Source organism: Halomonas sp. ATBC28, assembly GCF_005937175.1.
Taxonomy (GTDB): Bacteria; Pseudomonadota; Gammaproteobacteria; order Pseudomonadales; family Halomonadaceae; genus Vreelandella; species Vreelandella titanicae.
Genome location: NZ_VCQL01000013.1, coordinates 54,371 through 112,041, shown reverse-complemented (window position 1 = coordinate 112,041; position 57,671 = coordinate 54,371). Strand labels below are relative to the sequence as shown.

General features: G+C 56.1%; 47 protein-coding genes and 1 riboswitch (2 of these 48 running past the window's edge). Of the genes, 22 read left to right on the top strand and 25 right to left on the bottom strand.

What is annotated here, in order from left to right; all coding sequences use genetic code 11:
• Positions 1-617: the 3' portion of a catabolite repressor/activator gene (gene cra / locus E0L35_RS15830; RefSeq protein ID WP_138800829.1), read on the top strand. The gene continues 361 nt to the left of window position 1, outside the view; the window shows 617 of its 978 coding nt (coding positions 362-978); the start codon falls outside the window, past its left edge; its stop codon occupies positions 615-617.
• Here the strand turns inward: cra and E0L35_RS15825 are convergent.
• Both E0L35_RS15825 and pyk read right to left on the bottom strand, forming a co-directional pair.
• Positions 614-1,090 (bottom strand): methylglyoxal synthase, encoded by a 477-nt coding sequence (locus E0L35_RS15825; protein ID WP_138800828.1) that lies wholly within the window; start codon positions 1,088-1,090, stop codon positions 614-616. The two genes, cra and E0L35_RS15825, sit on opposite strands and share 4 nt — an antisense overlap.
• Positions 1,091-1,194: 104 nt before the next feature.
• The gene (gene pyk / locus E0L35_RS15820) at positions 1,195-2,697 is read right to left on the bottom strand and encodes a pyruvate kinase (protein ID WP_138800827.1); all 1,503 of its coding nucleotides are present in this window, start codon (positions 2,695-2,697) and stop codon (positions 1,195-1,197) included.
• A 211-nt stretch (positions 2,698-2,908) separates the two neighbouring features.
• Here pyk and gap point away from each other — a divergent pair, with 211 nt between their 5' ends.
• Positions 2,909-3,913, top strand: a complete 1,005-nt coding sequence (gene gap, locus E0L35_RS15815; protein ID WP_138800826.1) for a type I glyceraldehyde-3-phosphate dehydrogenase — start codon at positions 2,909-2,911, stop codon at positions 3,911-3,913.
• Between the two features lie 14 nt (positions 3,914-3,927).
• Here gap and E0L35_RS15810 read toward each other — a convergent pair whose 3' ends face one another.
• The 6 genes from E0L35_RS15810 to E0L35_RS15785 form a co-directional block, all read right to left on the bottom strand.
• Positions 3,928-4,977, bottom strand: a complete 1,050-nt coding sequence (locus E0L35_RS15810; RefSeq protein ID WP_009287088.1) for a LacI family DNA-binding transcriptional regulator — start codon at positions 4,975-4,977, stop codon at positions 3,928-3,930.
• Between the two features lie 165 nt (positions 4,978-5,142).
• Positions 5,143-6,249 carry a sn-glycerol-3-phosphate ABC transporter ATP-binding protein UgpC gene (gene ugpC / locus E0L35_RS15805; RefSeq protein ID WP_138800825.1) on the bottom strand — a complete coding sequence of 369 codons (1,107 nt, stop codon included), beginning with the start codon at positions 6,247-6,249 and terminating at the stop codon, positions 5,143-5,145.
• Positions 6,250-6,311: 62 nt separating this feature from the next.
• Complete coding sequence (locus E0L35_RS15800) at positions 6,312-7,931, bottom strand: alpha-glucosidase family protein (RefSeq protein WP_138800852.1); 1,620 nt, start codon at positions 7,929-7,931, stop codon at positions 6,312-6,314.
• Between the two features lie 30 nt (positions 7,932-7,961).
• The gene (locus E0L35_RS15795) at positions 7,962-8,804 is read right to left on the bottom strand and encodes a carbohydrate ABC transporter permease (RefSeq protein WP_138800824.1); all 843 of its coding nucleotides are present in this window, start codon (positions 8,802-8,804) and stop codon (positions 7,962-7,964) included.
• Positions 8,804-9,787: a sugar ABC transporter permease gene (locus E0L35_RS15790; RefSeq protein WP_138800823.1), complete on the bottom strand. Its 984-nt coding sequence runs from the start codon at positions 9,785-9,787 to the stop codon at positions 8,804-8,806. The genes E0L35_RS15795 and E0L35_RS15790 overlap by 1 nt, the downstream gene beginning before the upstream one ends.
• 15 nt (positions 9,788-9,802) lie before the next feature.
• Positions 9,803-11,074, bottom strand: a complete 1,272-nt coding sequence (locus E0L35_RS15785) for an ABC transporter substrate-binding protein (RefSeq protein ID WP_138800822.1) — start codon at positions 11,072-11,074, stop codon at positions 9,803-9,805.
• A gap of 459 nt (positions 11,075-11,533) precedes the next feature.
• On the opposite strand from E0L35_RS15785, the gene E0L35_RS15780 reads away from it, so the two are divergent.
• From E0L35_RS15780 to E0L35_RS15750, 7 genes are all read left to right on the top strand, one after another.
• A complete protein-coding gene (locus E0L35_RS15780; RefSeq protein WP_022523020.1) occupies positions 11,534-13,042 on the top strand; it encodes a carbohydrate porin in 1,509 nt (502 codons plus the stop codon).
• A gap of 139 nt (positions 13,043-13,181) precedes the next feature.
• Positions 13,182-15,887, top strand: a complete 2,706-nt coding sequence (malT, locus tag E0L35_RS15775) for an HTH-type transcriptional regulator MalT (RefSeq protein ID WP_138800821.1) — start codon at positions 13,182-13,184, stop codon at positions 15,885-15,887.
• Between the two features lie 145 nt (positions 15,888-16,032).
• The gene (locus tag E0L35_RS15770; protein WP_138800820.1) at positions 16,033-17,727 is read left to right on the top strand and encodes an alpha-glucosidase; all 1,695 of its coding nucleotides are present in this window, start codon (positions 16,033-16,035) and stop codon (positions 17,725-17,727) included.
• A complete protein-coding gene (gene ugpC, locus E0L35_RS15765) occupies positions 17,715-18,830 on the top strand; it encodes a sn-glycerol-3-phosphate ABC transporter ATP-binding protein UgpC (protein ID WP_133732633.1) in 1,116 nt (371 codons plus the stop codon). The genes E0L35_RS15770 and ugpC (E0L35_RS15765) overlap by 13 nt, the downstream gene beginning before the upstream one ends.
• 113 nt (positions 18,831-18,943) lie before the next feature.
• The gene (locus E0L35_RS15760) at positions 18,944-19,468 is read left to right on the top strand and encodes a DUF3455 domain-containing protein (protein WP_138800819.1); all 525 of its coding nucleotides are present in this window, start codon (positions 18,944-18,946) and stop codon (positions 19,466-19,468) included.
• 118 nt (positions 19,469-19,586) lie between these two features.
• Positions 19,587-20,141 carry a sigma-70 family RNA polymerase sigma factor gene (locus tag E0L35_RS15755; RefSeq protein WP_249362153.1) on the top strand — a complete coding sequence of 185 codons (555 nt, stop codon included), beginning with the start codon at positions 19,587-19,589 and terminating at the stop codon, positions 20,139-20,141.
• Positions 20,138-20,875 (top strand): anti-sigma factor, encoded by a 738-nt coding sequence (locus tag E0L35_RS15750; protein ID WP_138800817.1) that lies wholly within the window; start codon positions 20,138-20,140, stop codon positions 20,873-20,875. Before E0L35_RS15755 ends, E0L35_RS15750 begins: the two co-directional genes overlap by 4 nt.
• Positions 20,876-20,892: 17 nt before the next feature.
• Here E0L35_RS15750 and trkA read toward each other — a convergent pair whose 3' ends face one another.
• The 7 genes from trkA to malE form a co-directional block, all read right to left on the bottom strand.
• Positions 20,893-22,266, bottom strand: a complete 1,374-nt coding sequence (trkA, locus tag E0L35_RS15745; RefSeq protein ID WP_022523027.1) for a Trk system potassium transporter TrkA — start codon at positions 22,264-22,266, stop codon at positions 20,893-20,895.
• Positions 22,263-22,985: a response regulator transcription factor gene (locus E0L35_RS15740; RefSeq protein ID WP_022523028.1), complete on the bottom strand. Its 723-nt coding sequence runs from the start codon at positions 22,983-22,985 to the stop codon at positions 22,263-22,265. The genes trkA and E0L35_RS15740 overlap by 4 nt, the downstream gene beginning before the upstream one ends.
• Positions 22,975-24,120: an ATP-binding protein gene (locus E0L35_RS15735; RefSeq protein ID WP_171051170.1), complete on the bottom strand. Its 1,146-nt coding sequence runs from the start codon at positions 24,118-24,120 to the stop codon at positions 22,975-22,977. Before E0L35_RS15735 ends, E0L35_RS15740 begins: the two co-directional genes overlap by 11 nt.
• A gap of 40 nt (positions 24,121-24,160) precedes the next feature.
• Complete coding sequence (locus tag E0L35_RS15730; protein ID WP_138800815.1) at positions 24,161-25,651, bottom strand: TrkH family potassium uptake protein; 1,491 nt, start codon at positions 25,649-25,651, stop codon at positions 24,161-24,163.
• A 142-nt stretch (positions 25,652-25,793) separates the two neighbouring features.
• Entirely contained in the window at positions 25,794-26,684 is an 891-nt protein-coding gene (gene malG / locus E0L35_RS15725; RefSeq protein WP_022523031.1) for a maltose ABC transporter permease MalG, read from the bottom strand.
• 10 nt (positions 26,685-26,694) lie between these two features.
• Complete coding sequence (gene malF / locus E0L35_RS15720; RefSeq protein WP_138800814.1) at positions 26,695-28,266, bottom strand: maltose ABC transporter permease MalF; 1,572 nt, start codon at positions 28,264-28,266, stop codon at positions 26,695-26,697.
• A 74-nt stretch (positions 28,267-28,340) separates the two neighbouring features.
• A complete protein-coding gene (malE, locus tag E0L35_RS15715) occupies positions 28,341-29,528 on the bottom strand; it encodes a maltose/maltodextrin ABC transporter substrate-binding protein MalE (RefSeq protein ID WP_138800813.1) in 1,188 nt (395 codons plus the stop codon).
• A 291-nt stretch (positions 29,529-29,819) separates the two neighbouring features.
• Here malE and zwf point away from each other — a divergent pair, with 291 nt between their 5' ends.
• From zwf to E0L35_RS15690, 5 genes are all read left to right on the top strand, one after another.
• On the top strand, positions 29,820-31,325 hold the full coding sequence (gene zwf / locus E0L35_RS15710) for a glucose-6-phosphate dehydrogenase (RefSeq protein ID WP_022523034.1): 1,506 nt from the start codon (positions 29,820-29,822) through the stop codon (positions 31,323-31,325).
• Position 31,326: 1 nt separating this feature from the next.
• Positions 31,327-31,992 (top strand): 6-phosphogluconolactonase, encoded by a 666-nt coding sequence (gene pgl, locus E0L35_RS15705; protein ID WP_027957644.1) that lies wholly within the window; start codon positions 31,327-31,329, stop codon positions 31,990-31,992.
• Between the two features lie 45 nt (positions 31,993-32,037).
• Positions 32,038-32,700 carry a bifunctional 4-hydroxy-2-oxoglutarate aldolase/2-dehydro-3-deoxy-phosphogluconate aldolase gene (locus E0L35_RS15700; RefSeq protein WP_022523036.1) on the top strand — a complete coding sequence of 221 codons (663 nt, stop codon included), beginning with the start codon at positions 32,038-32,040 and terminating at the stop codon, positions 32,698-32,700.
• A gap of 249 nt (positions 32,701-32,949) precedes the next feature.
• Positions 32,950-34,545, top strand: a complete 1,596-nt coding sequence (locus tag E0L35_RS15695; protein ID WP_009287074.1) for a solute:sodium symporter family transporter — start codon at positions 32,950-32,952, stop codon at positions 34,543-34,545.
• A 305-nt stretch (positions 34,546-34,850) separates the two neighbouring features.
• Positions 34,851-39,368 (top strand): HEAT repeat domain-containing protein, encoded by a 4,518-nt coding sequence (locus E0L35_RS15690; protein ID WP_138800812.1) that lies wholly within the window; start codon positions 34,851-34,853, stop codon positions 39,366-39,368.
• 164 nt (positions 39,369-39,532) lie between these two features.
• Here E0L35_RS15690 and E0L35_RS15685 read toward each other — a convergent pair whose 3' ends face one another.
• From E0L35_RS15685 to edd, 9 genes are all read right to left on the bottom strand, one after another.
• Positions 39,533-40,429, bottom strand: a complete 897-nt coding sequence (locus E0L35_RS15685; protein WP_138800811.1) for an SMP-30/gluconolactonase/LRE family protein — start codon at positions 40,427-40,429, stop codon at positions 39,533-39,535.
• Between the two features lie 15 nt (positions 40,430-40,444).
• Entirely contained in the window at positions 40,445-41,065 is a 621-nt protein-coding gene (locus tag E0L35_RS15680) for a 2-dehydro-3-deoxy-6-phosphogalactonate aldolase (RefSeq protein ID WP_258955969.1), read from the bottom strand.
• A 7-nt stretch (positions 41,066-41,072) separates the two neighbouring features.
• The gene (locus E0L35_RS15675) at positions 41,073-42,071 is read right to left on the bottom strand and encodes a 2-dehydro-3-deoxygalactonokinase (RefSeq protein ID WP_138800810.1); all 999 of its coding nucleotides are present in this window, start codon (positions 42,069-42,071) and stop codon (positions 41,073-41,075) included.
• A 3-nt stretch (positions 42,072-42,074) separates the two neighbouring features.
• A complete protein-coding gene (gene dgoD, locus E0L35_RS15670) occupies positions 42,075-43,223 on the bottom strand; it encodes a galactonate dehydratase (RefSeq protein WP_138800809.1) in 1,149 nt (382 codons plus the stop codon).
• 43 nt (positions 43,224-43,266) lie between these two features.
• Positions 43,267-43,986 carry an FCD domain-containing protein gene (locus E0L35_RS15665; protein ID WP_022523041.1) on the bottom strand — a complete coding sequence of 240 codons (720 nt, stop codon included), beginning with the start codon at positions 43,984-43,986 and terminating at the stop codon, positions 43,267-43,269.
• Between the two features lie 181 nt (positions 43,987-44,167).
• Positions 44,168-45,118 (bottom strand): carbohydrate kinase, encoded by a 951-nt coding sequence (locus E0L35_RS15660; protein ID WP_022523042.1) that lies wholly within the window; start codon positions 45,116-45,118, stop codon positions 44,168-44,170.
• A 37-nt stretch (positions 45,119-45,155) separates the two neighbouring features.
• Positions 45,156-46,025, bottom strand: coding sequence for an aldo/keto reductase (locus E0L35_RS15655; protein WP_022523043.1), 870 nt, complete (start codon positions 46,023-46,025; stop codon positions 45,156-45,158).
• Positions 46,026-46,060: 35 nt separating this feature from the next.
• Positions 46,061-47,026, bottom strand: a complete 966-nt coding sequence (glk, locus tag E0L35_RS15650; RefSeq protein WP_022523044.1) for a glucokinase — start codon at positions 47,024-47,026, stop codon at positions 46,061-46,063.
• Entirely contained in the window at positions 47,026-48,915 is a 1,890-nt protein-coding gene (edd, locus tag E0L35_RS15645; RefSeq protein WP_138800808.1) for a phosphogluconate dehydratase, read from the bottom strand. The genes glk and edd overlap by 1 nt, the downstream gene beginning before the upstream one ends.
• A 281-nt stretch (positions 48,916-49,196) precedes the next feature.
• On the opposite strand from edd, the gene cobT reads away from it, so the two are divergent.
• The 7 genes from cobT to E0L35_RS15610 are packed head-to-tail and all read left to right on the top strand — an operon-like array spanning position 49,197 to position 54,689.
• Positions 49,197-50,246, top strand: coding sequence for a nicotinate-nucleotide--dimethylbenzimidazole phosphoribosyltransferase (gene cobT / locus E0L35_RS15640; RefSeq protein ID WP_138800807.1), 1,050 nt, complete (start codon positions 49,197-49,199; stop codon positions 50,244-50,246).
• On the top strand, positions 50,243-51,247 hold the full coding sequence (gene cbiB / locus E0L35_RS15635) for an adenosylcobinamide-phosphate synthase CbiB (RefSeq protein WP_138800806.1): 1,005 nt from the start codon (positions 50,243-50,245) through the stop codon (positions 51,245-51,247). The genes cobT and cbiB overlap by 4 nt, the downstream gene beginning before the upstream one ends.
• Complete coding sequence (gene cobD / locus E0L35_RS15630; RefSeq protein ID WP_138800805.1) at positions 51,244-52,389, top strand: threonine-phosphate decarboxylase CobD; 1,146 nt, start codon at positions 51,244-51,246, stop codon at positions 52,387-52,389. The genes cbiB and cobD overlap by 4 nt, the downstream gene beginning before the upstream one ends.
• On the top strand, positions 52,386-52,955 hold the full coding sequence (locus E0L35_RS15625) for a bifunctional adenosylcobinamide kinase/adenosylcobinamide-phosphate guanylyltransferase (protein WP_022523050.1): 570 nt from the start codon (positions 52,386-52,388) through the stop codon (positions 52,953-52,955). Before cobD ends, E0L35_RS15625 begins: the two co-directional genes overlap by 4 nt.
• Positions 52,952-53,722, top strand: coding sequence for an adenosylcobinamide-GDP ribazoletransferase (gene cobS, locus E0L35_RS15620; RefSeq protein WP_138800804.1), 771 nt, complete (start codon positions 52,952-52,954; stop codon positions 53,720-53,722). Before E0L35_RS15625 ends, cobS begins: the two co-directional genes overlap by 4 nt.
• Positions 53,659-54,312, top strand: coding sequence for a histidine phosphatase family protein (locus tag E0L35_RS15615; RefSeq protein ID WP_138800803.1), 654 nt, complete (start codon positions 53,659-53,661; stop codon positions 54,310-54,312). Before cobS ends, E0L35_RS15615 begins: the two co-directional genes overlap by 64 nt.
• Positions 54,264-54,689, top strand: a complete 426-nt coding sequence (locus tag E0L35_RS15610; RefSeq protein WP_138800802.1) for a bifunctional adenosylcobinamide kinase/adenosylcobinamide-phosphate guanylyltransferase — start codon at positions 54,264-54,266, stop codon at positions 54,687-54,689. Before E0L35_RS15615 ends, E0L35_RS15610 begins: the two co-directional genes overlap by 49 nt.
• 147 nt (positions 54,690-54,836) lie before the next feature.
• On the opposite strand, the gene E0L35_RS15605 is transcribed toward E0L35_RS15610, so the two are convergent.
• The gene (locus E0L35_RS15605) at positions 54,837-55,454 is read right to left on the bottom strand and encodes a hypothetical protein (RefSeq protein WP_027957626.1); all 618 of its coding nucleotides are present in this window, start codon (positions 55,452-55,454) and stop codon (positions 54,837-54,839) included.
• Positions 55,455-55,528: 74 nt separating this feature from the next.
• Positions 55,529-55,751, top strand: a riboswitch (cobalamin riboswitch).
• Positions 55,752-55,906: 155 nt separating this feature from the next.
• On the opposite strand from E0L35_RS15605, the gene E0L35_RS15600 reads away from it, so the two are divergent.
• Positions 55,907-57,671, top strand: the 5' portion of a protein-coding gene (locus tag E0L35_RS15600; protein ID WP_138800801.1) for a TonB-dependent receptor. It continues 56 nt past the right edge of the window; only the first 1,765 of its 1,821 coding nucleotides appear in the window; the start codon lies at positions 55,907-55,909; its stop codon lies off the right edge, out of view.

The window sequence follows — 57,671 nt, the reverse complement described above, 5'->3', positions numbered from 1 at the left end:
TGATAACCGCCAGTTGCTTGCCCAGCGACGATACTTTTTATGCCGACCTGGTAGACGAGGGATGGTGCGTGGTGGGGATGGACCGTGGCCTCAACCCGACGCGCTTTGCCAGTGTCGTGAGTAACGATCAGGAGGCGGCTAAGACGTTGACCCGTTCGGTGATCGGCGCGGCGACCAAGCGTATTGCCTGGTTGGAAGCGATGCCGGATCTGTCGGTTAGCTGCGAGCGGCGGGCGGGTTTTCAGACGGCCCTTGAAGGCAGCATGATTGAACCGCTTTATCTTACCGGGTCGCACTATGAACGTAGCGAAGGGGCGCGTTTAGCGATTCAATTGCTGGATGAACAGGGCGGTGCCGACGCACTGGTGACAGCGTCCTATACGCTGATGGAAGGGGTGTTTGATGTGTTCTTGGAGCGCGGCGGTCTGCCGGAGAATATGCGCCTGGCCACCTTTGGTGATCACCGGCTGCTGGATTTCCTTCCTCAGCCAGTGAACTCGGCGCTACAGGATTATGACCGTATTGCCGAGTTAACATTGCGCTGTGCCCTAGCCGCCATGAACGGCCACTATGAGAGCGGGCTGCAGGTGGTGGCGCGTCATCTGCACCGGCGTTAAACCGTGCGCGCCTGGGCCCAAGCTGCTGCATCTGGTATCGACATATCGTAACTCTCGCTCAAGTAGGGCGAGGAGAGCAGGAAGTCGGCGCTCGCCGCATTGCAGGCAACGGGTACATTCCACAGCGCCGCTAAACGCAGCAACGCTTTGACATCCGGGTCGTGGGGCTGGGGTGAGAAGGGATCCCAAAAGAAGATCAGTACATCCAGCCGCTGCTCCGCAATCCGTGCGCCAATCTGCTGGTCACCGCCCAGAGGGCCGCTCATTAGACCCTCGACTTCTAACCCTAACGCGGTTTTAAGCCGCTTAGACGTTGTTCCCGTGCCAATCAATTCGTGCTGGCTCAGCGTATCCTTCCAGCGAGTTGCCCACTCAAGCATTTCGCTCTTCTTGCCATCGTGGGCAATTAGCGCAATACGCTTGCGCGGTTGCAGCGTACGGATAGCTTGGCGGGGCGGTTGCGCGTCACTCATTTCGTCACTTCCCTCATGGTTCTATTGCCTTTCGGTCTTATGGCCGAGTGGCTTTTCTTTTTAAAGGTCGCAAAAGCTAAAAGCTCGCTACAGAGGTTAGACCGTTACTCACTATCAAAGGCAAGGATTTTCATCGTATTAGTGCCCCCATGGGCATTCATATGGTCGCCGCGAGTGAGAATGACATGCTCGCCAGGGTGGATAAATCCCTGTGCCTGCAAGCATTTCAATGCTTCTTGGTTAAGGTTGGCCGGATCCATCTCGGTGGTGTCGAAAGGAATTGAAACCACGCCACGATAGAGCGCCATACGCCGCTGGGCGATAGGGCTGTGAGCCAACCCTACGATAGGCAGGCCGGAACGAATGCGCGATGCAATCAGCGGTGTATAGCCTGTGGAGGTCATGCAAGCGATGGCGCTGACGCCGGATAAGTGATTCGCAGCATACATCGCCGATAGCGCGATGGTTTCATCGATGCGCTCAAAGCCCTCATGAATACGGTGGCCTGACTCCTGAGCGAGACGCTCACGCTCGGCACCCAGACAAACACGGTTCATCGCTTCGATGGTTTCCACCGGGTAGTCACCTGCGGCGGTTTCCGCAGAGAGCATCACTGCATCGGTGGCGTCGAGCACCGCATTGGCCACGTCGAAGACCTCGGCGCGGGTGGGCAGCGGCGACTCGATCATCGATTCCATCATTTGGGTGGCGGTAATGACGGCGCGGTTGAGTGTGCGTGCGTGCTTGATAATGCGCTTCTGAGTACCAATCAGCGCGGCGTCGCCAATCTCAACGCCCAGGTCGCCCCTGGCCACCATGACCGCCTCAGAGGCTTCAATGATGCCATCCAGCGTAGCATCGTCGGCAACCGCTTCGGCGCGTTCAAGCTTAGCCACCAGGCCAATTTCTTTACCGGCTTCGCCAAGCAGCTCGCGGGCTTCTTGCATATCTGCGGCGCTGCGCGGGAAGGAGACGGCTAAGTAGTCAACACCAATCTCAATAGCGGTTTTTAGATTGGCCTTATCTTTCTCAGTAAGGGCGGGCGCTGAGAGTCCGCCTCCCTGTTTGTTAATGCCCTTATTGTTGGAGAGCTTGCCACCCACGTGAACGCGGGTATGCACTTCTTGTCCAATTACACGAGTGACATCGAGTACCAAACGGCCATCGTCGAGCAGTAGACGGTCGCCCTCAACGACATCATCGGCCAGTGTTTGATAGTCGCAGCCGACGCGTTCTGCAGTGCCGCTATTGGCGTCCAGCGCCATGTCCAAGACAAATGCCTGGCCGACATCGAGGTTGACGGCGCCTTCGACAAAACGCGCAATACGAATTTTCGGCCCTTGCAGGTCGCCCAGCGCAGCAACGCTGCGGCCAAGGCGTTCGGCGATCTCGCGGACTTCGCTTAAGCGACGGCGGTGGTCGTCTGCCGAGCCGTGGGAGAAGTTAAGCCGCACCACATCCACACCGGCTTTTAGCATCGCTTCCAGCACGCCGGGGCGATCACTGGCGGGGCCGAGTGTGGCAACAATTTTGGTGCGCCTTAAAGGCGTATGGGAATGAGGGTTGGTAGACGCCGGTGCTGCTGTATTCGAGGTTGCATTCGTCATGGGCGCTCTCCTTGAGTAAGGGGATTGTGGGCAATTTAGTATTGGACTACGATAGCGTTTATATAGTAATTTTACTACATATTGGATATTTACTAGCCTTTTGGGGCGGTTGAAACGCTGTTTATCGGCCTCATGACGCTTAAATACGTATTTTTAGTAATTTTTTTACTAAAGGTGTAGATTGTTACTATTGGTCAATTGAGGAGCTATCATGACAATAAGAGTTGCGATTAACGGATTTGGCCGTATTGGCCGCAATGTACTGCGCGCCCTTTACGAAAACAGCTACCGTGACCGCGTACAGGTCGTCGCCATTAACGATCTCGGCGACCCCTCGCTAAATTCCCACCTGCTGCGTCACGATACCGTGCATGGCCACTTCCCCTTTAAGGTAGAACACGACGCCGAGAGCATCACGGTGGATGGTGATCGTATCGCCATCTCCTCAGAGCGCGATCCAGCGGAGTTGCCGTGGGCATCGATGAATATCGATTTGGTGATGGAGTGCACCGGGTTGTTTACCAAGCGCGAGGCGGCGGCCAAGCATATCGAAGCGGGTGCCAAGCGCGTGCTGATTTCCGCACCCAGCCCCGACGCTGATGCGACGATTGTGTATGGCGTTAATGACCAAGTGTTGACCGCTGAGCACACGGTTGTCTCTAATGCTTCCTGCACCACCAACTGCCTAGCGCCGGTCGCGAAAGCGTTGAACGATGCAGTCGGTATCGAAAACGGTTTGATGACCACGGTGCACGCTTACACCAATGATCAGAACCTCTCGGATGTTTACCACTCTGACCCCTACCGGGCGCGCAGTGCAACGCACTCCATGATCCCGACCAAAACCGGTGCTGCCGCAGCGGTGGGCTTGGTGCTACCAGAGCTGGCGGGTAAATTTGATGGCCTAGCCGTTCGCGTACCGGTGATCAACGTCTCGCTGGTGGATCTGACCTTTAGTGCCAGTCGCGATACCACTAAAGAAGAGATTAATGCCATCGTTGAGAAGGCCGCGGCTAACTCTCCGGTATTGGCCGTCAACGCTGAACCGCTGGTCTCTATTGATTTCAATCATGATGCCAACTCATCGACCTTCGATGCTAATCACACCCGCGTGAATGGCCGTCTGGTTAAAATCATGGCGTGGTACGACAACGAGTGGGGCTTCTCCAACCGTATGCTGGATACTGCGCTTGCCATGCAGGCGACTGCTAAGTAATACCCTCCTAAGGGCTAAGGGCAGGTGTCGCCCAGCAGCAGCTCAGTTTGCAGCAACTGCTGGGCGAGGGGGATGCGGCCAAGAATCATCTGCGCTGCGACTCGCCCTTTGCCCACGCTATCCTGGCGCACCGTGGTTAAACGCGGTGCGCGGTACTGTCCTTCAGCAATGCCATCGAACCCGGTAATGCGTAACTCTTCCGGCACCCGTATACCGCGCTGCTCGGCTAGCGTTAGCGCCGTGAGTGCAATACGGTCAGACATGCACAGCAGCAGGTCTGGCCGTTGTTCTAGTGGCTGGTCGAGAATCTCGGCAATCACCGGCGAGCACACCTCAAAGGTATTCTCCTCGATATTCCAGAGCGGCACTTGCGCCACATCCACACCTTGCTCACTCAGCGCGTTATGAAAGCCCTCAAGGCGGGCACGGCTAATGGTACTGGTGTTGGGCAGCAGCGTGTGCTCGGCCGTCACGCGGCCGTTGCAGACCTCTTTGGTTAAGCGCAGGTTGATAATCGCCGGGCGTTTGGGCAACTGGTTAAGCGCATGCTGGGCGATTTTATAGCTAGCAGCTGTATCATCGATATGCACCGTCGGGCAGCCTTCAATATCAAAATCGACGGCCACCAGGGTGCGTTGGGCGGGCAGTTCATCGAGCAGCTTATTGTTGGGCATTAATCCATAAACGATAAAGCCATCGGCGATATTGGCGGAGCCCGGCGGCTGTGAGGCATGGCCGCGACCCGGCAATAACAGCAGCGTGTGGCCGTGGGCATCAAGAACTTCGGCAACCCCTGATAAAAACTCGCTGGCCACGGCGTCGTTCAAACTGTAGGTCAGGCTTTCCGCAAGAATCACCGCAATAATCCGCGAGCGGCCGGTGCGCAGGCTGCGCGCTTTGGCGTCAGGGCCGCTGTACCCCAGCCTTTTCGCCTCTTTGAGTATGCGTTCGCGCAGGGCTGGAGAAAGCTGATCCGGCCGGTTAAAGGCATTGGAAATTGTGGCAGTGGAGACGTTGAGTTCCTGCGCAAGATCCTTGAGTGTCATACGGCGCTGATCAGTCACGGTACTTCCTTATACAGGCTTTTTTAATAATTGAAGATTAGCTATTCAAAGGATGTGCATAATAAAATCGACCCGCTGTGTGCTGCCACTCCCCATGATAAGCGAAGGGAAGGTTAGGCACACACAGAGGGTCGTTAAAGCGGGTATCTTGGTTGACTCTTGTGCTTAAGCCGCTGCTTGTTGAGTGGATAACGTCAGTGCTGCACCGCTCTCATCAAACAGGTGTACTTTTTCCCAATCCGCTGCCAGTGATACCTGCTGACCCTCCTGCCACTGACTGGGTGCTTCGCTGCGATGGATCAACAGCGTGTCGCCCTGTTTGGGCTCAAGGTAGACGTAAACTTCGTTACCTAAATACTCGACATTGACGATATCGAAGCAGTTGTCATCAGTGGGTGCCGCTAAGCATAGGTGCTCTGGGCGAATGCCGAGGGTCAATGCTTCGCCGCTTTGCCGCTGCTGGACATTCTGGGGCAGGGCGAGCTCGCCAACTCCTACGGCTCGCACACGACAGCCGTTGGCGTCACCAGCGAGTAACTCTGCGGGCATGAAGTTCATGGTGGGCGAGCCGATAAACCCGGCAACGAATTTCGTCGCCGGGCGCTGGTACAACTCGTGGGGGCTGCCTACCTGCTCAACGTGTCCGCCATTGAGCACCACAATTTTGTCGGCCAGGGTCATGGCCTCCACCTGGTCGTGGGTCACGTAAATCATGGTGGAACCAAGGCGGTTATGCAGCCGTGCGATCTCGTTACGCATTTGTACCCGCAGCGAGGCATCCAGGTTGGAGAGCGGCTCGTCAAAAAGCAGAATACGCGGTTCACGCGCCATGGCTCGGCCCATGGCCACCCGCTGGCGTTGGCCCCCGGAAAGGGCTTTTGGCTTACGGTGCAGAAGCTCTTCAAGCTGCAAAATCTTTGCCGTGCTCATGACCCGTTCGTGCACGGTCTCTTTGGCGGTCTTGGCCAGTTTCAGGCCAAACGCCATATTGTCGTAAACGGTCATATGCGGGTAGAGCGCATAGGATTGAAACACCATGCCCACACCGCGTTCCCGCGGTGGCAAGTCATTGACCACGGTGTCATCCATGCTCAGGTCGCCATCGCTAATCGATTCCAAACCGGCGATCAGGCGCAAAAGGGTCGACTTGCCGCAGCCGGAGGGGCCAACGAAAACCACAAATTCGCCGTCGCCAATATGTAGGTCCACATCGTTAATAATGTGATCGCTGCCAAACACTTTGTTGATCTTGCTAAGCGTAACACTTGCCATAGGTAACTCCTTGCCGACCTCAATGCTTATGTCTTCTGGGTCGGCCTGTTGTTGTTTAGAGCTTATGAGACGACGCGCATAAAGGCCGCTTGATACCCCGGTAGCGTCAGGCTGTCACCGTCGCGCTGGGGGGTAAAGCCGTGGCCCTGCAAATCGCTGTCTATCGCTAGCGGCAGGTTAACCGTCTGCGTGTCAGCGGTGAGGTTGAAAACGCACAACAGCCTTTCATTCGCTTTTTGGCGGGTAAAACCGAGCAGCGTTTCACCCACATCGACCAGCGTTAAGTCGCCATCGAACAGCGCCGGGTGCTGGCGACGGAAGGCCAGCATGTTGCGCAGCGCATTCAAGGTGGAGTTGGCATCATCCTGTTGGCGGCTGACCGCCATATCCCGATGGCTGGCCGCTATGGGGAGCCAGGGTTCAACGCTGGAAAAACCGCCATGTTCGCTACCGTTCCAGGGCATTGGCGTGCGGCAACCGTCGCGACCTTTGAATTCCGGCCAGAGCACTTTGCCGTAGGGGTCTTGGATGCGCTCAAAGGGCACGTCGGCTTCTGGCAGGCCGAGCTCTTCGCCTTGGTACAGGCAGACGCTACCGCGCAGCGAGCAGAGCATGGCCAGCGCCACTTTAGGGTAGGCGGTGGGGTCTTCGCCAGCACCCCAGCGGGTGGCACTGCGTACGACGTCATGATTGGAGGTTGCCCAGCAGGGCCAGGCGTCGCCCGCCAGACGCTGAAAGCGCTCCAGCACTTCATGAATATAGCGCGCAGAGTGGGGCGTGTTGAGCAAGTCGAAGGTGTAGGCCATATGCAGCTTGTCGCCACCGGCGGTGTACTCGGCCATGCGCTCCAGCGGGTTATCGTCGCCAATTTCGCCCACGGTCGTGGTGCCGGGGTATTCGTTCATCAGCGCCCGCAGATCTTTCAAGAAGTCGAGATTCTCCGGACGGCTAAGGTCATAAACATGGCGCTGCCAAGTGTAGGGATTGCTATCCGGTGCGCCCAGGGTTTTAGCTTCGCCTTTGGGAACCGGCGGATTGTCGCGCAGCTCGGCGTCGTGGAAGTAGAAATTGACGGTATCCAAGCGGAAACCGTCTACGCCCAGATCCAGCCAGAAACGCATATTATCCAACTGCGCCTGACGTGCCTCCGGGTTATGGAAGTTAACGTCCGGCTGGCTGGTCAGGAAGTTATGCATATAGTACTGCTGGCGGCGGGAATCAAACGTCCACGCCGGGCCGCCGAAAATCGATAGCCAGTTGTTGGGTGGCGTGCCGTCCGGTTTGGGGTCGGCCCATACAAACCAGTCGGCTTTAGGATTGTTGCGGTTTTGGCGACTCTCCTGAAACCAGGCGTGTTGATCCGAGGTGTGGCTAATCACCTGGTCGATCATCACCTTCAGGCCCAGCGAGTGGGCTTTTGCCAGCAGCGCTTTAAAGTCTTCCAGGGTGCCGAACATGGGGTCGACGTCGCAATAATCGCTAATATCGTAGCCAAAATCGAGCATCGGCGAGGTGAAAAATGGCGATAACCAAATGCCGTCCACATTGAGGGAGGCAACGTAATCGAGTTTTTCGGTAATACCGTTAAGATCGCCAATACCGTCACCGCGGCTATCCATAAAGCTGCGCGGGTAGATCTGGTAGATAACCCCGCCGCGCCACCAGAGTGTGTTGTCTTGCATCGTAGAGTCCAACGTTGACATAAAAATTCCTTATCCTTTAACGGCGCCTGCGGTAAGGCCTGACACAATGCGGCGCTGGAAGATAATCACTAATACGACCAGTGGCACCGTGACCACCACAGAAGCGGCCATAATCGGTCCCCAGGGCAGTTCGTAGGCACTGCCGCCTGACAGCAGCGCAATAGCGACGGGCACCGTGCGCTGGGCGTCGGTCAGCGTGAAGGTGAGGGCAAACAGAAACTCGTTCCACGCGGCGATAAATGCCAACAGGCCGGTGGTCGCCATGGCGGGCCACATCAGCGGCAGAAATACTTTCGTGATGGTTACCCAGGGCGTGGCGCCGTCCATGATGGCGGCCTCTTCCAGCTCCATGGGCAACTGCTTCATAAAGGTGGTCAATACCCATACGGTGAAGGGCAGGGTGAAGATGGTGTAGCTTAAAATCAGCCCGGCGGGGTTGTTGTAAAGGTTGAGCGCACGAATCACCTCAAACAGTCCCGAAAGCACCGCCACCTGAGGAAACATCGACACCCCAAGAATCACCAGCAGCACCGTGGAGCGGCCCCGAAAGCGCACGCGGCCCAGGGCGTAAGAGGCAGTAATGCCGAGTAGCAGGGCAATAAACACCACGCTAAACGCCACCACAATGGAGTTGAAAATAGCGCGCAGAAAGCTGGTTTGGCTAAAAATGCTGATGTAGTTATCGAAGTTCCAGTTCGAAGGCCAAAGCTCGACACGGAAAAGGTCGCTCGACGGTTTTAACGAGGTGACTACCGCGTAGTAGAACGGGAAAACGGCGTACACCATGATCAGCACAATCAGCGCCCAAAACCCGATGCGCTTGGCTATTTTGGCCAACTGACGAGTACTCATTAGTCACCTCCCAATTGGATTTGTTTACGCCCAACGTAGAGGTAAGCCACGGTAGCCAGGGCAATGATCAAGAACAGCAGAGTAGAAGCAGCACTGCCGTAACCGACATCCTGAAACTCGACCAGCTGTTGGCGGGCATAGACCGACATCGACATGGTGCTGGTGGAGTTGGAGGTGAGTACGTAAATAACATCGAAGACACGCAGCGCATCCAGCAGGCGGAAGATCACTGCGACCATTAACGCCGGGGTAATCAGCGGTAGGGTGACCTTGAAGAACACCCGCAGCGGGTGAATACCGTCTACCTCGGCGGCCTCGTAGCAATCCTTGGGCAGCATCTGCAGAGCCGCAAGCACCAGCAGCGCCACGAAGGGAATGGTTTTCCACACATCGACCATAATCACCGCCCACATGGAGTAGGCGGCGTTCGCCGTCCAGGCGATGGGGGCATCAATAATGCCCACGCTCATCAGCAGGTGATTGATGATGCCGAACTGGTCGTTGAGCATCCATGCCCACATTTGCGCAGAAACGATGGTGGGGATTGCCCAGGGAATCAGCACCGCAGCGCGCACAATCACGCGCCCCTTAAACTCGGCGTTCAAAATCAGCGCCACAATCACCCCGAATACTACTTCCAGGGATACCGACACCACCGAGAAGTAGACGGTGTTCCATACCGACTGCCACCACACCGAGTCGGCCAGTACCCCATACCAGCGGCCATCGTCATAGACGAGGTAGTTCTCGAAGCCAATCAGATTGGCAGCGCCTAAATCTGACAGTGATGCATCGGTGAAGCTGAGAAAAAAGGTGCGCACCAGTGGCCAGCCAGCGACCAGGGTTAACGCAATCAGCATGGGGGCTAAAAAGAGCCAGGCGGCTTTAACCCGCTGACGGCGAACCTTAGTGCCTCGGCGTGGCTTGGTAGTGAAAGAACGCGCCCCGGCGGGCGCGTCATCATGCTTGATGGAGGTCGACATGGAAAGGCTCCAGGGTTACCAGTTGCGACGCTTCAGGCGAGCCAATTCGTCTTCAAGATCAGCGACCGCTTGAGTGCCATCTTTAGTGCCGGAAAGCACGTCATGGGAGGTGCTGAAGAAGGCGTTACTCACCCGGCCATAAGCATCACCGGTGGGGGCAGAGGGGCGAGCGACCGCATTGACGAAGGTGTCGTAAAGGGTGCCAAAGAAGGGCACGGCTTCAAGCACTTCGTCATCCTGGTAGAGGGCGTCGATAGTGGGGTTGTAAGAGGCCTGTATGGCGCGACGCTTCTGTTCCTCTTCACCGGTCAGGAAGGCGACCAGGTCGGCGGCCAGCTCGGGGTGTTCGCTGTAGCGCGATACCGCCAGGTTCCAGCCGCCCAGGCCAGCGGCACTTTGGCCGTTTTCGCCACCTGCGGGCAGTTGGGTAACACCTACTTTGCCGCGAACGTCACTGTCTTCGCTTTGGGCCAGTGCCCAGGCGTAGGGCCAATTGCGCATAAACACGGCACCGCCGCTTTGGAAGACGCCGCGCGCTTCCTCTTCGGTGTAATTGAGCACACCGTTAGGCGAAATATCACCAATCCACGATGCGGCTAGGTCGAGTGCTTCTGCGGCGTGTTCGTTGTTAATGCTAATTTCGCCATCGGCTTCCACCACTGTGCCGCCGCCAAAGCTGGCTACCCACTCAAGGGCGTTAACGGTCAAACCTTCATAGGAGCGCCCCTGGAAGACATAGCCCTGCATACCGTCTTGGCCCTCAGCGCGCTCGGCGTCTTTGATCTCGCGGGCAATTTCGGTGAGTTCTTGCCAGGTTTTTGGCACGTCATGACCATACTTTTCCAGCAAGTCTTCGCGGTAGTAGAGCACGCCCGCATCGGTGAACCACGGCATGGCGACTAAACGGTCATCGATGGTGTTGTTGGTGACAATGGTGTCAAAGTGCCCGGCAGCGGCGTCATCGCCAAGCACTTCTTTGAGGTCGAGTAGGTGATTGGCGAGTAGGCCAGGCCACACCACGTCAATCTGCATCACATCGATATCGCTGGAGTTAGCCGAAAGGATCTGCTGGTAGAGCGAAAGGCGCTCGGTGGAGGAGTTGGGCGTTGAAACCACATCGACGCTATGGCCGGTTTTCTCTTCCCAGTCGCGTACGCCTTCCTGGCACAGCGTCAGCTCTGCGCCGACTGCGCCACAGGAAATGGTGAGTTCTTCAGCCTGAGCTTGGCTTGTTGCACTAAGCGTGCTGGCTACTGCGATGGCGGTAGTGATTAAAGTCTTTTTCATAACGGCGTACCTCGACGTTTATTGTTGTGGATGGTGTGTGTGGCTTCTAAATTAGCGTTAATTCACAAACTCAACGTTTGTTCAATTGCTCTCTTAATCTTTATCTTAATCGATTAAGATTGTGATGCTCAGTTAGCCGCTTTGATCGAGGAAGTTCAATAGCGACTTTTGTCTAACGACATTATTCAGTTTTCACTAAATAAAATCGTTCCTTAGACATTAGTCGCTAATTAGCAACTAGCCGTTGGTAAAAAGAGACTTAATCGATTAAGTTTTGGCTACCTTTCCTTAAGCGCCGTGGCGTTTAGCAGCAAAGCCACTGCCCCCTGGGTGAACCGTGCAAGGGAAGTGTTATCGATTCGATCTTAATCGATTTAGGCAAAAGCGCTTACAGGCAGACGCTTAAAAACAGGCGCTAATAAACAACCGCTTGCCAATAACAATAGGGTACTCAAAACAATGCATAAAATGACATTTAAAACGCCGTTAGCCATTGCGATTGCCACCGCCAGCTTGGGAATGAGCGGTGTTGCTTCGGCACAAATGACCATGGAACAACGCTTTGCCGAGCTTGAAGCCCGCATTGAAGCCGCGGAACAGCGCGCTGATGCCGCCGAGCGCCGTGCCGAGATTGCCGAGCAATCACAGTCGACTGCCGTGGCGACAGAGAGCGACGCGGAGATCGAAGAGCGTCTGGCCCGGGTGGAGCGTTACGCCGATGGCGAAGAGGGGTTCTCGTTTAACGTTTATGCGCGTTCAGGCTTGTTGATTGGCGAAGATGGTAAAAGCGAAAATGCTGGCCCTTACCTGACACCCGCGGGTGGAGAGGGCGGCGCCGTTGGCCGTTTAGGTAATGAGCCGGACACCTACGCTGAAGCGATTTTCAACTACCGTATGCAGTTCGATAACGGCGCCAAAGCGCTTTATCGCACCATGATTGCAGACGGCACGACCTCCAGCAATGACTGGACTGGCGGCGAGTCCGATCTCAACGTGCGCCAAGTGTTTGCTGAATTCAGCGACCTTCCCAGCTTTACCGGCGCATTTGAAAACGCCTCTATCTGGGCCGGTAAGCGCTTTGACCGCGATAACTTCGATATCCACTGGCTCGACAGTGATGTGATTTTCCTGGCCGGTACCGGTGGCGGTATCTACGACATGCAGTTGGCAGACAACTGGAAGTCTAACCTCTCGATTTATGGTCGTAGCTTTTCTGATTATCCGATCATTGACCGCGAGAACCCCGGCCTTGAAGGCGACACCGACAACCTGATCCTGACCTCCAACAACTACTTCGGCAACTGGCAGTGGATGATCAACGGTATGTCCGCTGCAGACAACGACGAGCGCGACATTGATGTCGGCCAAACCGCTGCCGATACCGGTTTCCACACCATGATTGCTTATCATGGCGACAGCTTCTTCGGTATGGGTGAGGGTAGTTTCAAAGCGGCCGTGTTGCATGGCCAGGGGTTAGGCGCCGAGACCAAAAGTCTTGGTTCACGGGGTGATCTCACCGACGACGCTACCGCTACACGTCTAGCGCTCTATGGCACCACTTATATTGCTCCGCAGTGGCGCGTTGCTCCCTCCATTTTGGCTGAAACCAGCGAAGATCGTTATGCCCAGGGCGATAAGTACAACTGGGCAGGACTCAACGTGCGTCTGGCCAACGAGTTAACCCAGAACTTCGAAATGCAGTACGAAGCTGGCTATCAGTGGATGGATCTGGATCCTCAGGGTTACAGCGGTCGTAACGCCGTTGATGGTGGTTTCAGTAAATTCACGATTGCCCCCACCTTCAAGCCTGAAGTCGGCGGCTTCTGGCAGCGTCCTGAGATTCGTCTGTTCACTACCTTCAGTGATTGGGATGATGACCTTAACAACTACGGCGCCAGCTCACTGGGCAACGAAGGCTTTACCGGTGGTCAGTGGACTTTCGGCGTTCAGACCGAGGTATGGTTCTAAATCGATGTAAGTTGGTTAGCGTTTAACTGTTTCTTCTCCAATGCACTTTGCCCGCGACATGTCGCGGGCTTTTTTATAGCTTTAAAAGAATTTGTGAATAGTATTTATGGAGGGATAGCAGGGTTGCTCAGGAGCGTTTATGTCACTACTGCAAGAGAAATTAAAAGCGCCGCCACTACCGCTTGGTGTAGTGGCCCGGCCGCGCCTTAATGACCGTTTCGGGTTAGATGAACGTGTCCGCTTACTGATGGTGCAGGCGCCTCCAGGCTATGGCAAAACCACGCTGCTGGCTGAGCGGCTGACCGCGCTGGAGCAAGAGGCCACTTGGCTAGGCTTGGATCAGCGCGACAACCAACCCGTGCGGTTTTTAGCCTACTGGCAGGCAGCGCTCGATGGACTGTTAATCGAGCACATACGGCTTTCACCCGTGGCAGACGATGGAGACTGCGTGGAGCAGTTAGAGCGCTGGCTTGGCGAATTGCCTGAGCAGCGCTCGCCGTGCCGTTTGGTAGTGGATAATTTTGAGCACCTTAGCCACCCGGATATCTTAGCTGGGATCGCCCACTGGCTGCGTCATCAGCCGCCTTGGCTAACGTTAACGCTGGCCAGCCGCTCAAGGCCAGCATTGGGTTTGGCAAGCCTGCGGCTAAGAGGTGAACTGGAAGAGATCGACCTTCACGCGTTGGCCTTTGACAGTGAAGAGGCGCAAACCCTGTGTGCCGAACAGTTGAGCTTTCCCCCCACGCGAGTCAGCCTGGAACGTGCACTGCGCAGAAGCGGTGGCTGGGTAATGGCGTTGAGCTGGCTGGTAGAGCGCACCACCACGCGGGCAGGGTTTGACGCCCTGGTTGACCGGTTAAGTGGTGCCCACCCAGACTTTGCCGCTTGGTTTGACGAACTGCTCTCCGCTGCACTGCCATTGGAAGAGCGAGAGCTAATGCTGCAACTGGGGGTGCTGGAGCGCTTTTCCCCCGAGCTTATGGCCCGACTACTGGAAGGGGAGCGCTTGACCCAGCGCCTGGAGGCCTTTGAACAAGCGGGGCTATTTATTGAACGCCCAGACCCGCATGCTCAGTGGTACCGCTTTCAACGACTGTTTGGCGAGTACCTCCGTCATCGCCGTCATGAGCTTAGTTTGGCCACCCAGCGAGTGCTGCACCAGCGCGCAAGCCAGGCGTGGTTAGCCTTGAACGATCCGGTGATGGCTCTGCGCCAGGCGATACTCGCCGAGGCCCCCGATGATGTGGCAAGCCTACTGACCGCCCATGGACCCGCCTTGCTGGCAAGCGGCGCCTATTCACTGTTGGCCAAGGGCTTCGCCCTGCTCGGTGAGCCGCGGCTCTCTACCTGTCCGGAACACACGCTGCTCTATGGCTGGGTCTCCCATGCTCAGTTTCAGTTTGATATTACCGCACGCGTAATTGGCTGGATTGAAGCACAGTTGCACGCGTCAGAGTGGCAGTTGCTCAGCGCTGAATTCGCTACGCTGCGCGCCCAGTTAGCGATTAACCAGGGCGATGCCGAGCGAGCCGCACCGCTGGCCGAGCAAGCGCTAGCCGTGCCCGCCCGCTATTTAGCTTCCACGCCGCTGACTGCCACTGCCATCTTAAGCGAGGCGCGCTTTGTGCTGGGCTATTTGGAAGAGTCGCTGCAGCGGGTGCGCGAGGTAGAGCGTCAGGCCCGCCAGCGTGGCGATCATCAACTGCTGCTCTGGTCGTTTTGCCATCAGTCGGAGACGCTGGTGGCTCAGGGGCGCCTACAGGCCGCCTACGATATTCAGGAGCGCGCCTTTGCCCACCTGGAGCGCGCGGAGCTTGAGCACCTGCCCGTGGCGGAGTTTCTCTACCGCATTCGCAGTCAGGTACTCTGGGAGTGGCACCGGCTGGATGAAGCCGAGCAGGCCGCGCTGAAAGGCATCGCCGTGCTGGATAACCAGGGGGAGCGCTGGACACTTCAGTGTCATATCCAACTGGCCAAAATCGCCCAAAGCCGTGGCGACCAAGCCCAGTGCGCTGACCATATTCGGCGGCTGCGCAAAATTCTCGCAGAAGGGGATTACCATATTGACTGGGTGGCGAATGCTCACGCTACCCTGTTGGCCTGGTGGCACTCCACCCAGGATCTTGATGCGGTAGAGCGCTGGCGCCAGGAAGCGCCGTCCCCCATTACTGAAGGGGCCACCAACCACTTTTCCCAGTGCAATGTGCGCAACCACGCTCGGGCGCTCACGCTGCTGGGGCGCTTTGATGAAGCCTGCATGCTATTAGAGGCCCTTGAAGTGCACACTCAGCGCTTGGGGCTGGTCACGGATGCCAACCGCAACCAGATCTGTCTCGCGGCAGCGGCGTGGTATGCAGGAAGAGAAGAGCATGCCTGCCAGCATATGCATCAAGCGCTGAGCTTGGCTTCCCGCACCGCCCTGGTGGGCAGCTTTCTGCGACTGGGCAAACCCCTTGGGGAGTTGCTCAATCGGTTGCTCGACAGCGGCACCTTGGATGCCTTAGAGCAGGCGAGGGCAGAGCGGTTGCTGTCGCTTGCGGGGCGCCAGAAGGATTTTGGCAGCGCCCGACGCTTAATGCTGGATGAAACGGTGATCGCTGATATTGTCGCCCGGCCAGATGTCCCCGAGCTGATCCGCACTTCGCCGCTCACTCGCCGGGAGTGGCAAATCCTGGGGCTGATTCATGCCGGGCTTTCCAATGAGCAGATCGCCGAGCAGCTGTCGGTGGCGCCTACCACCATCAAAACCCATATCCGCAGCCTCTATCAAAAGCAGAATATTCGACGCCGCGACGAAGCGATTGCCCTGGCGGGACAGTTGCTGGCGCATATTCAGGGGGAATAAGTCGACAGACGGGCTACTCCTAACGCCTACGCCCAGAGTCACCCTGGGGGGAGGATTTTATCTTGTGAGCAACCCTGCATCATGCCAAGTAACCAGCAAGAACTATGTCAAGAACTGTGACAAGAACTATGGCAAGGACAAAACAATGATGCAGACAACCTCTACTTCCCACTACGTTGGCAGCCAAGGGGCCGACTGGTGGCGCGGCGCTGTGATTTATCAAATCTACCCGCGCAGCTTTATGGACAGCAACGGCGACGGCATTGGCGACTTAAAAGGCGTGATCGACAAACTTGATTACATCGCCTCGCTTAACGTCGATGCGATTTGGTTGTCGCCGTTCTTTACCTCACCGATGAAAGACTTCGGCTACGACATCAGCAACTATCGCGATGTTGATCCGATGTTTGGCACCCTGGAGGAGTTCGACCGTTTAGTCGAGGGTGCCCATGCCAGAGGGCTAAAAGTCACCATCGATCAAGTTATGTCGCACACCGCCGACCAGCATGCCTGGTTCGAAGAGAGTCGCCAAAGTCGCGATAACCCCAAAGCCGACTGGTACGTGTGGGCCGACCCGAAACCCGATGGCGCGCCGCCCACTAACTGGCAATCTGTATTTGGTGGCAGCGCCTGGCAGTGGGACACCCGCCGCTGCCAGTACTATCTGCATAACTTCCTGGCTAGCCAGCCGGATTTAAATTTCCGCACGCCTGCGGTGGTCGATGCCATGCTGGAGGAAGTGCGCTTCTGGTTAGAGCGGGGCGTGGATGGCTTCCGGCTGGATGCGGTGAACTTCTGCACCCACGGCGAGCTAAAAGATAACCCGCCGCGCCAGGAGATGATCGAAAGTTTTCTAGGCGTTCGCCCCGACAACCCCTACGGCTACCAGCTCCACCAATACGATAAAACCCAGCCGGAGAACCTGGTGTTTCTGGAGCGGCTGCGCGCTCTGTTGGATGAGTATCCCGGCACCACTAGCGTGGGCGAGGTGGGCGACGACGACGCCTTGGGCGTGATGGCGGAGTACTCCCAGGGCGGCCAGCGGCTGCATATGTGCTACTCGTTTAACCTGCTTACCGACAAATCCGACCCAGGCTACTTGCACGAAACGCTAACCGAAATGGAAGCGCGTATTGGCGATGGCTGGCCCTGCTGGGCGCTAGGCAACCACGACGTGACGCGGCTGGCAACTCGCTGGCAGGCGGAAGGGCAGCTGGATAAGCTGCGCCTTTATATGGTGTTTCTACTCACCCAGCGCGGTAGCGTATGCCTTTATCAAGGTGAAGAGTTGGGGCTGCCCGAAGCTCAGCTGACGTTTGAACAGTTGGTTGACCCTGCGGGTATTACCTTCTGGCCTGCCTATAAAGGCCGAGACGGCTGCCGAACGCCGCACCCCTGGCAGGCCGATGCTCGTCACGCGGGCTTTAGTCGTGGCACACCCTGGCTGCCGGTACCTGACACTCATGCTACCCTCGCCGTTGATCAGCAAGATAACGATACTGATTCATTGCTCAATGCCTACCGCGATTTTTTAGCCTTCCGCCGTACTCAGCCTGCGTTGGTGAAGGGCGATGTGCGCTATCACGCTGTGCGTGACGATGTGCTCTGTCTTGAGCGCACCTACCAGCAAACGCGGTTACTAATTGCTCTGAATTTTAGCGGTCAAACGGTCACCCGTTCGGCACCTGAAGGCGCTGAAGCCATTGCCGGTGCCCCAGTGTGGCTAACCGGTGAGTGGCAGGGCAATCAGCTGTCGCTTCCGCAACTGTCCCTTCCGCCCTATGGCGTGGCCATTGCCCGCTGCTCCCAGCTTGAGGAGAACGCACCATGGGACGTCTAACACTAAGTGGTATCGGTAAATCTTTTGATGGCGTGGAAATCTCGCGGGATATCGATCTCACCATCGAAGACGGCGAGTTCGTGGTGTTTGTTGGCCCCTCCGGCTGCGGAAAATCCACGCTGCTGCGCATGATTGCCGGGCTTGAAGATATCAGCGAAGGGGATATGCAACTGGATGGCCAGCGGATCAACGAGATTCCGCCCCAGGAACGGGATATCGGCATGGTGTTCCAATCCTACGCCCTCTACCCGCACATGAGCGTGGCCGAGAACATGGCCTTTGGCCTGAAGCTGGCCCGCACCGACAAAGCGGAAATTCGCCGCCGCGTCCAGCACGCCGCCGAGATGCTACATCTTACCGAGCTATTGGAGCGTAAGCCTAAAGACCTCTCCGGCGGTCAGCGCCAGCGGGTAGCCATTGGCCGCACGCTGGTCAAAGAGCCTGCCGTGTTTCTGTTCGATGAGCCGCTCTCTAACCTGGACGCCGCGCTGCGGGTGGATATGCGGGTGCAGATCGCTGCGCTGCATAAGCGCTTGAACGCCACCATGATCTACGTGACTCACGACCAAGTGGAGGCGATGACGCTGGCTGACCGCATTGTGCTGCTTTCCCGGGGAAGAATCGCCCAGGTAGGCGCGCCTCTCTCGCTTTATCACTTTCCCAAAACCTTAGAGGTAGCGGAGTTTATCGGCTCGCCGCGCATCAATACCTTCCCGGTTACGGTAGTCGACCCAGGTGAGCGCCAAACGGTGGTGCGTTTGCCTAACGGGGAGACACTGACGGTGGCGGTCAATGGCAAGCACCTCCATTCCGGTGATGGCGCCACTTTGGGATTGCGGGCAGAAGATTTTGTATCGCCCGAACAGGCGGAGGCTCGGCTGACGGCGAGATTAATGGTGGCGGAAAAGCTGGGTTACGAAACCCTGGCGCATCTGCAGGTAGACGGCATCGACGCTACCTTAACCCAGCGTTTGGATGGCTTAACGCAACTAACCGAAGGCCAAACGATCGACTTGGGTTTAGCGGGCCAGCATTGCCATCTTTTTGACCTTAAGGGGAGTGCCTGCCCGCGGCAGGTGGTGGTAGATGGGGTAAGCCAATAATCGGCCATCTTATTTTTTTTCAATAAAAGTGCATCCAATACGTCTCCTCGCGGGTAATCCCTATACAGGCGCTATTTAAGGCGGCTGATAAAAAACCTTTTAGGAGACTGAAAATGACCATCCAACCTCTTACGCGTGCAGCACTTGCCGCTACCTTGATTGTATCCTTCAGTCACGTCGCGCTGGCAGACATGACGCCCGCGGAAGTCCAGGTGCCGGACGGTAATACCGTCGCCCTCGAAACCGTTGGCGTTGGCGCTATTACCTACATGTGCGAAGCCAAAGACGACGGCAACATGGGCTGGGTATTCAAAGGCCCCCACGCTGCGCTTAATGACAGCGAAGGCACACAGGTAGGAAGCTACTATGGCCCGCCAGCCACCTGGGAAGCGTTGGATGGCTCAAAAATTACCGGCACTCAGCTAGCCACGGCTGCCAATGGTGATGGCAACATTCCACTTCAACTGGTGGAAGCCAACCCGGCTGAAGGCGAAGGCGCCATGAGCGGTGTTAGCTACATTCAGCGCCTGAACACCCAGGGTGGCGTTGCCCCGGACGTGGCCTGCGATATGGATCACGACGGAGCCACCGCGGTAGTGACCTACCAGGCGGACTATATCTTCTGGGCTGCTGAATAAGTCGACTGGAATGTTAATTCCGCTGGGGGCTCGTCTGTCGAGTCCCCAGCGGCTATGCTGTCTGCGAGAACGACGACTGGCGTCGGTGCCGTCACCAGGGAGCTAGGGTTTGACTGACGTGTCTTCAGAATTTGATCATGCTGCGGCATTAGCCAACTGTGCCCGTGGCGAGCATGACGCCTTGCAGCAACTCTATGTTCATGAAGGTGCCCGACTATTAGGCGTAGTCATAAGAATAGTCAAGGATCGTGGTATGGCCGAGGATATTGTCCACGATGCCTGCCTTAATATTTGGCAACGTGCCGATAGTTTTGATCCCGCCAAAGGATCCGCGCGGACGTGGATATTTAGCGTGGCGCGTCACCTGGCACTGAACGCCATCCGTTATCGCGACCGTGAAGTCACTTTTGATAATCACGATCCCACCGAATTAGATCTCGATGAACATTTTCAGCACGCCTCCGTTGCCGATGAAGCTTTCGATTGGCAAACCGGCCAGCGGATGGATAGCTGTTTGGAAGCGCTTGAACCGGAGCGGCGTAACTGCGTACTCCATGCCTATGTTGACGGCCTTAGTCATGCGGAAATTGCGGCGCATACCGGCGCGCCGCTGGGAACCGTAAAAGCCTGGATCAAACGCAGTTTGCTGCGCCTACGGGAGTGTATGGCATGAGCCGCCCCAGTCAGCACGAACACCAAGACGACCATACTTTAGCGGGTGAATACGTGCTGGGTACGCTTTCGTTAGAGCAGCGTAAGGCGCTCGAGGCCCGGCTACTTAACGAGCCTGAATTGCAACAAGCCGTGATGGCTTGGGAAGAGCGTTTCTTGCCCTATACCGCTATCACCGACCCGGTAACGCCTTCTGACAATTTATGGCCGCGTATTGAGCGCAGCTTAGCGTCACGGGAAGCGCTTGCTAAGCGTGCTCGACCTGCCTCTGTCGTGCCGCCAAGACCTCGCCGCATGCTGCACAGCCTGCCGCTTTGGCGCGGCGCTGCCGGGTTTGGCTTAGCGGCGGCGTTAGTATTGGGCGTGATGCTGGCCAATGAAGTAACTGAACCGACGACCCCCGAGTACATGGTGGTTCTGCTTGCTCCGCAAACGCAGTCAGCGGGTTGGGTAGTGCAGGCCTCATCGCGCCAGGAAATCGAGCTGATCCCATTGGGTACTTTCGAAGTACCTGAAGGTAAAGCGCTTGAGTTTTGGACCAAAGCAGATGAGTGGCAGGCCCCGGTATCGCTGGGTTTAGTGGAGCCAGGGCAGCCGATCCGTTTGCGCTTGGATGAACTGCCGCCTCTTGAGGATAACCAGCTATTTGAGCTAACGCTGGAAGACGAAACCGGCTCACCAACTGGCTTGCCCACCGGGCCGATTGAGTTTATTGGCCGCGCGGTCGAGATTTAGCCACTCAAAAGCGCCAGTTAAAAGAACGTCAAGCCGACCTGGAACAGGCGCTCCACGTCGCGAATGCGGCGCTTGTCGATCACGAATAGAATCACGTGGTCACCGCTCTCAACCATCACATCGCCGTGGGCGATGATGACTTCCTTGCCGCGCACAATCGCACCGATGGTGGTGCCGTCGGGCAGTGCGATATCGCGGATGGTACGGCCTACCACTTTTGATGACTGCTTGTCGCCGTGGGCGATGGCTTCAATGGCCTCGGCGGCGCCCCGGCGCAGCGAGTGGACGTTGACGATATCGCCCCGGCGCACGTGGGTCAGCAGGCTGCCAATGGTCGCCTGCTGGGGAGAAATAGCGATATCGATCTCGCCCCCCTGCACCAAGTCCACATAGGCGGCGTTGTTGATCAGCGTCAGCACCTTCTTCGCCCCCAAACGCTTGGCGAGTAGCGACGACATGATATTGACCTCGTCGTCGTTGGTCAGCGCGCAGAAGATATCGCACTCTTCGATATTCTCCTCTTCCAGCAAGCGCTTGCTGGTGGCACTGCCGTGGAGCACCACGGTGCGATCCAGTCGCTCGGAGAGGGTGGTGCAGCGCTCCAGGCTGTGCTCGATGATCTTGACCTGGTGGCTATGCTCCAAATGCTCCGCCAGCCGCTCGCCGATATTGCCACCCCCGGCGATCACGACCCGACGGAAGTCCCGCTCGACCCGGCGCAGCTCGCTCATCACTGCGCGAATATCCCGGCGGGCGGCGAGGAAGAACACCTCGTCGTCAGCCTCGATGACCGTATCGCCACGGGGGATAATTGGTCGGTTACGACGGTAAATGGCGGCTACGCGGGTATCCACGTTGGGCATATGGCGGCGCAAAAAGGCCAAGTCCTGACCCACCAGCGGGCCACCGTAGAACGCCTTCACCGCCACCAGCTGTACCAGGCCACCAGCAAACTCCAGCACCTGCAGGGCACCGGGATGCTCAATCAGGCGACGTACATGATCGGTGACCACCTGCTCGGGGCTGATCAGTACATCAATGGGGATCGCTTCGTGGGCAAAAAGGCCTTTACGGGTCAAATACGCGGTGGCGCGCACCCGGGCAATTTTGGTCGGGGTGCGAAACAGCGTATGGGCGACCTGGCAGGCGATCATATTGATCTCGTCGCTGTTGGTGACAGCGATCAACATATCGGCGTCTTCACAGCCTGCCTGGCGCAACACAATCGGGTAGGAACCTGCCCCGGTGACCGTGCGGATATCGATTTTGGTGTGCAGCTCGCGCAGTTTTTTGGCGTCAGTGTCAACGACGGTGATGTCGTTCTCCTCGCGGGCGAGGTGTTCTGCCAGTGTGCCGCCGACCTGGCCGGCGCCGAGAATAATAATTTTCATACGGTCTTGTCCTCACGGTCAGGCTCAAAAGAGAGTCGGTAACCAATGCCGGGTTCAGTTTGCAGAAGGGAGGGGGACTGGGGGTCATCACCTAGCTTTTGACGCAACTTGCTCACCACTATGCGCAAGTAATGCGTATCTTCCTGGTGAGTTGGGCCCCATACCTGTCGTAATAGCTGGGTCTGCGTGACCACTCGCCCAGCTGAAGCAATAAGCTGGGCCAGCACGGCGAACTCTTTAGGTGTTAGATGAACGGCCTCGCCGTGCAAGCTTACTTGGTGAGCGGCCAGGTCAACTATCAAACCGCCATGCTGGAAACGCTGAGCGCTTGGGCTGGCGCGCCGCCTTAATAGGGCTCGAATACGTGCCAACAGCTCTTGAATGCCGAAGGGTTTGGTAACGTAGTCGCTCGCCCCGTTATCCAGGGCGCGCACTTTTTCAGCCTCATGGCCGCGCACCGAAACAATGATCACGGGCACCTCGCTATGCTTGCGGATAGAATCGAGCACTTGCTGTCCATCCATGTCTGGCAGACCAAGATCCAGTAAAACGATGTCTGCATTAGCGGTGAGGGCATCAGCATTGAGTTTTTCCAACCCCTCGCGACCACTGGAGGCCTCAATCACCTGAAACCCTTGAGAAGTGAGGCTGATACGCAAAAAGTGACGAATGTGCGGCTCGTCATCAATGACTAATACGCGCGCTTGATCAGTGCTCATTCTCGGCGTCCTTGCTGGGTGCCGATAGGGGCAGCGTCATGGTAATCCTGGTGCCAACATTGTCAGGCCCAGGGCTTGCGTGGATTTGACCCGCGTGGGCGCCAAGCATTCCCCGACAAATCGCCAGCCCCAGGCCGCTACCGTGCAGGCTGCGATCGCCGTCGTTACCGGTGACAAACATATCGAACACGCGCTCGCGTAGTGCTTCGGGTATGCCAGGGCCTTGGTCGGTAACCGAAAACAATAAGATGGACGGGTCTCCAGCCCTTTTATCATCACGACATTGGGCTTCGATAGTGATATGGCCATTAGGTGGTGAGAAGCGCGCCGCATTTTCAAGCACGTTGACCAGCGCTTGCTCAATCAGGGCGGGGTGAACGTAAAGTAGTGGTAGCTCTTTTGACCAGTGCTGCTCGACTTGGAAACCTTCAAGGGCACTGCCCAGTCGCTTCCGCGCTGAAGCGACTAAATCATCAAACGCCACCCAATCGCGCTCGATTTTCATATCGCCATGCCCTAGTCGGGTCATGTCCAACAAATTCTGTATATAGCGGTTAAGGCGTTCACTTTCGCTTAATACGCCATCTAGTAACGCAAAGCGATCCTGTTGACTGAGCTGTGCATCAAGAGTGCGAAGCGAGCTGGCCGCGCCAATAATCGACGCTAGCGGAGTGCGCAGGTCGTGGGAAACCGACGATAGCAGCGCTGAACGCAACCTCTCCTGCTCTTCAGCCAAGCGAGCGGCGCTAAGCTCCAGCAGGCGCTGGCGGCTGTCTCCGGCGAGCTTGCCGACTACCAGTGCGACTAATAGAAAGAACAGCAGCGTTAGCAGTTGCTCTTGCTCTTCCACCGCTAACGAAAAGTGCGGAATGGTGAAGCAAAAATTAAACGTCAGAAACCCCAGTACGGCACATAGCAGAGCTGCGTAGCTTCCTGCTAACACCGCACTGGCGAGAACCGCGGTAAGAAAAATCAGCGAAAGATTAGCCAAGGCTAGCCAGGTATATAGCCCCCAGGCGATTAGCAGAGCAATTAGCGTGCTCGCCAGTGCAATCAGGATTTCTGACGGCATTGGCAAGCGCAACTGGTTCGCAATCTGCCCAAAGGGTTTGAACATCGGTTTTCTAAACGTCATGACACGATTGTCCTTCACGAACGTCCTTCAAGATATCCGGCTAGCGTCGCCAGAACATTGGAGTCAGCAACACCACAACGGTGAGTATTTCTAATCGCCCCATCAGCATGCCAATACATAGCAGCCATTTCGCTGCGTCGGGGAGGGGGGCAAAATTACCTGCGGGGCCGATGATATCGCCTAGCCCAGGGCCCACATTGGTGACTGCGGTGGCAGCACCGGAAAGAGCGGTGACTAAATCCAACCCCAGGGCAGAGAGGCTCAACGCCAGTGCCGCTATGGTGATAAAAAAGAAGAACGAGAAGGCCACTACGCTGCGCGAGATATCACTGGTGACCGGCTGATGGTTATAGCGAGTGGTAAACACACCATTGGCATGGATGAGGTAACGCAACTGGTTAAGCAGCATTAAAGAAGCAATCTGAAACCGGAAGATTTTCATTCCGCCGCTAGTAGAGCCGCTGCAGCCGCCCACAAAGGTCAGGTAGAAAAAAGCGACCACCGACAGCGCCCCCCACTGGCTGTAATCATCCGATGCATAGCCGGTGGTGGTTACCACTGAAATAATGTTAAAGGTAACGTGGGTGAGCGATTCAAACCAGTTGTCGCCCTGGGTGATGCGCCAGACACTGAGTAGCAAAATCGCGGCCATCAAGAGCTTTAACAGCCCAAGTACCTGCTGATCATTCCATAGGGCACTGCGCGACCCGCGTATAAAACGGATATACAGTACAAAGGGAAGCGCACCGCTCAGCATGAAAAAACTGGCCATCCACAGCAGCCATGGCTGTTCGCTATAGGCGCCGAAGGAAGCGTCGGAATTGGCAAAGCCGCCGGTAGAAAGCGACGTCATACCATGTACGGTGGCGTCTAAGAGCGTCATCCCGCCGAACCAATAACTACCAATCGCGACCAGGGTTAGGCTGACATAGATCGTTAGCGTCGCTTTGGCAATACCGCCAGTGCGTGGCATCACTTTATCCGACCAGTCGGACGACTCGGTGTGAAACAACCGCATACCACCTACTTTAAGAAACGGCAAAATCGCAATACCCATGACGATAATGCCGATGCCGCCCATCCATTGCATGAGCCCTCGCCATAGCTTCAATCCATCGGAAAAGTGCTCAATACCGACCAGAACCGTGGATCCCGTCGTAGTTATCGCTGATACCGATTCAAACACCGCATTGGTGAAGGTTAACTGTGGGGCGCCCAGCACCAGCGGCAGGCTGGCAAAACCGCTAATGGTGACCCAACTGGCGGCGGTAAGAATAAACATCTGCCATGGCTTCAACTCTAAGGCTGTGCGGTAGGTGAGCAACCAAGTAAGTGCTGCGGCGCCAAGTACAATCAGAATGGAAACACCGAAGGCGGGTGCATCAGGGTCTCTCTCAATTAGCAGTACGACGAAAGGCACCATCATGAACAGCGCTAGCACAACCCAGAGAATCGAGATGATTTTAAAAACAGGTGCCCAGTGCCGATACGCATTCCTGCTACGGTAAAACCATGGTGTGAATGGAGTCATATGCCCAGCTCGCCGTTTAGTATTCTTAATATTTGCTATGACACCATGACCTTCCATAAAAAGTCTGTAAAAAAACAAAAAAACCCAGCACTCTGCTGGGTTTGGGCAAGCTAGTTAAACACCTTCGTGAGTTTTAATATTTTTAACCTTTAACACCCCCAGCTGTTAATCCACCAATAATCCAACGCTGGCAGATCAGAAAGGCCACGGTGATTGGCAGCCCCGAGAGCACGGCAGCGGCGGCGAAGTCGCCCCAGCGCTGATTATGGTCGGCCAGGTACTGCTGGGCGCCCACCGCCAGGGTGAGCTTATGCTCATCCACTAGCAGCACCGACGCCATGGGGTACTCCATGATGCTCATCACAAACGCCAGGATGAACACCACCATCAGAATCGGCACCGACAGCGGCAGCAGGATGTAGCGAAACGCCTGCCAAGTGCTTGCCCCGTCCACCATGGCGGCTTCTTCGAGCGACCCGTCGATGGATTCGAAGTAGCCCTTGATCGTCCATATATGCAGCGCCACTGCGCCCAGGGAAGCGACAATCAGCGCGCCGTGGGTGTTTATCCCCAGCCAGCCGACGAACTGACCCAGCCGGTCGAACAGCGCGTAGAGTGCCACCAGCGACAATACTGCTGGGAACATTTGGAAAATCAGCATGCCTTTCAATAGCGGCTCCTTGCCCTTAAAGCGCATGCGGGCAAAGGCGTAGGCACTGGTGGTGGCAAGCATCAAAATCAGCAACGAGGACACCACGGCGACTTTGATCGAGTTCCATAGCCACAGCAGCACGGGGAAGGGCGGCTGGATCACGCTGCCGTCGGCGCGCTCCCAGGGAATACCCAAGGCCAGCGACCAGTGTTCAAGAGAGAAGCGCTCGGGGATCAAGCTCCCCGAGGCAAAGTTGCCCTCGCGAAACGAGATTGAAATCACCAACAGCAGCGGAAACACGATCAGTGACACAAAGCCGATCAGCGCCAAATGCGCGCCCCATCGCCTTGCGCGAATGGAGCGGGGTTGAACCATCGCCATCGTAAACCTCCTAAACTTTAACCTTGGAAAGCCGCAAATTAACCACCGACATGCCCACCACCAGCAGGAAGATCAGCGTAGCAATGGCTGCCGCCAGACCGAAGTTCTGACCGGCATCCTGGAAGGCGATGCGGTAGGTATAGCTCACCAGCAGGTCGGTGGTGCCCGCGGGCGTGCTGGCACCCAGAATGTCTGGGCTGCCCCCAGTGAGCAGCGCAATCAGTACGAAGTTATTGAAGTTGAATGCAAAGGCGGCGATTAACAGCGGCGTGAGTGGCTTGATGATCAGTGGCAGAGTGATCTTCATCAGGTTAGTGATCGGCCCGCCGCCGTCTACCGCCGAGGCCTCGTACAGATCGCCGGGGATCGACTGAATCAGCCCCATGCACAGCAGCAGCATGTAGGGGTAACCCAGCCAGGTATTGACGATCAGCAGCATGGTTCGGGCTAGCCAGGGGTCGGTAAACCACTCCGGCGAAATGCCGAACAGTGCCTCCAGAATCATGTTCACCTCACCAAAATGCTGATTGAACATGCCTTTGAAAATCAGAATCGAAATAAACGCTGGAACCGCGTAGGGCAGTATCAGCAGCGTCCGATAGACCGCCTTGCCCTTGAGCTGATCCCACTGCAGCAGCGAGGCGAGGACAAACCCCACGGCCAGGGTGAACAGTACGGTGAGCCCGGCAAACACGAAGGTCCAGACAAAAATCTGCATAAACGGCCCGCGTATATCCGGGTCGGTGAAAATCTTGGTGTAGTTGGTGAAGCCCACGTTCACCGGCCACCCGGGGGTGATGCGTTCTCCGTTTTCGGTGACGAAAAAGCCGATACCGTTGTCCGGCGTCAGCACCTGATCCTCTTGCCGATCATAGAGGCTGCCGTTGTCACGCATCTCATAGCGGTCGATCATTGGCGCGAACTGGCGCAGACCCGCCATACGCAGCTCGGTGCCCCCGGGCGTTTGCAGGCGCAGCGCCTGGAGGGCGTCGCGGGCCTGGATGGCTGCGCGCATGGGAAGCGGCTCACCTTCGGGCGGGGTGTCTACGGCTTGGGTTGGAACGCGACGAACTTCGCTGTTAGTTAGGTTGAGCGCGGCGGATAGTAGCCGGTCGTTGTCGCCCGCAGGAGCGTCGCTTTCCAGGTAAAGGCGCACCAGCTCGCCTTCCTGGAAAAGCGAATAGGAAAAGGCAGCGCCTTCTGCCTGGTAGGTTTGATTGGTCAGTTGTGCGCGTACACGTTCCTGGCTAAGCAGATTGTCCGAGCTGTAGTTGCTGAAGCTGATGCCAACGGTATACACCAGCGGAAAAATGACAAACACGCCAAGACCGGCCACGGCAGGGAAAATATACCGGTGGCTCATCAGCGAACGTCGGCTGAACACCACGCCCAGCGACGTGCCAAGCACCAAAAAAAGCAGCGCAAATACCCACTGGCCGTGCATGTAAAAGGCCATCACCAGCCAAAGCAGGGCCAGCACCATCAGCCCAATCAAGCTGCGCATTGCCCAGCGGGAATAGCGTTCGGCCAGATGGCGAGAGCGGTGGCGGGGCAAGCCCCGCGAAGCATTCGTGGTAAACATGAAAGATGTCCTGCGAAACTGCCCAGCCTTGCCAACGGAGTGCCATGGCCGGGCAGTGAAGGAAAGGCGAGTGGCTACTGACGCATACGCCGCGCGGCGGCATCCAGCGCTTCCTGGGGTGATTGACGCCCGCTGCCGATGTTTTGCAGCGCGGGCTCCATGGCTGCCCAAAAGGCGCCCATTTCGGGAATGTTCGGCATCGGCATGCCAACTTCGGCGTTTTCAAGCGTGGCGGCAATATTGGGGTTGTCGGCCAGTTCCGCTTGATAGTCGATGTGGGCCACGGCCCCCAGCGACCCATCGCTGTTGAAGGTGCGCATACCCTCCTCGCTGAGCAGGTAGTTTTCCAGGAACTCGACGGCCAGAAAATCATTGGGCGACGCGGAGTTGATCATTGCCGTCATAACGCCAAACATGGGCTTGGCACGTTCGTCGCCCACCTTGGGCAGCAAGGCGACGCCGTAATCAATGCCACTGCGTTCAAGGTTTGGCCAGGCCCAGGGGCCGCTGATCATGGTCGCTACTTCGCCCTTGTTAAAGCGGTTATCCATGATGCTGTAGTCGGTTCCCCGCGGTATCACGTCGCTTTCGATCAGCTCGACTAGCAGTTCTGCACCTTGCACGGCGCCTTCGTTGTTAACGCCAATATCGGTAACGTCGTAGCCTGCGTCGGTTCGTTTAAACGGGTAGCCACCGTTAGCGGCTAGCAGTGTCCAACCGTAGTAGGGTTCGCTGTAGTCGAACAGGATGGCTTTTTTACCCTCTTGGGAAAGCGTCTTGTCCAGCTGCATTAGCTCGGCAAAGCTCTCCGGTGGGGTGTCCACCAGGGCCTTATTATAAATAAGACCTAGTGATTCCACTGAAATGGGGTAGCCGTAGGTTTCGCCATTCCATAAGGCGGCTTCCCAAGTGAAGTCGTAAAAAGACTCGCGGAAGCTGTCACTAGGCGCTACCTGTTTTAGTAAGCCACTTTGTGCCCACTCGCCCATCCGGTCGTGGGCCCAGATCACGATGTCCGGCCCTTGGCCACTGCCCGCCGCCTGTTGAAAACGGTCGGTCAGGTTATCCGGAAAGACCACCTCAACTTCTATGCCCGTCTCTTCAAGAAACTGCTCAGCCAGCAGCTGAATGCCTTGCTGGCCTTTGTTGTCGCCCATCCAGATCGTTAGGCGGTCATCTTCGAACGCGAAGGCTGGCAGGGTAGCGCTGGCAGCCAAAGTGGCTGTGAGTAGCGGTCTGATAAAATAGCGTAGCGTTGCCATCGAGTAATAACCTCATTGTTGTTGTGGTCATTTATTTATCAACTTCCGCAGAGTGGCCAATTATGCGCAAGGTCACCTCCTCCTTAGGGGGCGTAGCAGTGGCGTATATCAAGGGCGTAGAGTAAAAGTGGAAGGAGAAGGATTGATATGAAGTGCTGAGTGCGTTGATAGAGCAGAAACCGTGGTTATTTTGTAGTAAAATTACACGAATTATTGCGTATAATGCCCCCTTTACGGTAGATTTTAGGTAATCTAACTACATTAGATGCCTAATTATAAACAGGAGTGACGATGAGCCAGTCCACTGCTTCCCAAGGTGCACCGCTGGGCGATCCGAATCACGCTATTGATTTAGCGCTGTTTGGAGCGCTGGGTGATCTTGCCATGCGCAAGCTATTTCCTGCCTTATACCATCTTGATCGCGAAGGCTTGATGCCTGAAAGCACGCGCATTATGGGGCTGGCTCGCCATGAGCACGACGCTGCATCGTTCCGAAAAATGGTTAACGACGCGTTGCAGAAACGGCTGAAAAGCAGCGAGCAGGATAAGCAGAGCCTCGAGCGTTTTCTCGCCCGCCTAGATTATTTAAAACTCGATTTTTCCAGCGTTGAAGGTTACGACGCCATTCGCCAGTGGCGAAAGGGCTCACCGCGCCCAATGGTGGTCTATCTTTCCGTTGGAGCACCTATTTATGGCGATATCTGCCGTCACCTGCAGGCCAGTAAAAGCCTGGATGATGAGTCCCGCGTGGTGGTTGAGAAACCCATCGGTTACGACCTGCACTCCTCGGTCGAAATTAACGACGCAATTGGTGAAGTGTTCCCCGAGTCGCGGATTTACCGCATCGACCACTATTTGGGTAAAGAGACCGTACAGAACCTGATCGCACTGCGTTTTGCCAACCCGCTGTTTGGCACCCAGTGGAACCAGAACAATATCTCTCATGTGGAAATTACCGTTGCCGAAAAGGTAGGTATCGAAGGGCGCTGGGGCTATTTCGATGAGGCGGGTCAGCTACGCGATATGGTGCAAAACCACCTGCTGCAGCTGCTGTGCTTAATCGCCATGGATCCGCCCTCTAACCTGGATGCCGATGCCATTCGCGATGAAAAGGTCAAGGTGCTTAAAGCACTTAAACCGTTTGTGGGCGAGGCGCTTGGTCGCGATGTAGTACGAGGTCAATATATCGCGGGCACTAGCGATGGCCAGTCGGTGCCGGGTTACCTGGAAGAAGAGGGCGCCAACACCCAGAGCCAGACCGAAACCTTTGTGGCCATGAAAACTGAAGTGGCTAACTGGCGCTGGGCAGGTGTGCCGTTCTACTTGCGCACCGGTAAACGGATGCCGGAGAAGCTCTCGCAGATCGTTATTCACTTCCGTCAGCAGCCCCACTATATCTTCGACCCGGATCAGCGCGGCATCGCCTCTAATAAGTTGATTATTCGCCTGCAGCCGGAGGAGGGTATTGCCCTGCAAGTATTGACCAAAGATAGCGGTTTGGATAAAGGCATGCGCCTGCGCCCGGGTCCGCTGCATTTGGACTTCAACAGCGCATTTCCCAAATCGCGGATACCCGATGCTTACGAACGCCTGCTGCTCGAAGTCATGAAAGGCCAGCAGTACCTGTTCGTGCGTCGCGATGAAATTGAACACGCCTGGCGTTGGTGCGACCAGCTCATCGATGGCTGGAAAAAACGCGACATGCCGCCGCGTCGTTATCCCGCAGGCTCTTGGGGGCCAGTCGCTTCCATCGCCATGATTACCCAGGATGGCCGCAGCTGGTACGAGGATTATTAATATGAGTCAAGCACGCCAACAGTTGGCCGAGCAGCTTGCCGAAGCCGTGTTTCAGGGTCTGCAAGACGATTTAAACCACCAGGAGCGTGTCCTGCTGGTGGTTTCTGGTGGCTCTACGCCAGTGCCTTTTTTTAAGGCGCTGGCGGCCAAATCGCTGCCCTGGGAGCGGGTAGATGTAACGCTGGCCGATGAGCGTTGGGTAGACGAGCAGAGCAGCGATAGCAACGCCAAGCTGGTGCGTGAGCATCTGCTCCAGGGCGAGGCATCGGCGGCCACTTTTATACCGTTAACTTGCAGCGCGGCTACACCTGAAGAGGGCGTCGATGAAGTTGCCAAGCAAGCAGAAACGCTAGCGTGGCCTGCCAGCGTGGTGATTCTAGGCATGGGCGGTGATGGTCATACGGCGTCACTGTTTCCCGACAGCCCTGAATTGACCCTGGCACTTGCCACGGAGGAGCTGTTAGTGGCGGTCAGAACGCCTAGTCAGCCGCAACCCCGGATTACTTTTTCGGCCGATCGCCTGCATCAGGCACGGCGGCATATTCTGCATATCACCGGCGATGATAAACGCGCCGTATTGGCCAAGGCACTAAGTGGCGACGATGTTCGTCAACTGCCTATTCGTGCCTTTTTAACCTGCCCACTGGCCATTTATTGGGCGCCTTGAGCGCTAACTGCCTTAGCCAATAATAAGTTGCTTGGAGACTCACTAATGACTATCGACAAACAGTTACCTTCTACACGCACTGCAGAGCTGGATAGCATCTGCTTGAAAGCCGAGGTGATTCCGGTCATCACTATCGAGCGTTTGGAAGATGCGGTACCGCTAGGCCGCGCCCTGGTAGAGGGTGGCTTAACCGTATTGGAAATTACCCTGCGCACTGACTGCGCGCTTGAAGCAGTGAAGCGTATGCGTGAAGCGTTGCCCGGTGCCAGCATTGGCGTGGGCACGGTGCTGACGCCCGCCCAGTACCGCCAGGCCGAGCAGGTTGGCGCTGACTTTGTAGTAACGCCAGGCGCCACGGAAGCCCTCTATCGTTACGGCGTTGAAAGCCCGGTGCCCATGCTGCCGGGGGTCTCGACAGTTTCTGAACTAATGACCGGCTGGCAGTACGGTTACCGTCGGTTCAAGTTCTTCCCGGCGGAATCCAGCGGTGGAGCCAAAGCCATCAAAGCGTTTGGCGCGCCGATTCCTGAAGCCCGCTTCTGTCCCACTGGCGGTATCACCGTCGACAACGCCGATGATTATCTATCGCTGCCCAATGTGATGTGCGTAGGTGGCTCCTGGCTAACACCCAAAGCAATGGTGGAAGCGGAAGATTGGGATGGCATCCGTGAGCTGGCCCGCCAGTCCGCGGAGCGCTTTCATCACTAAATAGGCATCCACTAGCAACCCGTCGCGGGCCGCATAAATGCATACCCTAGTTATGGTTTTAACCATTGCTAGGGTTTTTTTATAGTGAAGTTTTGTCATTCGCGTATCGTAACCGCCTGCGTACGACCAAAGACGTATAACGGGCTATATTCAGCTCAATTAAAATGACGGCAAGATTTGTCTGACATTTCGCTATTCGCGCATACATAAAGGTGCGTGCCACTTACAATGATGATGAGGTGAGTCAAAATGCACGCGTTGACCTTGGCGTCCTTCCTGTTTTTTACAGGGCTTGTCGCCTTTATCACTTGGCGGATCACCCGCCGAGATGACCACTCAAGCACCAGCGGCTACTTTCTTGCCGGACGTACGCTAACCTTCCCGCTGATTGCCGGCTCTCTATTGATGACCAACCTCTCCACCGAGCAAATGGTGGGGCTCAATGGGGCGGCCTTTTCTGATGGTTTAAGCGTAATGGCCTGGGAAGTGGTCGCGGTTATCGCCCTAGTGGCGTTGGCGCTATTCTTCCTTCCGCGGTTTTTGAAAAGTGGTATTGCCACGCTGCCGCAGCTTCTCGAAATTCGTTTCGATAAAACGACTCAGCTAATCACCAATATCATCTTCTTGATTGCTTACGCGGTGATTCTGCTACCGATCATTCTCTATTCAGGTGCCATCGGCCTGCAGGGCATGCTCGATCTACAGGGATTAACCGGCATTGAGTCTTCGACGACGCTGCTTTGGCTAACGGTGTGGATCGTCGGTATTATCGGTTCCGTGTATGCCCTGTTTGGTGGCCTGCGCACGGTTGCAGTATCCGACACGCTCAACGGTGTTGGCCTCCTGATCGGCGGTTTCGTGATCGTCTATTTCGGCCTGCAGGCCGTGAGTGACGGCAGCGGCATCATGGAGGGTTGGAACATCCTCAAAGAGAGCGACCCGGATAAGCTGAATTCGATTGGTGGTGCTGATCAGCAGGTGCCGTTCTTTACCCTGTTTACCGGCGTTTTCCTGATTAACCTGTTCTACTGGAGCACCAACCAGCAGATTATTCAGCGTACCTTTGCAGCCAAAAACCTTGCCGAAGGTCAGAAGGGCGTGCTGCTGACCGGTCTCTTCAAGCTGCTGGGACCGCTCTACCTAGTACTGCCTGGCATCATTGCTTATCACCTTTATGCCGATCAGGGCGTGCGTGCCGATGAAGCCTACGGTCATTTGGTTTTTAACGTACTGCCGCCGTACCTCACCGGGTTTTTCGCTGCGGTGATGGTCGGTGCGATCCTGTCGTCGTTTAACTCAGCGCTTAACAGCACTACCACGATTTTCAGCCTGGGCATCTATAAAGGTGTGCTGAATAAAGAGGCCACGGAAGAGCAGGTGGTTAAGTCGGGTAAAGTGTTTGGCTGGATCATGGCCATTCTCACCATGATCATTGCGCCACTGCTGGCAGGTCAGGAGAGCCTGTTTGGCTACCTGCAGAAGATGAACGCGATTTACTTTATTCCGATTCTTGCCGTGGTGCTGGTCGGGCTGCTAACCAAACGTGTTCCGCCAATGGCGGCCAAAATCGCCCTGATCGGCGGCTGCTTATTGATCGCCGCCGGTTACTTTGTGCCACCGTTTACATTGCTGCCGCAGATCATGCACGAGTTCCACTTCGTGGCGCTGGTCTTTGTATTACTGGTGGCGGTGATGCTGATTATCGGCAAGGTGCGCCCAAGGGAAACCGACTGGATTCAGGAGCACAGCGGCGATGTGGATCTAACACCCTGGAAAGGGGCGGTACCCGCCGGTATCGTTTTGGTCGTGTTAGTGATCGTTATGTATATTAGCTTTGCGGGTTAAACGGCTTTCTGAAGCATTTAGCTTGTGTAGCACCTAATTAGTTTGACATCTATGTCATATTTGAACGCCCGCTGCATTGCAGCGGGCGTTCTGTATTTCAGGAGGTAGGTTCGGTTATAGCTTTTGATTGATTCGTTGATCATGTCGCGTGCTTGGTTCAGTATTTTGAGATTCACTGACTTTTCTTAGCCATAATGGACACTAATTTAAGAGTTTAAAAATCATTTAACCGGTGCGTTGCTTGTTTGATCCGGCTGTACCAGCTTTAAAGGCACTTGCCTTAGCCGATAATTGAGGACGAGAGAATGACACAAGCTGGCGGGCCAGCAGCGATAAATGGCTTTCTTTACCAGATTCTTCATCACTTAGGATGGATTACGGAAGTCTCGCTCTCCGGCACTATAGATGGGGCGCTGATCGATGATGCACTTCTGGTTCTTGAGCCGCGCAATGGTGGTGACGCAAGAGCTGAGGCGGCTGGCGTATATCTCGTTGAGCAGTACAAGTCACGTAAAAATGGCACATGGTCCGTCAAGGATATCGTCTCTGTTCTTGCTGATCTGCGAAAGGCAATCCCATCCCAGTATCCAGCTTATGCACGTTATCGATTTGTCACTGATGGTCAGGAAGGCCGTTTAGAGCCTTTAAAACTGTTTCTCATTGATGTTGAGTCAGCAGTGGCACCTGATGATCTAGATCGGTTGATAAAAAGGAAATTCAGCTCTGGGCTAATCTGTACAAATAGCGAATTCTTCGACCATATTGTTATGGCTAGCCGCGCACTTAGAAAACTGCGGGAGGACGATGAGCGGATACAAGTATTTCATCTACTTCAGCACCTGCAGCTAGAGTTTGAATCGGATGGCACTAAACAGGCTTATGCTGTAGATAAATTGCTACGCCGCTATGCCCCTAATCTGGGAGATGAAAGAGGTATACGAGAACGGCTTGTAGGTATTCTTGTTGAGAAATTAAGTCAGGGAGAAGCAAAGCTTGATCGCCAAGAGATAAACGAAATGTTTCGCGAAGTAGGGCTCAATCCCGATAGGATTGTTCGTCTTGAGCAACTAGCTGAAACGATGGGTGAGCGGACGCGACGTCGTCTCGAACGTTTGGGTTATCGCTCTGAGCAGGACGTACGGGGTCCACCGGATTGGCCAGATGGCAAGCCCGTTCTGCTTATTGCTGGTAAAAGCGGTATGGGAAAGACCTGGCAACTAGGTCGTCTTCTGGAGACATTAGCGCAGAGTAGGGAGATAGCCACACTGGTTCTTTTTAATAGCGTGCCGGAAACAGTGCTTAGCGAGGCCGCCCGGGACATTTGGCAAACCGGTCTCGGCGAATCATCTGAGAAACAACTTGTTGGTGTTGAGCGGCACCTTCGTGAACTTATGCCTAACGCTGGGGGGTGTAAAGTCACAATCGCCGTTGACGATATTCAGGACGTGGATGTTGCTCGCGCTCTCATTCGACAGGATTGGGCTGAGTGGGGCATGCGTCTTACCATGACCGTATCGAGTAACCTGGCTCACGCGCTAAATTCAACTGACAGCGAGCGTATTCATCTGCATGAAGTCGGTGATTTCTCGATCAATGAGCTTGATTGTCTCTTGAAGCAGAGTGGTAAAAGATGGACTGAACTTCCGCCCGACCTTAAGAAGCTTCTGCGCGTTCCCATTTTGGCTGGCCTTTTTCTCAACCTGCCTTATAGCTCTATACAGCGTGCTCCTCGAAGCGAGTATGAAATCTTCGAATCTTTTTGGACGCGTATTGCTTCAAGGGGATTCCGCCATGACGCGGGCATTTTGCTCGCGCTCGCTGCTTTATACGTCGGAGGAGAGACTTATCCGCTTCCCCGGCAGAGATGGAACGAAATTGGTCTGAACGATGAGAGTCGCGCCCGATTGGAAGCGGCTGGATGGCTTCGAACCACTGAATATGGCGAGGTTGCATTTGCGCATGACCGTCTGCTGAATTGGGCTGTCGCTCAAGAGTTTGTCCGCCAATATCAGGACAATCAACTGAGCGAGGAAAAGCTTGGCGAAATTTTTTCAGGTGGTAGTAATGAAAACCAGTCACGGTGGCGTCGCCTCGGGTATGTGCCGATGGATACAATCTGGTTGCTCGGGGAAAGCAATCAATACGCCAAACCGTTGGGCGCGACCATCGCGCAAATGGAACAAAGCCGTGAGTTCGGAAGCTATGGAGGAGAGCTCTACACAAATCTACTGCCGACATTAGGTCAGCGTGCGGTTTCGATTCTTCTCTCTCGTTTGAATTCTGTAGTTTCTGACAATGTTAGAGATAGGGATTACCGCATAGGATTAATTGGCCAGTCTTTTGCTATTCTGTCTCGACAAGATCATATCGATCTATCAGAGGTGATCGCATTACTGCTTAGATCAAATTCATGGAGTTACCAAAGAGTAGCGATAGAGGTGCTAACAAAGGTGCCGGTTGCTGCATGGCTCGACAGGCTTTGGGAAATTCACCAAAAGTGCGTCATTGCGCTGGAAGAAAGCAAAAATAGCGAAGGCTATAAGGCCAGTATGGGCGCTCTGCGTTCCGGTGTGGCCCTTAACCCAGAATGGTTGCGGCTACGTATTCTTTCTGTCGATCCCTTCAAGGAGTCAGTATGGGATTTAGGGTATCTGTTAAATAGTCTTGAGCATCCTGATGCACTGGCTATTTGGAAAGAAACAAGGGATCGATTAATTGAGAAGATGCCTGCCAGTAAGCCGCGAAGCCTACTTTATTGCATCGCACGATTTAGCGATCGAGAAAAAATTGATTTCGTTATAAAGCATCTGTCACAAAGGCAAGATTTCGCCAGTGGAGCAGCGCTCAATGCGCTTTCCGCTCTCGATCCAAGCGCCGCAATTGATCGGCTTGAGGAGGTTGGTGAAGCAGAGCGTTACTTCACTCGAAATCAATGGCTCCCTGGCTTGCTTCACGCTGAGCCGGAATTAACGCGGCACCGCTTGCTCGCGCTAGCTAAAGCACAGCCGAAAGGCCGCCACATTATTGAAATACTTTTCGGTGAGCGGCCGAATGAAATCAACGAAGAAATGCTGCGGTTTGTGCTGCGCACCCTTGAGCAAGACTTGCTGGAAGATATCGATGCGGTCACCGTGGGAGATCTGCGCAGGCTTGATCGAGCGCTAAGTTTTTTGGGGGGTATTACGCGCCCTGATCTTCTTTCCATCATAATGGCAGAGGCAGGTGGTGAACTGGAGCAGGTGATTACTACTATTGCCTGTAGCCGTCAGCGGGTTAATAGCAGATCTACGGATCATATTCTTGAGAGCGCACGCCGTATCTTGATTCTGATCAGTGGTGAAGGAATTACGACTTTGCTCAGAACGGAGCTAGAGTCTGAGCACTACTGGGTGCGCCATGGCGGGTTGAAGTGGGCGTTTGTTCGCCTAGACGATGGGATTATCGAGCGGTTGGCCGCCATCGCCCGCAAACCTATTCCACGTAACGCCTCCGGAAACTTAGAATCGCAGCCTTATCAGGAGTTCTACCAAGCGGTGTGCGGGCTAGCGGCACTTGGCGCAGATTCCATCCTGGTCGATACTCTTATCAAAAGCGGAGTGCCAAAAATTCCGAGCGAGCTTGCCAGCCTTAGGGCTCATCAAGGGCCTATGTTGAATGTAATCGTAGAGAGGATTGTCATTACTCTGGCGAATGAGACGGCAGGAGAGGAAGAGCTTTGCGTTGCTCTTGCTATTGCTTGGTTAAGTGGCAATGTCGATCTTATAACCGCCGTTCGCCAAGTGCTGAGTAAGGTTGATCCAGTCAGCAGCATGGCAAGCTATGCCTGCATCACGCTGAATGAGCTTGGTGACCGGTCTGAGGAGTTCGCCCAGCTCGCATATCAGGTCGCCCAAACAAAAGAGAATGTGCAGTGGGGACTCAATGGGTTAGCTAGCCTTGGCGGTCACGGATCTGGTTTGCTTCTGGAGTGGCTGCAAAATTTGAGCATGGATTTATGGGGCCGCTATGAGGTTTTCGTTATCCGTATTCTATATAGGCGTTTGGAGACAAGAGATCGAGCCATAGCCGCGGCAGTAGTAGCCTGCGATCGGGTTAGCTATTTCGATGAGACTCCCTATGACATTGCAGCTGAAGCCAATGATCCGGGGCTGCGGGATAAAATTCTAGAAAAGGCGTTTTCCGAAGCCTCTTTTGTAGTAACAGAGCCACTAAACGCTATCGAAGGCCTGGCCAAATTTAATATGGCGAGCGCTGTTGATGCAATTGAGTTGGCTTTCCAAACCCACCCAAAGATTGAGCGAGAGTTGGCGAGGCTACTCGTTCGCCTCGCACCAGATGTAGCGGCCGAGAAGCTGATTGATGCGGCTGTTATGATTGAGCGGGATTCGATTAGGAGTGCCGTCGGACGAGCTCTGCGACAGCTCGATCCTGCAACAATTGCCCCGCTATTTGCCGAGCGCGTAAAGGGTGCAGATTCCGAGAGAAAGGTCATCGCTGAATTAGCTGCTTGGTTGCCAGTTCCTCAAATTAATAGCGTTCTCGTCGGACTTGCTAACCATGATAGCGCTAGCGAAGTTAGGCATTCGGCTCTGCAGGCGCTCGAATACCATCGTAAGGAAGCAGGCCTAAGAGCGCTGCTAGAGGCCTTTACAACTGCAGGTTATAACAAGCGATGGAGTATTCTCACGGCCATCCTGAATGGTGCTGATGCTCATGTGTTAATGGACAGTAATGACCCGCTTTGGTTAGGTCATATCCTGACGGACGAACTCCCATTTATATTTGAACATCATGCTAATAATGTGCTGAAGCAAAGAATATAGCGTGGCAAGCAGCTTCAATGAAGAAGACCCATATCTTTTAAGTGGCTGTTCAGATTGATCGCGTAATTAGATCCGTAACGACCGAGTAGGTGATCGATTGCGAGTCAAAAAAGAGATACGCACTCAATAGTAGCCCTGCGACTGCAGGGCTTTCTCATATCTGGTTATATCAAGCGTAGCGGCGGTTCGGCTAATCCTTTAATGCCGGTTTCGACCACATAGAGCGAGCCTGCGGTGGGCTCTTGGGCCAGCTGCTCAGCACTGAATCCCTCTTGCGCCGTGGTGATATACAGCGTTTTCAGATCAGGGCCGGCAAATGCCGGGCAGGAGGGTTGGCTGACCGGCAGCTCGACGCGGCCTATTATTTCACCGTTAGGATCCAGGCGAACGACCTGCCCAGCCCCCCATAGCGCTAGCCATAGGCAGCCTTCGCTATCCATTACCGCGCCATCGGGATTACCTTGGCTGGAGAAAAAGTCCGCCCAAGGCTGCGGCTCGCCTTGCGGCCAGCCGTCGCTATCCAGCGCCCAGCGCATCACTACACCCGTCACGGTGTCGGTAAACCAAGCGAATTCGCCATCTGCGGAGAAGCAGATGGCATTGGGAATCGTTAGGCCTGAACGCAGCCGCGAGAGCTCACCGCGATGCAGGCGGTAAAGGCTTCCAGCGCCTCTTTCAGCGCTTTTACCCATGCTGGAAAGCCACAGGCTGCCGTGGCGATCAATGCGGGCGTCATTACTGCGGGTGATGGGGTTATCGGCCTCGAAATCACTCAGCTTTTCGATACTGCCGCTGCTTGGGTCGAAGCGGCTTAAACGGTCTTCACCGACTAACAACAGGCCACCTTCAGCAAGGGGCGCTGCCAGAGACACCCGATGATCGAGCTGATAGTGGCCGCTTTCCCCGGTGGCGGGGGATAGCCAGTGCAGCTGTTTTTCCAGAATGTCGCACCAATAAAGGCGCTGATTTTTGGCGTCCCACTGCGGGCCTTCACCCAGTGAGCAGCGGCAATCGACAGCTAACTCGGCCTGCCACGTTGAAACACTCATATCGGTATTCATTATTGTTGGTTCTCCTTATTGTTCTCCCGCTAACCAGGCATCGACGAGGGCTTGAGCCTGTTTCCCCACCTGAGAGGCGCTTTGGCCAGGTTTGTATAATGCGCTACCCAGACCTGCACCATCGACACCCGCTGCGCGCCATTCGGCGAAATTATCGACTCCAGCGCCGCCGACGGCATACAAAAGCGTGCCTGCCGGAAGCACGGCGCGTACTGCTTTCATTCCTTCTAATCCTACCTGCACTGCGGGGAAGAGTTTAAGCCCGGTGGCGCCTGCATCCAGCGCATCGAAGGCCTCAGAAGGCGTCACAATACCCGGCCAGCTGGCCATGCCGAGCTTATGGGTTTCTTCAATCACCGCTGGCCGACAGTTGGGAGAAACGATTAAGCGCCCACCAGCAGCGTGAACTTCACGCACCTGAGCCGGAGTGAGCACCGTACCCGCACCAATGACCGCACGCTCACCAAATGCGTCGACCAAGCGGCGAATGCTCTCCAGCGGGTTGGGTGAGTTAAGCGGTACCTCAATCTGGGTGATACCCGCGGCCAGCACCGCTTCCGCGACATCCACGGCCTCATCAGGCGTTACACCGCGTAAAATTCCAATCAGTGGCAGCGACATAGCCAATTTCTCCATGCTTAATTTATTTTAACGCGCGATGGGCGAGGCGCAGGCCTGCTAAGACGGCGGTGTCGCCATCCACATGTTGTGTCTGATAGCCGATCGCATTGAGTGCCAACGTGTAGCGCTGACTAAGCGCTTGGTTGCCAATCAGCATGATTGGCTTATCGCTGGGGCACTCACGGCAGGCGCCAGCAAGCTCAAGGCCAATGGCGAGCCCAGAGAGCCTGGCCGCAAGAACGGCCCCACGCGTGTCGCCAGCAGGTAGCCGGCCATCGAGTAAATCTTGCGCGCGCAGCCCGAACAGGCGGCTACTAAAGGTTTCGGGGGCTTGATGAATCTCGCTGACGGCCGAAATAAAAGCCTCACGGCAAGCTGCATCGTTAAGATCATCCCTTGCCGCTGAAGGTGATAAAACGGAATGCTTCAGCACCGACTGGTTGGCGAGCAGTTGGTAAAGCTCGCCGGTCAGGTAGGTCGAAAACCCGCTCACTGCGCCCGCCTCCAGGGTTGCCCATTTGGCGTGAGTGCCGGGCAGGCAGGCGAGGCCAGTAAAATCTGGCGAATCAGCGACGAGCCCTGCCAACTGAGTCTCTTCACCGCGCATCACATCAAAGTGAGTCGCGGTACCGCGGGTTTGGCTTAAACCAGGCAGCAGGTAAACACCTAGCTGGTCACCCGTAAGCGTTGGCGTCACTGCGCCTTGGCTAAGCTGGTCAAGCCGCGTGGGTACCGGTAAATAGGCGGCTTCCAACCATCCCTGGCGAGCGCCTGCCATACCGCACACCATCGCCTTAGTCGTGCCGGTGGCGGGTAGCCAATCGCCCACCAGTCGCAGCAGCTCGGCCTCGTACTCGTCGGCCTTCAGCGCCAGCATGCCTTTGTCGCTACTGGCTTGGGCAATCACTTGGTCGTGCTGATCCAGCCCCCAGGCACGCAGATTGCTGGAGCCCCAGTCCACGGCAATCCAGGTCAGCTGATGTGCTATTTCAGGCGTTTCACTCATCACGGTTGATCCCATGGTTTACCACTCCGCAATCGAGCCATCTTCATGAGTCCAGACCGGGTTCCTCCAGCGGTGGCCCACCTTGGCGCGCTCCTCAACGAACTCCTCGTTGATCTCGACACCCAGGCCTGGGCCTTGGGGAATGGCGCAGAATCCATCTTCAATGGCGAGGGCGGATTTATCGACCAGGTAATCGAGTACGTCGTTGCCCTGGTTGTAGTGAATGCCCATGCTCTGCTCTTGGATAAAGGCGTTGTGGCTGACCGCATCCAGCTGTAAAGACGCAGCCAAGGTTAATGGGCCCAGCGGGCAGTGGGGCGCTAAGGCGACGTCATAGGCGGAGGCATGGGCGGCGATTTTGAGACCTTCGCTAATGCCGCCGCAGTGGGAAATATCCGGCTGGATAATGTCGATCATGCCATCGGCCAGCAGGTCGCGGAACTGAAAACGGGTATGCAGCCGCTCGCCGGTGGCTAGCGGGTAGCCAAGCCCGCCAGCAATATCCTTCAAGCAGGGCAGATGTTCGGGGGCAACCGGTTCTTCCACAAACATGGGGTGAAAGGGTTCTAGCTCGCGCAGCAGTGCTTTGGCCATAGGGCGGTGCACGCGGCCATGGAAGTCGATGCCGATGCCTACATCTGGCCCAACGGCGTTGCGGGCTTCTGCCACCCGGGCGACGGCTTCATCGACCTTGCGGTGTGAATCGACGATCTGCATTTCAGGAGTGCCGTTCATTTTGAAGGCTGTGAAGCCTTTGTCGACCAGCGCTTTAGCGCCAGCGCCCACGTCGCTGGGGCGGTCACCACCCGTCCAGGCATACATGCGCATTTTGTCGCGCACGGCACCGCCTAATAACTGATGAATGGGCACACCCAGGTCACGGCCTTTAAGATCCCACAGCGCCTGGTCAATACCGGCAATCGCGCTCATCAGAATAGGGCCCCCACGATAAAAACCGGCGCGATACATGATGTTCCAAAGATGCTCGATGCGGTGAGGGTCTTGGCCGATCAAGTAGTCAGAGAGCTCGTGCACGGCGGCTTCAACGGTTGCCGCGCGGCCTTCAATCACCGGTTCACCCCAGCCGTAGCAGCCTTCGTCAGTCTCAATTTTAAGGAACAGCCAGCGCGGAGGAACTTGCCAGGTCTTGAGTTTGGTAATTTTCATGTTCGGTCATCCTTCTGAATAGATAGTATTCATTGCGTAATGGTCAGCTGACGATGCCAAGGTCGATGGCCGTGCGGCGCAGCACTTCTCTTGCGGCGGATTCTGCGGCGCTGGCATCGCGGTTGCGGATAGCGTCAAGCACCTGGCGGTGGCGGGCTAGGCTGTCGTCTAAGGTGTCAGTGCGGTGTTGCGAGCGGTGTATTAGCGCCATGATCGAAGGGCGCAATAAATGGCCCATTTGCCGCCAGACTAAATTGTGGCTGGCCCGGTAGGTGGCGTCGTGAAAAGCGACATCGTACTCGGCATGCTCAGCACGCGCTTCAACACTGCCTGCGCTGCTCTCCATGCCTGCATAGGCGCTCTCCAGACGTTCTATGTCTTCAGCCTGAGCTGCCTGGGCAGCGAGTCCTGCGACCACCGGTTCAGCAGAAAAACGAAAGGCGTAAATGGCCCTTACCAACTGCGGGTCAAGGTTGACCAGCCCGGTCATCCATTCGCTCATCAGTGGGTCGAGTAGATGCCAATCGCCCATCTCGCGAACCAGCGTGCCACGGCCCGCGGTGCGCTCTAATAAACCCGCAGCGGTGAGACTGGTGAGTGCGTTACGCACTTGGTTTCGGCTAACGGCAAAGTGTTTGCCGATATCCAGCTCACGGGGGAAAACATCACCTGGCTGCCAATGGCCTGCCAGCAGGGCCTGGGCGAGTAAACGGGCTAACTGTTCAGCGCCACCCTGGTGGGGCGGTAGAGCGTCCAGCGTCATCGTTCATCTCTTGTTCTTTATTGGATAAACCCTAGTCTAGTAAATGTCTGACATTTCCACAAGAGAGCCTCTTTAGACAAAAGTCCGAATTAGATTGGCGACGAGTCGACCCCTAAGAAGCATAAAAAAAGCGCGCCTGCGTGGGGCGCGCCATTTGTTAATGGGTTATAGCTCTACTTAGTTAGCCAATAATATCCGCTCGCGTTGGCAGCGCTGCGTAAGCGCCTGGCCGGGTGACCGCATGGGCGCCACAGCGGCAGGCGGTATTCACTGCGCTGAGTAGAAAATCCGTATCGCTCTGCCAGTGTTCATTGATGCCATGGGCCGAGAGCTCCGCCAACAGCCCGCCAATAAAGGCGTCGCCTCCGGCGGTGGTGTCGACCGCTTCCACTTTGGGTGGCGCAATGCGCTGGTCGATGCCGACGCCTTTGATTACGACATCATTGGGGCCGTCGGTAATCAAAATAACTTTTACCCCTGCCGCAAGCCGCTCTGAAAGCCACGATTCTGCAGGATGATCAGCGCGCAAGTAGTCGAGCTCTTCCTGGGAGAGCTTGAGCAGCTCAGCGCCGTCTAGCAGTTGCGTGACTAAACTGGCATCCGCTTCGCCGCCGGGCCACAGGTTGTGGCGTAGGTTGGCATCTACACTGACCAGGCAGCCTGCGCGCTTGGCCATGGTGGCCATCGCGAGGGTAACGTCGGCGATCTCTGGGTCGGTCAGGCTGTTACTACACAAGTGCAGAATGGCAGGGTTCTCGAAGACGCCATGGGGTAAATGCTCAAGGCGATAAAGCAAGTCAGCAGCGGGCGGGCGATAGAAATCAAAGGTGCGTTCGCCCACGTCATCCCGGGAAACGAACGCCAGCGCCGTGCGGGCTTCTTGGGTAAATACCACGCCGCTGGTGTCGACACCGTGGCTTTTGAGTTCACGCACCAAAAAATGCCCGAACGTATCGTCGCCCATCATGCCTAAAAATTGGCTAGGAACGCCCAAGCGGGCGCAGGCGACCGCCACGTTAGCGGGAGCACCACCGGCGTAGGGTGTAAAGGTTTCCTGGGCATCTGTAGCCGCCCCTAAACGGCTGGAGAGCATATCAACCAGCGCTTCCCCAAACGCGATAACTGGCGTCATTATTGGCTCCTTGGTGTAATTGTTTGCAAAGACGGGTTTATGCCACGCAGTGGCCGCGGGCGGCTTCCAGCAATTCATACCACACTTCTCGGGGTAGCGTGGCAGGGCCCTTTAGCATGTCGCTGATTCGGTCAGGTTTAATGCTGCCAATCACCGGTACTGGCGAGTTAGGAAGACTACGCAGCCATGCCAGCGCTAAAGCGCTGGGGGAGCTATCAAGCTTTGCCGCCCACTTAGCCAAACATTCGCCAACGGCGTCTTGCATCAGTTGCCCGCCTGCCAGAGGCGACCACGCCATGGGGGCGTGGCCATCGGCACATAGATCATCAAAGCTGCCGTCAAACAGCGGCGTTGTGTGGGTAATCGAGAGCTCGATTTGGTTGGCTGATAAGCGGTGATGCATGGCGCCCTGCAAGCGCCGCCACTGGCTGGGCAGGTGGTTGGAAATCCCCGCAGCGCCAATTTTGCCGGCTTCAATGGCGTCGTCCAGCGCGCGGCCGGTCGCTTCTGCGTTCATCAGCAGATCGGGACGATGAATCAGGAAATGGTCGAGGCGTTCGACATTCAAACGCACAAGTGAGGCATCAATGGCACTATTAAGATAAGCAGGGCTAGCATTGTAGTGCTTTACCTTACCCGAACCGGGGGCGGGGTTGTCGTTAGCGATGCTCGCTTTAGTGACGACATTGACCCGCTGAGCCAGGGTAGGGCGCGCCCGTAGCGCGGCGCCAAAAAGCGTCTCCCCTTGGCCGCTGCCGTAAATGTCCGCATGGTCAAACCAGTTAAGGCCCTGCTCCAGGCGCGCTTCGATCCATTCTGCTAATCGCTCGGGTTCGTGCATGGCGGGTGTTTCGTGCAGACGCATCATGCCGAGTAAAAGCGGCACATCAAAGGTGGCGGCGGGCATAGCAGGTTCCGTATTGATGTTGTTAGAAGTTGTGATCAGAAAACCTCTTCGTTATGCAGTGCTTCGGCGGCACCTAACAGGCCCGTCCAGGGCGCAGTCACCACCCACACGGGAATGTCAGCGTTATAAGCGCCCATACGGCCTTTATTGACAAAGGCGGCGCGCAGCTCGCTTTTTGGCAGCCACTCAAGCAAGCGCGGGAGAATACCACCGCATAGATAAACCCCACCCCTTGCGCCCATGGTCAAGGTGGCGTCGCCGCACACATCGCCAAGAATTTTTAGAAAGCGCAGCAGGGCAGTAGTGGCGAGGCTATCGCCTTCATTGGCCGCTGTGGTCACCTCGGCTGGGCTAGTTAAGTGCGGCTCAATTCCTTCAAGGGTGCAGTAGGCTTGGTAAAGCTCCAATAAACCCTGACCGCATAAGATGCGTTCTACGCTCACCCGTTTGTGGCGCTGCAGAAATACATCCAGCAGTGCCTGCTCGGTACTATCCGTGGGGGCAAAGGTGACGTGACCGCCTTCGGTGGGCAGCGGAATCCAGGCGTGTTGCCCAGGAAATACCCCGGCAACGCCCAGCCCAGTGCCTGGGCCGATAATTAAGCGTGTGGAGTGTGCCTGGGTTTGCCCCGGCTGAACTTCGACCAAATCATTGGATGCCACATGGGGGACGCCCAGCGCCTGGGCGGTAAAGTCGTTGATGACCTTGAATAGCGATAGATTCAACTGTTGCTGAACATCGCTTTTCAAAAAATCCCAATGGTTATTGGTCATTTTGACCCGTTCAGCGTGAACGGGGCAGGCGAAGGCTAAACACGCCTCTTGGGGCGCGTTGTCACCCGTGGCGCCCACGCGCCCCAGATAATCCTGCACCGCTTCCACGACGCCGGGGTAGTCGGCGCAGGGTAGGTTCAAGATATCGTGTGGGGTTATTTCACCGGGAGAGACCAGCGCCAAGCGTGCGTTGGTTCCCCCGATATCGCCGATGAGTGCCGGTCGCATCAGGCATCCTCTTCTGAGATTTGCCCCTGCTGACGGGCGAGATCATCGGCTTCAAAGCCACCGAATACACCAGCGCCTTCTTCACCGCGCATGGCCAGGTGGCGGAAGCCTCCAAACAGCTCGCGACCCAAGCCCACGTGGTAGTGATCCAGGTTGCCAATAGCCAGTTCCCGTTTAGCCCAGGTGGCGGGGTCGACTTTGGCTTCGAGCGTACCGGCGTTGGCATCCAAACGTACAATATCGCCATCACGCAGTTTGGCCAGCGGGCCGCCGTCCAGGGCTTCGGGGCTCATGTGAATGGAGGCGGGTACTTTGCCTGATGCACCCGACATGCGGCCATCGGTGACCAGTGCCACTTTAAAGCCACGATCCTGCAGCACGCCCAGGAAGGGGGTTAGCTTATGCAGCTCGGGCATGCCGTTGGCTTTGGGTCCCTGGAAGCGAACCACCACAATCACGTCGCGATCCAAGTCGCCGGATTCGAAGGAGGCCTTCATTTCGTTTTGATCTTCGAAGATCTTCACCGGCGCTTCTACCACGCGATGCTCTTCCGTCACTGCGGAGACTTTGATCACACCGCGACCCAGGTTGCCTTTCATGACCGTCAAGCCACCCGTCGGCGCGAACGGTGTCGCTACTGGGCTGAGCACGTCTTCATCAAGGCTTTTTTCGGGGCCTTCGTGCCAAACGATTTTGCCATCTTCAAGGAACGGCTCTTGGGTGTAGGCGGTTAGGTCGGTGCCGAATACGGTGGGAATATCGCCGTGAATCAAGCCCGCGCCCAGCAGTTCGCGGAACAGATAGCTCATGCCACCTGCCGCTTGGAAGTGATTGATATCGGCTTGGCCGTTGGGATACACCCTCATCAGGCTGGGGGTGGCCGCTGAAAGATCGGTGAAATCGTCCCAGTTCAGGGTAATGCCCGCAGCGGCGGCCATGGCGATCAGGTGCATCGTGTGGTTGGTTGAACCACCGGAAGCCAGCAAGCCCACCACGGCGTTAACAATCGCGCGCTCATCAATCTGCTTATAGAACGGGCGGTAGTCGCCACCGGGTTCGGTGTTGCGGATCGCCTGCTCGGTGGCATAGCGTGTCAACGCTTCGCGCATTTCGGTGCCAGGGTTTACAAAAGAAGTGCCGGGCAGGTGTAGGCCCATCATCTCCATCATTAGCTGGTTGGAGTTGGCGGTGCCGTAGAACGTACAGGTGCCGGGGCTGTGGTAAGAGTCAGACTCGGCTTCGAGCAGCTCAGCACGGCCAACCTTGCCCTCGGCATAGAGCTGGCGAATGCGCGCCTTCTCTTTATTGGGTAAGCCGCTGGGCATGGGGCCCGCGGGTACAAACATGGCGGGCAGATGGCCAAAACGCGCCGCGCCAATAAACAGACCCGGCACGATCTTGTCGCACACGCCCAGATAAAGCGCGGCATCAAACATATTGTGCGAGAGGCCTACAGCGGTGGCCATGGCAATCACATCCCGGGAAAACAGCGATAGCTCCATGCCCGGCTGGCCCTGGGTGACACCGTCACACATGGCCGGAACGCCACCGGCAAACTGGGCGGTAGAACCCATGGCACTGGCGGCTGCTTTAATCGTTTCAGGAAACGTCTCAAACGGCTGGTGCGCCGAGAGCATATCGTTGTAGGACGAGATAATGCCCAGGTTGGCGCTATTCATTAGCTTGAGTTCGTTTTTATCACGCGGGTTACAGGCCGCGAAACCGTGAGCCAGGTTGCCGCAGCTTAGCTCAGCACGGTGCACGCCACGTTTGTGCTGGTCAGCCATGCGCCGCTCGTAGAGGGCGCGACGCTCAGCAGAACGCTCACGAATGCGCTGGGTAACCTCAGCAACGGTGGGGTTTAACGTAGCAGGTGTTGAGCTCGGCATAGGGACCTCTGCATGATAGAGACGGTGAGTGAAGCTTGTAGTTATTTTACATTTTTTGGCGTCGAAATAAGAGACTTTACGGCAATAAAAACCACATTTGTAGTTTTATTACTCGAATGTGAGGTGGCAAATACACCACGCGAAAAATCTAAATAAAGCCTTAACATCCTGACAGGGTGGAAGACCCGCTAATGAAATAGCAAGTATAGCACTCAGGCTTTTGCTACCATTTTGCGCTTTGCCTTTGAATGTTTGATGACCCCTAGTGGGCTGGAGCCTGCATGCACGCCATTGTTGACCACATTCAGTCAGTTGATCTCAATGCCGGTGAAGAAACGCATCGTTACTTGGATACGCTGACCAAGCCGCCAGGTAGTTTGGGTGCCTTGGAAGAGCTGGCTATTCAACTGAGCGCCATCACCGGTGAACTCAAGCCCAGCGTGACGCCGCCTGCGGTGGTTGTGTTTGCCGCCGATCACGGGGTTGCTGATGAGGGGGTGTCAGCTTTTCCCCAAGCAGTGACCGCTCAGATGGTGGCCAACTTTGCCAACGGAGGGGCGGCGATTAATGTCTTCGCCCGTCAGATAGGCGCGCTGGTCGAGATTGTGGATGTGGGCGTCGCTTCGCCTTTAACACTGCCTGGGGTGACCTCCGCCAAGGTGCTCCATGGCACCGCCAATATGGTGTTAGAAGACGCGATGCAATGTGATCAAGCCATAGCCGCGATTGATGTGGGTATTGCGGCCGTTAATCGAGCAAAAAGGGCAGGTGCAAAGTGCATTATGGTGGGTGAAATGGGCATCGCCAATACCACTGCCAGCAGCGCAATGTTGGCGGTGCTGACGGGTGAGTCAGTAGCAAACGTGGTGGGCGCCGGAACCGGGATTAACCCTCAGCAGCAGGCGCACAAAGTGGCGGTGATTGAACGCGCTATCGCTGCGCGTAATGCTGACTCCCAAGCTCCTCTAGAGGTGCTGGCCAAGTTGGGTGGTCTGGAAATAGCCGCTATGACCGGTGCTTATCTGGCAGCAGCAGCCCAGCGTTTACCGGCCATTGTGGATGGCTTTATTGCCACCGTCGCAGCGCTAACCGCTTGCCGTCTATGCCCCGCCGTTCGTGGCTATCTGATTTTTGGCCATCGCTCCCAGGAGCCAGGCCATGATGTGGCATTAAAAGCGTTGGAGGCCAAGCCGCTTCTCGATATGGGCATGCGACTAGGCGAAGGCAGTGGTGCTGCGCTGGCGTATCCATTGCTGCAAGCGGCGACAGCGATGGTGGCGGAAATGGCTACCTTTACCGATGCCGGTGTTAGCGATAAGGCATCACCATGATCCCAGGCGCCACTTTTGGCGGTATTGTTCTGATCATCTTCGCGATCGCCATTGATTTAGTGGTTGGCGATCCGCGCTCATTGCCACACCCGGTGGTGCTGATCGGGCGCTTTATCAGCGCTTTTGAGCGGCTATGGAATCGTGGCACGGCGCAGCAGCGCAAAGTTAGTGGCTTTCTGCTAACCATTATTGTCGTCGGCGGCGTATGGGGTATTAGCTGGCTAACGCTGACGCTGCTGGAACGCTTGCACCCAGGGCTAGCGCTGATCGCCGAGCTTTGGCTGCTCTCTACTACGCTGGCGATCAAAGGCTTGGGCGATGCGGCCCGCGCCGTGATCCAACCGCTTTCTCAAGGCGATTTGCCTGCCGCCCGCAAGGCGCTGGGGATGATTGTTGGCCGCGATACGCAAAATCTAGACGAAGCGGAGATTACCCGGGGCACGGTGGAAACAGTGGCGGAAAATACCGTTGACGGCATTACTGCGCCGCTATTTTTCGCGCTGATCGGCGGGGCGCCGCTAGCGCTGGCGTACAAGGCAGTCAATACTCTTGATTCGATGGTAGGCTACAAAAACCAGCGCTATGCCAATTTTGGCTTTGCCTCTGCCAAGCTGGACGATCTAGCTAATTGGGTACCGGCACGCTTAACCGCGCTGTGTCTATGGCTCGCAGGCTTGCTATTAAGCCTTTCAGGTGTTGTACGATTGCGCTGGCAAGGCGCACTGTGGGGCACCTTCCGCGATGCACCGCGCCACCCCAGCCCCAACGCCGGTTGGCCAGAAGCCATAGTGGCCCGTTTGCTCGGCGTGCAGCTGGGCGGCACCAATTTCTATGGAGGCGAGGTCTCACACCGTGCGACCTTGGGTGAGCCGCTTGAGCAACTGCGTGTTGCCCATATCAGCACCACACTTCGTTTAATGCACGGCGCCTGGATACTGTTTATGTTGCTGCTTGCTGGGGTAATAGCTGGATTGATGTTTATGCTGCGAGGATCGCTATGAGTACTCCTCTATTGCCCAACGCTCCATGGCCCAGGCATGGCGGCCAGGCCGAGACGCTGCTGGCCCATTTCGGCTTGCCCGCCGATCACCGCCTGGACGACTTTAGTGCCAATCTTAACCCCTTGGGGCCTCCGGCGTGGGTTAGCGATTGGCTGGCTAAGCAACTGGCAGGTCTTGAGCGCTACCCCGCGCCGAATTACGCCGCTGCACGCCAGGCCATCGCCACCCATCACCAGCTTCAGCCCGAACAGGTATTGCTCACCAACGGTGGCGCTGAGGCTATTTTCCTCGCCGCCGCGCTGCATGCGGGTAAGCGAGCGGCGATTATTACCCCAAGCTTTGGCGAGTATGCCCGCGCTTGCCGCGCCCATCGGCTTTCAATCAGCGAGATCGCGCTGCCCGCGCCGCACTTCACGCTGGACATAGACGCGCTAACGGCTGGGCTTAACGACATCGATGTGCTGTTTCTATGCCGCCCCAATAATCCGACCGCTACGCTTATCGATATTTCAGCAATGGAAGACCTGTTGAATTACACCGCTGTGATGGATTGTCGCGTTGTGGTCGACGAAGCCTTTATCGATATGGTGGGTGAGACGCTGGGCGAGACGTCACAAGAGGCGTCGCTGGCACCGCTACTGGCGCGCTACCCGCATCTGCTGCTGCTCCACTCAATGACCAAGTTTTATACCCTGCCGGGGCTCCGGCTGGGCTACCTGCTGGCGGATGCGACCACGGTTCAAGCGGCACAGGATCATCAGCCACCCTGGAGTGTCAACCACCTCGCGGCTGAACTGGTGGCGCCACTATTGGCAGATGATGCCTTTGCCCGGCGCACCCAGCGGTGGTTGGCTAGCGAGCGCTCGCGCATGGCTGAGGCGCTTGCTCAACTAGGGCTGGAAGTCGTGCCCAGCCAGGCGTGTTTTTTTCTTATCCGGCCCAGTGCCGCGCAGGCAATCACCAGCGATGCGTTATTTGAGCAGCTGCTACGCCGGGGTATTTTAGTGCGTCATACCCATAATTTTGCCGGGCTCAATGGTGATTGGCTGCGGGTAGCGCTGCGCGATGCCCCTGCTAATCGACGGCTGATAAGCGTGTTGAAGCATGTTTTGGAAAATATTTTGGAAAAAGGAACTGCATGATTGTCTTCGTTAGCGGCGGGGCGCGTTCCGGCAAAAGTGATATCGCCGAGCAGCTAGCAGTTAGTGCAGCAGGCAGTTCGCCCTGTTACTACTTAGCCACCGCAGACATATACGACGACGAGATGGCTGAGCGGGTGGCGCGTCATCGTCAATCCAGGCAAGGGCAGTGGCACACCGTTCAATGGAAAACGCTAGAGGCACCGCTGCATATTGATCAATCGATTGCCCAGGTGCCTGATGGTGGCGCCGTGCTGCTGGACTGCTTAACGCTATGGGCCAGCCAAGTCCTGTACGCCAGTAAACTAAGCGAAGAAGAAGGCTTCGCGTTGCTAGTAAACGCACTGGCTGATGCCCGCGCACGCAGCCTTTATCTAGTGATTGTCTCCAATGATATCAACGAAGCTCTGCCGCCTACGGATGCTGAAACCTGGCGCTATCTGGCATTTCTACAGCGGGCTCACTGCTGGATAGTGGCAGAGGCCGATTCTGTACTCGAAGTCGTCGCAGGCTGTGCCATTAAGTGGAAGCATCGGCAGTGGAAGCATGAGAAGGAGGTAAACGTTTGAAAAATGCCTTGTTCGGTGTGTTGCTGGCGCTGCAGTTTCTGACCCGGATTCCGATTCCTATAGCCGTTCCCTGGACGCCCGCTACCCGGCGCTGGGCAGTGCGCGCCTATCCATTAGTGGGGTTGATGATAGGGAGCGTGCTGGCGTTAACAGCGTTTTCTATGCACAACGTTCCCACGCCGATCACCGCTTTGGCAGTACTAAGCGTGTGGGTGGCGCTCTCGGGTGGGCTGCATTTGGACGGCGTGATGGACATCGCCGATGCCCTGGGCAGCAATCAGCCCCTGGCGCGCCGCTGGGAGATCATCAAAGACCCGCAAATTGGCAGCTTTGGAATGCTGGCGCTAGTGTTTTTGCTCGCCTGGAAGGGCGTTCTGCTATGGGCGTTGCTGGCCTATCAGGCTCCCTTGTGGTGGCTGTTGATGCTGCCTGCGCTAGGGCGCTGGGCTGGCGTTGCATTACTGGTGCTAACGCCATGCGCCCAGCAGAAGGGCTTGGCGTGGAGTTGGCAGCAATCGCTTAGCGGCCAGGATGTGGCACTAGCGCTGGTGCCGATTGTGCTGATAGCCCTGTTAGCGCCCGCGATAGTGTTGATGATGCTTACGGTTACTGTTTTCGTGTTACTAATCCGCTGGCTAATGTTGCGACTGTTTAACGGCATTAACGGCGATATGGTAGGCGCCACCATCGAAGGAGGAGAGCTTTGGCTACTGATCTTACTGTGGAGCTGGTGGCAGTTCGCCACGGTATCACCGCTTGGAATTTAGAGCGCCGTTATCAAGGCCAGCAGGATATTCCGCTGCTGTTTCCTGATGCTGAAGCAGGGTTGCTGGAACTGCGCGACGTACTGGCGAATGAGCGGTTCGATGCTATCTATTCAAGCGATCTTAGCCGCTGCCAGCAAACCCTGGAGTGGGCTGACGTCACCAAGGATGGCGTGCCGCTTGTACTTGAGCAACGCCTGCGTGAACTCGATTTTGGCGAGTACGAAGGCAAAGTTTACGATGAGCTGAAAGACTTGCCCCATTACCGTGCCTGGATTGATAGCGTGGGCGAGCTGCAAATTCCCGGCGGAGAATCGGCGGCCCAACTGCGTGAGCGTTTAGACGCTTGGTTGCATGATCTGGCTACGAATGGCCGCGTCGACGGCCATAAAAAGATTCTGGCCGTCACCCATGGTGGCGTGATTCGTGAGCTGCGCCGCCGCTTTGAAACGATTCATTTCTGGGACGGTACCGTGCTCCAAGCCCAAGGCAGGCGCTGGCAGCTTATTTATCAGCAAGACGACCATGGACAAGGAGAATGGCAATGCAGCTCTTCATCGGCGGTGCCTGCGCTGGCAAACGAGACGCTGTAGCTGAACGTTTTCTCAAGGCGAATTGGTGGCGACTGGATGCTGCTAAGCCCTTCAGCGATAGCCAGCAAGCGCTCGTAGCCGATACGCCGCTTGTTCTCACAGGTGTGCTTGAATGGCTTGGCGCTGCGCTTGAGCGTGACGATAACGATGCCCTGCGACAGCAGTGGCAGAGCGATATGGCAGCACTCTGCCAGCGCGCCGAAGAGCTAAACGCACCGTTAATCATCATTGCCAACGAAGTTGGCCGTGGGATTGTGCCTATGCAGCCCGAACAGCGCCGCCTGCGTGACCTCAATGGCTGGTTTGTTCAGGATGCCACTGCCCAGGCTGAACAGGTGTGGTATATCCGGCATGGGTTGGTGATGGCGGTTAAGTAGTTAGAAACCTCTGATTAACTACTGCGCTTGACCATACAGCGTTAAAAATCGCCTCAAAATGCTCATTTACAACCTGTAAACTCCGCTTTTTCGTTGATTTTTGCCTTGTCTGGCCTGCGCTCATCACGTTAATCAGAGGTTCCTTAGCTAAGCTTGGCTCCGCCAGCGCTGCCAGCCAATCATCAGCAAATGCACTGGCAGGTAGACTATTACGGGCCAGAGTAGCGAGAGTAGAAACAGATAGAGCAACGGGTTGAGGCTGTCCTGGGGTTGGCCGAAGGGCCCATGCACCCAATTGATATTGCGCTCGGCCTCGGTGAGCAGGTAGCTCAACGGCACCACTATCCAGGTCAGCAGGGTCTGCCACAGTAGGGCGCGGCGCGCATAGCCCAGCTTGGCGACGCCAATGCCAGCCACCAGCGGCAGTACCACGTGGTAGAGCGACATGGCTCGCGCCATGGGGGGATGCTCCGGGTCAAACATATACTCGGTGCCGCCGATAGGATGCACGCCAGTGAGCGCAGCCGTGGCGACGTCCAGGCTCCATAAACTGCCGACCAGTGCCACCGCTAGCCATTGCATCGACATCAGAGTGCGATGCTCGCTCCACAGTGCCACCAATAGCAGAAAACTCGCCACGTTACACAGCCAAAAGAAGTTCTGCGCTCCCAGCAGCACTACGTAGCTTGGTGCCCAGACCAGGACCCACAGTGTAAAAGCCAGCTTTAACCAGCGTGGCACACCGGCTGCCGAGAAATCGATCATGGCCGTCTCCTGTTCCGTGCACTGCCTTTACTCTAGCAGCTCATCATGAATTGACCTCTCTTGGGCAAGTTGCTAGCTTACGCCCACTCTCAGGTGCTGGCGGTGGATTAAAGCCGCTAGTGAAACGGGAAGTTGGTGAACGCCTTGCGTGATTCCAACGCTGCCCCCGCAACGGTGATCGAGATAAGAACGGCTAAGACGCCACTGTGCTAACGCACGGGAAGGTGGTCGTTCGGAAAGAATGAAGACGTCTTTCGCTCGTCAGCCCGGAGACCGGCCCGAGAGTAATGGTTCAACCTGAACCGATATATGCCGAGGCGCGGTGGGTGCTCTCAGGGCGATTAACGGTGGCGCGATGCGATCATACAGCGCGACCGAGACTCCCTTGTTTGATCCTCCGTTCGGTCAAAAAAATGCGCTGTGCGGGTGAGCACACGAGCAAGGGGTCTCACATGAACCACCGTTTCCACACCACCGCCAAACGGGCGGCGTTTAGTATGGCTGCTTTACCGCTAGCCTTTCACATCCAAGCCGAAGCCCAATACGCCGAAACAACGACCGATTTGGCCACGCTTGATCCTGTCGTCGTTACCGCTGCGTTAGCGCCCCGCACTGCTAATGAAAGCCTCTCTTCCGTTAGCGTGCTGGATGAAGCCACTTTCCGCCGCCAAGACCCCACCAGCCTGACGGATCTTCTGCGCGGCCAGCCGGGCGTTGATGTCACGAGTAACGGCAGCTTTGGCAAAAGTAGCAGCGTTTATCTACGCGGTGCGCCCAGCGATGCCTCCGTGCTCATGATTGATGATATCCGGCTACGATCCGCCACGGCGGGCGGTGCTGCATTTCAGTACTTGGATCCGCGTATGTTTGATCGTGCGGAAATCGTGCGCGGCCCCCGCGGTAGTCTTTACGGAGCGGATGCCGTCGGCGGCGTGATACAGCTTTTTACCCCTGATGGTGACGAAGAGGGGCCGCAACCGAGAATTTCAGTCGGCGGTGGTTCATTCAATACCCAGCGGTTAAGAGCAGGCGTTTCAGGGCGCGAGGGGGGCACGCGTTACAGCTTTGCCGCTAGCCATTTCAATACCGATGGCCAGCCCATTCGTTGGGGTGGTGAGGACAAAGGCTACGACAATACCTCAGCGCTAGCCCGCGTTGCGCATACCTTTGAGAGTGGCGCTGAAGTTGGCGTGCTGGCACTGCGCGCTCGCGGTAACAACGAGTATGACGGTGGGGAGAATGACTTCGTCCAGCAGGTAGCAGGCGTCTACGCTGAGTTGCCGGTAACTGATACGTGGCAGAGCCGACTGACCCTTAGCGAAGCCCGCGATGAGCTGGACACGTTGGATAATTTCGGCGACTCAGTCATTGATACCCGCACGCAAACCGCCCGTTGGCAGAACAACATTCAGTTTGGTGCCCATGAGTTGATCGCTGGCGCTGAAATCAGCGAAGACCGCGTTTCAAGCACCAACGATTTTGACGTTACCAGCCGTGATAACAAAGCAGTGTTTACCCAAGGGTTACTCGACTTTTCGCCGTTCGCCATTCAAGCAAGCCTGCGTTATGACGATAACGAAGCCTATGGTGATGAAGTCACCGGCAGCTTGGCGCTGGGCTACGATCTGGATAACTACCACACGCTGCGTGCCAGTGTAGGTACTGCGTTTAAAGCACCGAGCTTCAATGACCTTTATTGGCCGGATTCGGGTAACCCTGATCTCAATCCGGAAACCTCTGAAACCGTCGAGGTGGGCGTTCGCGGCCAATACAGCCAGTGGTTCTGGGACTTGGCCGCCTTTCAAAACGACTACGACGACATGATTGCCTGGGCGCCAACGTCGAGTGGCTTATGGGCGCCGCAAAACGTTAACAGCGCGCGTATACGCGGGGCTGAGCTGTCAAGCGGCGTAGAGGTCAATGCCTGGACACTCCAAGCTGCCTTTACCTACCTGGATCCGGAAGACCGGGCAACCGGCAATCGATTAGCCCGCCGCGCCACCCAAAGTGTGCGTTTGGATGCAGATCGGGAACTTGGCGATTGGTCGTTGGGCGGCTCACTTGTAGCGCAGAGTTACCGTTACGATAACACCACCAATACCCAGCGTTTAGGAGGCTATGGGCTGGTTAACCTGCGCGCTGGCTGGCAGTTTGCGCCACTCTGGAGCGCTCGTGTTACGCTAGAAAATGCCTTTGATAAAGAGTATTCAACCACCC

What these genes read in the sequence shown, in the direction of transcription:
- E0L35_RS15825 (WP_138800828.1), bottom strand. Translation starts at nt 1,090, where the DNA reads ATGAGTGACGCGCAACCGCCCCGCCAAGCTATCCGTACGCTGCAACCG.
- pyk (WP_138800827.1), bottom strand. Translation starts at nt 2,697, where the DNA reads ATGACGAATGCAACCTCGAATACAGCAGCACCGGCGTCTACCAACCCT.
- gap (WP_138800826.1), top strand. Translation starts at nt 2,909, where the DNA reads ATGACAATAAGAGTTGCGATTAACGGATTTGGCCGTATTGGCCGCAAT.
- ugpC (WP_138800825.1), bottom strand. Translation starts at nt 6,249, where the DNA reads ATGGCAAGTGTTACGCTTAGCAAGATCAACAAAGTGTTTGGCAGCGAT.
- E0L35_RS15800 (WP_138800852.1), bottom strand. Translation starts at nt 7,931, where the DNA reads ATGCAAGACAACACACTCTGGTGGCGCGGCGGGGTTATCTACCAGATC.
- E0L35_RS15795 (WP_138800824.1), bottom strand. Translation starts at nt 8,804, where the DNA reads ATGAGTACTCGTCAGTTGGCCAAAATAGCCAAGCGCATCGGGTTTTGG.
- E0L35_RS15790 (WP_138800823.1), bottom strand. Translation starts at nt 9,787, where the DNA reads ATGTCGACCTCCATCAAGCATGATGACGCGCCCGCCGGGGCGCGTTCT.
- E0L35_RS15785 (WP_138800822.1), bottom strand. Translation starts at nt 11,074, where the DNA reads ATGAAAAAGACTTTAATCACTACCGCCATCGCAGTAGCCAGCACGCTT.
- E0L35_RS15780 (WP_022523020.1), top strand. Translation starts at nt 11,534, where the DNA reads ATGCATAAAATGACATTTAAAACGCCGTTAGCCATTGCGATTGCCACC.
- malT (WP_138800821.1), top strand. Translation starts at nt 13,182, where the DNA reads ATGTCACTACTGCAAGAGAAATTAAAAGCGCCGCCACTACCGCTTGGT.
- E0L35_RS15770 (WP_138800820.1), top strand. Translation starts at nt 16,033, where the DNA reads ATGATGCAGACAACCTCTACTTCCCACTACGTTGGCAGCCAAGGGGCC.
- ugpC (WP_133732633.1), top strand. Translation starts at nt 17,715, where the DNA reads ATGGGACGTCTAACACTAAGTGGTATCGGTAAATCTTTTGATGGCGTG.
- E0L35_RS15760 (WP_138800819.1), top strand. Translation starts at nt 18,944, where the DNA reads ATGACCATCCAACCTCTTACGCGTGCAGCACTTGCCGCTACCTTGATT.
- E0L35_RS15750 (WP_138800817.1), top strand. Translation starts at nt 20,138, where the DNA reads ATGAGCCGCCCCAGTCAGCACGAACACCAAGACGACCATACTTTAGCG.
- trkA (WP_022523027.1), bottom strand. Translation starts at nt 22,266, where the DNA reads ATGAAAATTATTATTCTCGGCGCCGGCCAGGTCGGCGGCACACTGGCA.
- E0L35_RS15740 (WP_022523028.1), bottom strand. Translation starts at nt 22,985, where the DNA reads ATGAGCACTGATCAAGCGCGCGTATTAGTCATTGATGACGAGCCGCAC.
- E0L35_RS15735 (WP_171051170.1), bottom strand. Translation starts at nt 24,120, where the DNA reads ATGACGTTTAGAAAACCGATGTTCAAACCCTTTGGGCAGATTGCGAAC.
- E0L35_RS15730 (WP_138800815.1), bottom strand. Translation starts at nt 25,651, where the DNA reads ATGACTCCATTCACACCATGGTTTTACCGTAGCAGGAATGCGTATCGG.
- malG (WP_022523031.1), bottom strand. Translation starts at nt 26,684, where the DNA reads ATGGCGATGGTTCAACCCCGCTCCATTCGCGCAAGGCGATGGGGCGCG.
- malF (WP_138800814.1), bottom strand. Translation starts at nt 28,266, where the DNA reads ATGTTTACCACGAATGCTTCGCGGGGCTTGCCCCGCCACCGCTCTCGC.
- malE (WP_138800813.1), bottom strand. Translation starts at nt 29,528, where the DNA reads ATGGCAACGCTACGCTATTTTATCAGACCGCTACTCACAGCCACTTTG.
- zwf (WP_022523034.1), top strand. Translation starts at nt 29,820, where the DNA reads ATGAGCCAGTCCACTGCTTCCCAAGGTGCACCGCTGGGCGATCCGAAT.
- pgl (WP_027957644.1), top strand. Translation starts at nt 31,327, where the DNA reads ATGAGTCAAGCACGCCAACAGTTGGCCGAGCAGCTTGCCGAAGCCGTG.
- E0L35_RS15700 (WP_022523036.1), top strand. Translation starts at nt 32,038, where the DNA reads ATGACTATCGACAAACAGTTACCTTCTACACGCACTGCAGAGCTGGAT.
- E0L35_RS15695 (WP_009287074.1), top strand. Translation starts at nt 32,950, where the DNA reads ATGCACGCGTTGACCTTGGCGTCCTTCCTGTTTTTTACAGGGCTTGTC.
- E0L35_RS15690 (WP_138800812.1), top strand. Translation starts at nt 34,851, where the DNA reads ATGACACAAGCTGGCGGGCCAGCAGCGATAAATGGCTTTCTTTACCAG.
- E0L35_RS15685 (WP_138800811.1), bottom strand. Translation starts at nt 40,429, where the DNA reads ATGAATACCGATATGAGTGTTTCAACGTGGCAGGCCGAGTTAGCTGTC.
- E0L35_RS15680 (WP_258955969.1), bottom strand. Translation starts at nt 41,065, where the DNA reads ATGGAGAAATTGGCTATGTCGCTGCCACTGATTGGAATTTTACGCGGT.
- E0L35_RS15675 (WP_138800810.1), bottom strand. Translation starts at nt 42,071, where the DNA reads ATGGGATCAACCGTGATGAGTGAAACGCCTGAAATAGCACATCAGCTG.
- dgoD (WP_138800809.1), bottom strand. Translation starts at nt 43,223, where the DNA reads ATGAAAATTACCAAACTCAAGACCTGGCAAGTTCCTCCGCGCTGGCTG.
- E0L35_RS15665 (WP_022523041.1), bottom strand. Translation starts at nt 43,986, where the DNA reads ATGACGCTGGACGCTCTACCGCCCCACCAGGGTGGCGCTGAACAGTTA.
- E0L35_RS15660 (WP_022523042.1), bottom strand. Translation starts at nt 45,118, where the DNA reads ATGACGCCAGTTATCGCGTTTGGGGAAGCGCTGGTTGATATGCTCTCC.
- E0L35_RS15655 (WP_022523043.1), bottom strand. Translation starts at nt 46,025, where the DNA reads ATGCCCGCCGCCACCTTTGATGTGCCGCTTTTACTCGGCATGATGCGT.
- glk (WP_022523044.1), bottom strand. Translation starts at nt 47,026, where the DNA reads ATGCGACCGGCACTCATCGGCGATATCGGGGGAACCAACGCACGCTTG.
- edd (WP_138800808.1), bottom strand. Translation starts at nt 48,915, where the DNA reads ATGCCGAGCTCAACACCTGCTACGTTAAACCCCACCGTTGCTGAGGTT.
- cobT (WP_138800807.1), top strand. Translation starts at nt 49,197, where the DNA reads ATGCACGCCATTGTTGACCACATTCAGTCAGTTGATCTCAATGCCGGT.
- cbiB (WP_138800806.1), top strand. Translation starts at nt 50,243, where the DNA reads ATGATCCCAGGCGCCACTTTTGGCGGTATTGTTCTGATCATCTTCGCG.
- cobD (WP_138800805.1), top strand. Translation starts at nt 51,244, where the DNA reads ATGAGTACTCCTCTATTGCCCAACGCTCCATGGCCCAGGCATGGCGGC.
- E0L35_RS15625 (WP_022523050.1), top strand. Translation starts at nt 52,386, where the DNA reads ATGATTGTCTTCGTTAGCGGCGGGGCGCGTTCCGGCAAAAGTGATATC.
- E0L35_RS15610 (WP_138800802.1), top strand. Translation starts at nt 54,264, where the DNA reads ATGCAGCTCTTCATCGGCGGTGCCTGCGCTGGCAAACGAGACGCTGTA.
- E0L35_RS15605 (WP_027957626.1), bottom strand. Translation starts at nt 55,454, where the DNA reads ATGATCGATTTCTCGGCAGCCGGTGTGCCACGCTGGTTAAAGCTGGCT.